Raw genomic sequence first — 56,165 nt, forward strand, 5'->3', positions numbered from 1 at the left:
CGGCGCCAGATCGGGCGCAGCCACATCCGTTCCAGACGGTATTGCAGCCGCGACGGCGCCGGGTCGCGCTTGACGCGGTCAGCCTGCAGCAAGGCCCGGTTCGGGCGGTGGTCGATCACTTCGGGCACAGCGCGTCCTCGACCATCCAATGCATCAGGTCTGGGAAGCCGATCCCGGCATGGGCTGCCTGTTCGGGCGCAAGCGAGGTCGGCGTCATGCCGGGCTGCGTGTTCACCTCGAGGATGATCAGCCCGTCCAGACCGCGCGCATCGTCCCAGCGGAAATCGGTGCGCGACAGCCCCCGGCAGCCAAGCGCCCGGTGCGCGCGGATCGCATAATCCCCGCAGGCCTGCGCGATGTCGGCAGGAATGTCGGCGGGGATCACATGGCGCGACCCGCCGACCGTGTATTTCGCGGCATAGTCATACCAGCCCTCGGTCACGATCTCGGTCACGCCAAGCGCCCGGTCGCCCATGACCGCCGTGGTCAGTTCCCGCCCGGGCGCATAGGTCTCGACCATCACATGGGCGGGCATCGTATCAGAAAGTTGCGGCGGCTGGTTGGCGCCGTCATGGACGATATAGACGCCGACCGACGATCCCTCGTCGTTGGGCTTGACCACATAGGGGGGCGGCAGGACGTGCCAGGCGCGCACCTCGTCAGCAGCGGCGATGACGCTGTCCACCACTGGCAGCCCGGCCACGCGCAGCGCGTCCTTGGCCCGCGTCTTGTCCATCGCCAGGGCGGATGCCAGCACGCCCGAATGGGTATAAGGCAGGCCAAGCCCTTCCAGAATCCCCTGGACGCAGCCATCTTCGCCAAACCGGCCATGCAGGGCGTTGAAGACGACATCGCAGCGCAGATCCGCCAGCCGCGCGACCAGGGCGCCGCCGCGGGCAGGCCCCAGTTCGACCTCGATCACGTCATAGCCCGCCACCCGCAGCGCATTCGCGCATTCGCGCCCCGATGACAACGACACCTCGCGTTCGGCCGAGGGTCCGCCCATCAGAACGGCTACGGTATGGGCTGTCCTGCTCGACCTGCCCGCCACGTCTTGCCTTTCGCCCCGGTTGGTCCCGGGATTTCCTGTCCCCGCGCGGCCGGGTTGACCCCGATCCTGCGCTTATCGGGCGAGGATAGCGGATGCGCGGAAATCGCAAAAGGACAATTTTTGCTATCCGCTAAAGATTGTTGGGAAATTCGTTAATCAATTCCCGGTTGATCCGGGCAGCGGGTCGCCGATGCGGATCACCTCCCATTGCAGGTCGTGGCCGCTGTCTTCCAGCACGCGGCGGCGGACCAGTTCGCCCAAGGCTTCCAGTTCGGCGGCAGTCGCGCCGCCGGTGTTCAGCAGGAAATTCGGATGCTTTTCCGACATCTGCGCCCCGCCCCAACTGTGGCCGCGCAACCCCGCCCGGTCGATCAGCGACCAGGCCTTGAGGTCGTGGACATCATCCGCCCGACCGGTGGAACTGAACCCCGCCGGGTTGCGAAAGGTCGAACCGGCGCTGCGGTCCCGGGTGGGCTGGGTTTCGTCGCGGCGGGCCAGTTGATCGGCCATCTTCGCGTGCAGCGCGTCGGGATCGCCGAGTGGCGCGTGAAACACCGCCTCGGTCACGACGCAGCCTTGCGGCAGGTCGGCATGGCGGTAAGAAAATCCAAGCTCGTCACGGTTCAGGACGATTCGCTCGCCGGTCCGCGTGACGGCCCGCACCGAAATCAGGTGATCGGCGACATAGCTGCCATAGCATCCCGCGTTCATGCACACGGCGCCGCCGATGCTGCCGGGGATCGTGCGCAGGAAAGTCAAATCCAGCCCCGAATCCGCCGCCCGCCGCGCCACATGGGCATCCAGTGCGGCCGCGCCCGCGATCACGCGGTCCCCTTCGACCGTGATGGCGTTGAAACCCCGGCCCAAGCGGATCACCACGCCCCGGATGCCGCCGTCGCGCACGATCAGGTTGCTGCCCACGCCCATGGGAAAGACCGGCACCGCAGGGTCAAGACCGCGCAGGAAATCCGCCAGGTCGTCCTCGTCGGCGGGTTGGAACAGCCAGTCGGCAGGGCCGCCAACGCGCAGCCAGGTCAGGGCGTCCAAGGGCCGGTCGGGGGTCAGGGTGCCGCGGGGGGTGGGAAGATCAAGGGTCATGGCACAGGGTCGTAGCCAGCGGTTCCCACCCCGTCAACGGGCGATGCCCGGGGCGGCGCGATCGGGGGCCGATCACTCAGCCGGCGGCACCATGCGCTTGGACACCCGGCGGCGCGGCGCGCGCAGCAGGACCACGATGCCCATGGCAAGCCCCGCCACGCCCACCATGGGACCGCCGTTCAGGGTCAGCCAGCCCAAGACAGGGATGCCGATCAGGATCAGCGCCCAGAAGGCGCGGTTGCGGTGGCGTGCCTGCAACCGCCGCTGGATTGCCGCCAGGACTATCCAGCCCAGCACCACCGCAATCGTGATCAGCACGCCTTGCGTCATGCGGCCCGTCCCTGCAAGCGTTCCGGCAGGCCGTTGGCCCAGGTCGAGATCGTGCCCGCCCCCAGGCAGACCACCATGTCGCCGGGCCGGGCCTGTTCGCGCACCAGCCGTTCCAGGTCGTTCTCGTCAAGGATGGCACGGGCATGGCGGTGGCCATGGGCGATCAGGCCCGCCACCAGGTCGTCGCGGTCGGCGCCGGGGATCGGATCCTCGCCCGCTGCATAGACCTCGGCAATGGCGACCACGTCGGCCTCGTTGAAGCAGGTGCAGAAATCGTCGAACAGGTTCGACAGGCGGGAATAGCGGTGCGGCTGGTGGACGGCGATCACGCGGCCCTTGGTGGCCTGGCGCGCGGCCTTGAGGACGGCGGCGATTTCTACCGGGTGGTGGCCGTAATCGTCGATGATGGTGACGCCGTTGATCTCGCCCACGCGGGTGAAGCGCCGCCCCACCCCGCCGAACTTGGCCAGCGCCTCGCGGATTTCCGCCTTCTTGATGCCCAGGTGACGGGCGACGGCCACGGCGGCAAGCGCGTTCGAGACGTTATGATCGCCAGGCATGGGCAGGCTGCATCCCTCGATCATCTCGATATCGCCTGTTTCCGTCGGCCCCTCGCCTTGCAGGGCGATGTCGAACAGCGCAATGCCGTTTTCATAGTGCAGGTTCATGGCGCGCACGTCGGCCTGGGCGTTGAAGCCGAAGGTCACGACGCGGCGGTCGGTCAGCTTGCCCACCAAGGCCTGAACCTCGGGGTGGTCGGTGCAGCAGACCGCAAGGCCGTAGAACGGAATCCCCGAGGCGAAGTTGTAAAATCCTTGGCGCAGGGCGTCGAAGCTGCCCCAATGTTCCATATGCTCGGGGTCGATATTGGTGACGATGGCGATGTCGGCGGGCAGGCGGTTGAAGCTGCCGTCGGATTCGTCGGCCTCGACCACCATCCACTCGCCTGCCCCGGCGCGCGCATTCGATCCATAGGCATGGATCACCCCGCCGTTGATCACGGTCGGATCCAGCCCGCCCGCGTCCAGCAGCGTCGCCACCATGGTCGTGGTGGTGGTCTTGCCATGCGTGCCCGCGATGGCGATGTTGGATTTCAGGCGCATCAGTTCGGCCAGCATCTCGGCCCGGCGGACGACCGGCAGGCCACGGCGGCGCGCTTCCTCAAGCTCGGGGTTGCCCTTCTTGATTGCGGTGGAAATCACCACGACGCCCGCCGCCCCGATATTCTCGGCCCGCTGGCCTTCGAAGACGCGTGCGCCCAGGGTTTCCAGCCGGTCGGTGATCTTGGATTTCTTCGCGTCGCTGCCCTGCACGTCGTAACCAAGGGTCAGCAGCACCTCGGCGATACCCGACATGCCGATGCCGCCGATGCCGATGAAGTGGATCGGCCCCAACTCGTGCGGCAGTTTGGTGGCGGCGTTCATCGGGCAATCTCCGTGACAAGGTCGTACAGGCGCCGCGCCGCATCGGGCCGGGCAAGAAACAGCGCGGCCGCAGCCATCTGGCTGGCGCGCGGGGGATCGTTCAAAATCGCGCGGATGTCGCGCGTCAGGCCCGGCGCGTCAAGCACCGATTCGGGATGGATCAGCGCCGCGCCCACTTCGGCCAGGGCCTGGGCATTGGCGGTCTGGTGATCGCCCGCGGCGGCCGCAAAGGGAATCAGGATCGCCGGGCGGCCGATCACGGTGATATCCGCCAGGGACGAGGCACCCGACCGGCTGATGACCAGATGGGCCGCGGCCAGTCGCTCTGGCACATCCGCAAAGAAGGGCTGAACCTCGGCGGCGATGCCGGCATCGGCATAGGCGGCAATGACGCGGGCCGCGTCCTCGGCCCGGGCCTGGTGGCTGACGCGCAGCCGGGCGCGCAGGTCATCCGGCAGGGCGGCAATGGCTGCGGGAACCACATCGGACAGGATCCGCGCGCCCTGGCTGCCGCCGATCACCAGCAGGCGCAGCACCCCGTCGCCCGGCGGGGCATAGGGGGCAGCGGCATGGTCCAGCACGGCCTGGCGGACGGGATTGCCGGTATGGACGCCCTCGACATTGGCAGGAAGGTCGGTGGGCCAGGTGCCGCAGGCGATGCGCTGCACGCGGCCTGCAAACATCCGGTTCACCCGCCCCATGACGCCGTTCTGTTCATGGATCATCCGAGGCAGGCCCATGGTCACGGCGGCGGACAGGGCCGGGATCGTGGGATAGCCGCCAAAGCCGATCACCACAGCGGGACGGTCGCGCCGCAGGCCCGTCCGCGCCGCCACGACACCGGCGGCGATCTTCAGGGGTGCGGTCAGCTTGCCTGCCAGCCCGCCGCGCGCGGTCGTGGCGGACCGCACGATGCTGCGTTCGACGCCATCGGGAAAGCCGCCCGCATAGCGCGCGCCCCGGTCGTCGGTGGACAGGCGGACGCGCCAGCCCTCGGCCAGCAGCAATTCGGCCAGGGCCTGGGCGGGAAACATATGGCCGCCCGTTCCCCCGGCAGCGATCAGGGCCAGCGGTGCGCTCATCCCCGGCCCCTTCGCAGGATTTCGGCCAGTTCGCCCTGGGGGCGGGTCCGGGTCAGGGCCAGCAGCATCCCGGCGGCAATGCCCGATGCGATGACGGATGATCCGCCATAGCTGACGAAGGGCAGCGTCATTCCCTTGGCAGGCAGCAGGCGCACGGCGACCCCCATGTTGATCAAGGCCTGGACGCCAAAGGCGCAGGCCAGGCCCGACCCGGCGATGCGCGCAAAGGCGTCGCGTTCGCGCAGCAACCGCAGCAAGGACCGCACGACGATGGTGCAATACAGCGCGATCACGGCCAGGACCAGGACGGTGCCGTATTCCTCGGCCGCCACCGCGATGATGAAGTCGGTATGCGCATCGGGCAGCGACCACTTCACGCTGCCCTCGCCCACGCCGACGCCAAAGAAGCCGCCGTCCTGGATGGCCTTGGTGGCATAGCCGATCTGGGTGCGGGGGTCGATCTCGGGGTTGAGGAAGCCATTGATGCGGCGGGCAAAGTGTTCGGACGCGCCATAGGCGAAAACGCCCCCGACTATTGCCAGCCCGGCCACGCACATCAGCAGCAGCATCGGCGCGCCTGCGATGAAATACATCACCAGCCAGGAAAACAGCACCAGCGATGCCTGGCCGAAATCAGGCTGCAAGGCCAGCAGGATCACCACCGCCATCGCCGTCAGAAAGGAATAAAGCCTGCCCGGCGGTCCGCCGATCGTTTGCGCGGCGGCCATGAACCAGGCGCAGATCGCCACGAAACCGGGTTTCAGGAACTCGGACGGCTGCATGGAAACGCCGGCAATGGACAGCCAGCGCGTGGCGCCCTTGCCGTGATCCTCGCCGATGAAGGGCAGCAGCATGATCAGCACGAAGGCCGCCGCAAAGCCCAACACCCCGATGCGCCGGATCTGGCGCGGCGACATCATCGAGATCACCAGCATCGTGACCAGAGCCATGGCCCCGAACACCCCCTGCCGCTGGACATAGTAAAAGCGCGGCAGATCGTTCTTTTCCGCCAGCGGGACAGAGGCCGCCAGCCCCAGAAGGATGCCGATGGCAAACAGCCCCAGCATGCAGGCCAGCGACCATTTGTCCAGCGTGCGCCACCAGCGTGGAAGAATCGGGTCGCCCGCCCGAACGGGCGTCGTGCCAAAGACCATCTCGGTCATGGGAATACCGCCGTCACTGCCTCAGAGAATCTGCCCGGTTTGTCCGGGTCTGCCGATCAGCATAGCGGGAAAATCGGGTCCGCGCTACTGGCGATTGGGGACAGGGTCACCCCAACATCGCCAGCCCCGGAAAGGTTTCCAGCAACCAATAGGAGAATGCCGAAAACGCCCCGGTCAGAAGCATCACGCCCACGACCAGCAACAGGGCGCCCATCACGCGTTCGATGACGCGCAGCCAGGGCTTGATGCGGTTCATCAGGCCGATGGCGCGGTTGATGAAGATCGCGGCCAGCAGGAACGGGATTCCCAGGCCCAGGGCATAGACCGCCAGCAGGGCGGTGCCCCGCGACAACTCTCCCCCGGTCGCGGCCAGCGACAGGATCATGCCCAGTTGCGGGCCGATGCAGGGCGTCCAGCCAAAGGCGAAGGCAAGCCCCAGCACATAGGCGCCAAAGGCCCCCCCGTCCTGCTTGCCCGCATTCACCCGCGCCTCGTGATCCAGGATCGGAATGCGGATCACGTGCAGGAAATGCAGGCCCATCACGATCACCATGACGCCCGCGGCCTTGGCCAGAAGATCCTGATATTGCAGAAAGGCCCGCCCAAAGGCCGATGCGGCAAAGCCCATGATCAGGAATACCGTGGACAGGCCCAGCACGAAGAACAGCGCGGGCAACACGGCGCTGCGTTCGTGCGTTTTCAACCCGTTCACACCGACCCCCGTCATATAGGCCAGATAGGGCGGCACGATGGGCAGCACGCAGGGCGACAGAAAGGACAGGATCCCCGCCAGCAACGCGACAAGGGCGGCGGGCAGGAAGGCGGCGGTGGCAAGTTCGATTCCCAGCATGGCGGGCACCTTACCCGTTCGGGCAGCGCAAGCCATGGGTCATTGCGTCACGTCTTTGCGAAAGGGGCGCGGTGTGACCCGCGCCCCTTGCACCATCAGCGGTTGCCCGACCACCAGCCCCGGCGCTTGGGGCGGTCAGGGTCGGCTTCGGCCATTTCCGGCTCGCGCTCGGCCGGGCGGTCGTCGAATGATTCCGCCGGTTCGGAGCCAGCGGTTTGGTCCCCGACCGGGATACCTTGCGGCGTTTCATCCTCGACCGTGCTGCCTTGCGGCGCTTCGTCCTCGGCCTCGCCCTGCGCCGCCTCAGACTGTGTCGATTCGACAAGGACCGCTTCGATCACGGTTTCCTCGATCCCTACGGCGACCACGCCGGCCGGCAGGAAATCCTCGGCCAAGGGTTCGGGTTGGGCCGCCTGGGGTTCGGTGGCGATTTCCGACAAGGGCACGATCTCGCCTTCATCGGAGGTTTCCGGGGGTTCGCGACGGGCGTTCAGGCCGGGCATCGCTTCGACCGGCTCGTCCGGCTGATCTTGCAGATCCACGACCTCGGGCAGACCCTCGGCCTGGGGCAGATCGCCGTTGCGGCGGCGGTTGCGCGACCGCGACCGGCGGCGGCGGCCGTTTTGCCTGGCGTCGCCGGAGTCCCCCTCGGCGGCGTCCGCGTCGCCGAACGCCTCGGCGGTTTCGCCAGCCTCGGCGTCGTCCCCGTCCGTTTCGCCCGCGTCGCCATCGCCCGCTTCGCTTTCGGCCCGTTCGCCCGGCTTGCGCCGACGGCGGCGGCGGCGGCGGCCCCTGCCCTCGCCCGTCTCATCCTCGGCCGACGCAGCTTCACCGGCGTGCGCGGCCGTCTCCTCGGCACGCTCCTCGGCCTCGGCCTCGGCTTCGATTTCCTCGGGCAGATCCTCGTCCTCGTCGTCGATCTGGGCCATCAGGTCGGCATCCACCGACAGGACGGGGGCCGTGACATCGGGGACGTTGCGGGTCGCCGTCTTGAACTTCTCGATGGCGAAATCGGGCGAGATCAGCGACGGATCGGCCTCCAGCCGGATCGACAGGCCATAGCGCGCCTCGATCCCGGCGATGTGTTCGCGCTTCTGGTTGATCAGGAAGTTGGCCACCGCGATCGGCGCCTTGACCAGCACCTCGCGCGAACGCTTGCGGGTGCCCTCGTCCTCGATGGCGCGCAGGATGGTCAGCGCCAGGCTGTCGTCGGACCGGATCAGCCCGGTGCCGTGGCAATGCGCGCAAGGCTGGGTCGTGGATTCCAGCATCCCCGGACGCAGCCGCTGGCGCGACATCTCCATCAGGCCAAAGCCCGAGATGCGGCCCATCTGGATTCGCGCGCGGTCGGATTTCAGCTTGTCCTTCATCCGCTTCTCGACTGCGGCGTTGTTGCGCCGTTCCTCCATGTCGATGAAGTCGATGACGATCAGCCCGGCCAGGTCGCGCAGGCGCAACTGGCGCGCCACCTCGTCGGCGGCCTCCAGGTTGGTCTTCAGCGCCGTTTCCTCGATCGAGCCTTCCTTGGTGGCCCGGCCCGAGTTCACGTCGATCGCCACAAGCGCCTCGGTCACGCCGATGACGATATAGCCGCCCGATTTCAGCTGCACGGTCGGGTTGAACATCCCCGACAGATAGCTTTCCACCTGATAGCGCGCGAACAACGGCATCTGGTCGGTATATTGCTGCACGGACCCGGCATGGGTCGGCATGATCATCTTCATAAAGTCCTTGGCGGTGCGATAGCCGCGTTCGCCCTCGACCAGCACCTCGTCGATTTCCGAATTGTATAGGTCGCGGATGGTCCGCTTGATCAGGTCGCCTTCTTCATAGATCGCAGCCGGGGCCACCGACTTGAAGGTCAGGTCGCGGATCTGTTCCCACAAGCGCAGCAGGTATTCGTAATCGCGCCGGATTTCCGTCCGGGTCCGCTGGCTGCCCGCCGTGCGGATAATCAGCCCCGCGCCTTTCGGCACGTCCAGTTCGGACGCGATGTCCTTGAGCTTCTTGCGGTCGGCGATGTTGGTGATCTTGCGACTGATGCCGCCGCCGCGCGCGGTGTTGGGCATCAGGACGCAATAGCGCCCCGGCAGCGACAGATAAGTGGTCAGCGCGGCGCCCTTGTTGCCGCGCTCCTCCTTGACGACCTGGACCAGCATGATCTGCCGGACCTTGATCACTTCCTGGATCTTGTAACGGCGCGGACGGGGCTTTTTCTGGACGCGGATTTCCTCGGCCACGTCCTCTTCGGCGACAGACTCGATTTCCTCGTCCTTGTCGGACGCGTCGGTCACGGCGGTTTCGCCGTCGTTGTCGTGATCGCCGGCGTCGGCCTCGTCAGGTCCGGTATCCTGGTCGTCCCGGGTGTCGTCTTCGGGCGCGGCATCGGCCGTGGCAACCTCGTCGCCCGTTTCGGCGCGTTCGGCCTGCGGCTTGCGGCGGCGATTGCCTCGCGTTGCCTCCTCGGCCTCCTGCGCCTCGGCATAGGCGCGTTCCTCGGCGATCAGGGCCGCGCGGTCGGCGGCGGGGATCTGGTAATAATCCGGGTGGATTTCCGCGAAGGCCAGAAAGCCGTGGCGGTTTCCGCCGTAATCCACAAAGGCCGCCTGCAACGAGGGTTCGACGCGGGTGATCTTGGCCAGGTAGATGTTGCCCGAAATCTGGCGCTTGTTTACGGTCTCGAAATCAAATTCTTCGACCTTGGTTCCGTCCACCACGACCACCCGAGTTTCCTCGGCATGGGTGGCGTCGATCAGCATTTTCTTTGCCATTGCTATGTCTTTCGCGCAGAAGCGCGCCCGGCGGCGCCAGCGGCACCCCCGAACGCAGACTGCGATATGATGATGGGGACACGGGCGCGGCAGGGGCTACGGCGATGCGGCGGGAAGGGCTGAATGCCCCCCCGTCCCGATCCTGTCCGTCCCGTGCGCGCGTCATCGCGTCTGTTCCTTACGGTTGACGCGAAGGCCAAAGCCCGTTGCGCCGCTGTCCGATATCGCCCGGCCGCATCGTGATGCGCCCCGGACGGGCTTTCCCGCATGACACATGCCGCCTTCCGAAACCCGGTGCGAAAAATGCCACGCTGCGAAACTGTGGGCGTCGCGCAACCCCCGATTGCGGGCAGCAGGACGCATAGCCGCAACATAGAGGGCTAAGGGTGGAAAATTCAATGCCGAAAACGGCATGGCGCGGAATACGCGGGTTCTGGCCTGCGTAAACGAACCGCGCGCACCGTGCTTCACGCAGGCTTAACGCTTCTTTCACGCCGGTGTTGCACCCTGTGCCTATGCCCCGTGACCAGAAGATCAGGAGAAAGCGTCATGCCGGTGGTCAAGGTCGATGCGGATCGCGCGCAGCCCGAAGGGCTGATCCCCGCCGCCCGCGCCCTGCCCGGCCATGCGCCCCTGATCGTGATGATCCACGGTTTCCGTTACTCTCCCGCCGCCGCTCATTGCGACCCGCACCGCCACATCCTGTCCCTGGACCCCGATCCTGCGGATCGCCGGGTGCTGTCCTGGCCCCGCGCCCTGGGATTTGGCGCAGGCGCACCGGACGAAGGCCTGGGCCTTGCCTTCGGGTGGGAAGCACGCGGGATGCTGGGCCAAGCCTATGCCCGTGCCGAGGATGCCGGGCGGGCGGTCGCGGTCCTGGTATCGGATCTGGCCCAGCAGGCGGGTCGGCCGGTGGCGCTGATCGGGCATTCGCTGGGCGCGCGGGTGGCCTTGCAGGCCTTGCACCATGCCGATGGGGGCAGCATCGGCCGGATCGTCCTGTTGACGGGGGCGGAGTTCCGCGACACCGCTGCCGCCGCCCTGGACAGCCCCGCGGGCCGCCGCGCCGAAGTGCTGAACATCACGTCCCGGGAAAACGACCTGTTCGATTTCGCGATGGAAATCTGGCTGGACCGGGGGCGCAGGCAGGCGCTTGGCTTTGGGCTGGACCGGCCCGCGGCGAACTGGGTGGACGTGCAGATCGACGACCCGGCGACGCTGGCGGCACTTGACCGGCTGGGCTTCGCGACCGAGCGTCCGTCGCTGCGCTTGTCGCATTGGTCGCCCTATCTTCGGCGCGGGCTGTTCGATTTCTATCGCACCGCCCTGGCGCAGCCCTGGGCCTTGCCCTTGTCGATGCTGCGCACCCGCCTGCCAGGACGGATACAGCCCCGCTGGTCACGTCTGCTGGCCGCGCCCGCGCAGATCGGCGGGGTGCGCGCCTGAGTCACTTCATGGCGTCGTCGGTCGGCACCTCGATGGCATGGGCGCGATACAGGCCCGCATTCGCCATCAGGAAGACAAAGATCACCAGCGGCATCCCGAAGGTCTTGAAGTAAACCCAGGTTGTCTCGGACATGGCGCGCCAGACCACCTCGTTGGCGATGGCCAGCCCCAGGAACAACAGCGCCATGCGCCCGGTCAGCTTGCGCCAGCCTTCGGCGTCCATGGGCAGGGCCTCGGACAGGATGGCTTGCAGCCAGTCGCGGCCCGCCACGAAGCTGAAGCCCAGAAGGCCCGCAAACAGCAGATAGATGATCGTGGGCTTGATCTTGAAGAAACGCGGATCGTTCAGCCAGACCGACAGCCCGCCAAACACCACCACCAGGACCAGGGTGGCGATCTGCATGGGCGACAGCTTGCCCGTCAGCCGCCAGCGGACCAGCGTGGCAAGCGCCAAGGCCGGGATGAAGACCAGCGTGGCAAAGACCAGCGGCGTATAGGACTGGCCCCACAGCGCGACCGGGGTTCCCCGGTTCAGCATGAAGACCGCAAAGAACAGCAGCAGCGGTCCCCATTCCAGCACTTGCAGCACCCAGGCTTTCGGTTCCTTCATGGCGTCCTGTTCCCTTGCCCGTCAGACAGCGTCTTGTCCCGCATTGCAGGCGGGCGGTCAATCCAGCCGGATCGCCGCCAGGATCGGACCGGGCATCCCGTCACCGCCCTGTTCCCGCTGGACCAGCAGGGCGTGGCGGGTATCGGCGGGGAAGCGGTCGTCCGCAGGCCCGTCGGGGCTGATGGTCACGCGCAGGGCGGCGATCCCGTCCCATTCCGCCAGCCGGTCCAGCGACAGGACGACATTGGTATAGGTGATGGCCTTGCCGCGATTTTCCCCCGCGGTCATGTGTACCTCGCGTTCGGGGGCATAGCGGACCAGCAGGATATCGACTCCTCCGCCCAGATCGGACAAGGGCATCAGTTCGATCACCTCGCCCCGGGGGGTGGTGTCGCGCTGAACGCTGATGGTGGCGGGGGATACGCGGCTGGCGTCGATCAGGCCCATCAGTTGCGCGGGCCCCAGCGCAACGGCGGTATCCTGGCCATCCACGATGACCTGCGGCGTATAAACCGACCGTTCCCCTGCAACCAGGGCATAGCGTTCCTGACGCAGGGTGAATTCGGGCCGCGCGAAACTGTCGGCCCAGCCCAGGTAATCCCAGTAATCGACGTGAAAGGACAAGGGCAGGATGTCGGGTTCGTCCGACAAGCCCGCCAGCATGGCGTCGGCAGGCGGACAGGACGAACACCCCTGCGAGGTGAAAAGCTCGACCACCACGGGAAGCGCATCGGGGTTCAGGCCAAAGGCCTCCATGGGCGGCACGCCGTCGCCTGCGGCAAAGCTGTTGAAGCCGCCCATGTCGGAGGGGACATGGGTGGACAGGGGCGACGGCTCGACCCGGCCCGCATCGTCGGGCGCGGCAATGACCGGCGCGTCGTCGCCATGGTCCCCACTACCCGTGCCGGGGCCGGAGGCGCTTGCCGCAATGCCGCCGCCCTCAAACGCGCCGGATGCGGGATCGCCCCCTTGCGCGCCCGCGGACCCGCCGCCAAGCGCGATGGCCAGGCTGCAAAGCGATGCGGCGACAAGGGTTCTGGTCTTTGTGGCTGCCGTTCCGGTCAGCATTCCGGGGTCCGATACGTGATTGATCTGTCCCCTGCATAGCCCCCGGCGCGCGCCGCGAACAAATCAACGCTTCGTTAAGCAGGATGTGACCGTCATTCCGTGCCCCTTGAGCAACAGCCCGGCTTATGGTATGCGATTGCATACAATTCGCCGCGTGACGCCCTTGCGCAGCCCCGCCGCATGGGGCAAAGCAGGGGCCATCCATGCCCGACCCATCCATTTCGCAGACAGGGAGGCCACCATGCCCATCCAGATCGGAACCGACACCGCCAAGACGCGCCGCAAGCTTTCGGCCGGCGGCAAGGATTACGCCTATTACTCCATCGCCGCCGCGACCGAGGCGGGGCTTGGCGACTTCTCGAAACTGCCCGCCGCGCTGAAGGTGGTGCTGGAAAACCTGCTGCGCTTCGAGGACGGCGGCTTTTCGGTGTCGGTCGACGACATCAAGGCCTTCGGCGAATGGGCCAGCCTTGGCGGCAAGAACCCGCGCGAGATCAACTATCGCCCGGCCCGCGTGCTGATGCAGGATTTCACCGGCGTTCCGGCGGTCGTCGACCTGGCCGCGATGCGCGACGGCATCCTGGGCCTGGGCGGTAATGCGCAAAAGATCAACCCGCTGAACCCGGTCGACCTGGTCATCGACCATTCGGTGATGATCGACGAATTCGGCAATCCGCGCGCCTTCCAGATGAACGTGGACCTGGAATACGAACGCAACATCGAACGCTACCAGTTCCTGAAATGGGGCCAAAAGGCGTTCCAGAACTTCCGCGTGGTCCCGCCCGGAACCGGCATCTGCCATCAGGTGAACCTGGAATACCTGGCCCAGACCGTCTGGGCCGACACCGACCAGAACGGCGACCTGGTCGCATACCCTGACACGCTGGTCGGCACCGACAGCCACACCACGATGGTCAACGGCCTCGCGGTCCTCGGCTGGGGCGTGGGCGGGATCGAGGCCGAGGCCGCGATGCTGGGCCAGCCCGTGTCCATGCTGATCCCGGAAGTCGTGGGCTTCAAGCTGACCGGCCGCATGGTCGAGGGCACGACCGCCACCGACCTGGTGCTCAAGGTCGTGCAGATGCTGCGCAAGCACGGCGTGGTGGGCAAGTTCGTCGAATTCTATGGCGAAGGCCTGGACAACCTGCCGCTGGCCGACCGCGCGACCATTGCCAACATGGCCCCCGAATACGGCGCCACCTGCGGCTTCTTCCCCATCGACGACGAAACCCTGCGCTATCTGCGCAACACCGGCCGCGACGAGGATCGGATCGCCCTGGTCGAAGCCTATGCCAAGGAAAACGGCTTCTGGCGCGGCGCGGATTATGCGCCGGTCTATTCCTCGACGCTGGAACTGGACATGGGCAGCATCGTGCCCGCGATTTCTGGTCCGAAACGCCCGCAGGATTACCTGCCGCTGACGGATTCCGCCCAGACCTTCCGCAAGGTGGTCGCGGATTATCGCAGCGGCGCGCAGGAGGACGGCGAGGTGATGGTCCGCGATGCCGTGCGCACCGTTCCGGTCGAAGGCACCGATTATAGCATCCGCGACGGATCCGTCGTGATCGCGGCGATCACAAGCTGCACCAACACCTCGAACCCTTATGTGATGATCGGGGCGGGCCTGGTCGCTCGCAAGGCGCGCGCGCTTGGCCTGAACCGCAAGCCTTGGGTCAAGACCTCTCTGGCCCCCGGTTCGCAGGTTGTGGGCCAGTATCTCGAGGCCGCTGGCCTGCAAGAAGATCTGGACGCCCTGGGCTTCAACCTGGTGGGCTATGGCTGCACCACCTGCATCGGCAACTCGGGTCCGCTCGGCGATCCGGCGATCACCAAGGCGATCCACGACCACGACCTGGTGGCGACCGCCGTGCTGTCGGGGAACCGCAACTTCGAAGGGCGCATCAGTCCCGACGTGCGCGCGAACTTCCTGGCCTCGCCCCCGTTGGTGGTGGCTTATGCCATCGCGGGCGACCTGAACATCGACCTGACCAAGGATCCGATCGGCCAGACGCCCGAGGGCCGCGACGTCTATCTGAAGGACATCTGGCCCACCAACCAGGAAATCGCCGATCTGGTCCATGCGACGGTGACGCGCGAGGCGTTCCAGTCGAAATATGCCGACGTCTTCAAGGGCGACGAACGCTGGCAGGCGGTCGATGTCACGGACAGTGAAACCTATGACTGGCCGCCGACCTCGACCTATATCCAGAACCCGCCCTATTTCCAGGGCATGGCCAAGGAAGCGGGCGTCATCAGCGACATCGACGGCGCGCGCGTGCTGGCGATCCTGGGCGACATGATCACCACCGACCACATCAGCCCGGCCGGGTCGTTCAAGCCCACCACGCCGGCTGGCCAGTACCTGATCGAACGGCAGGTCGCGCCGCGTGATTTCAACAGCTACGGATCGCGTCGCGGCAACCACGAGATCATGATGCGCGGCACCTTTGCCAACATCCGCATCAAGAACGAGATGCTGGACGGGGTCGAGGGCGGCTATACCAAAGGCCCAGACGGCCAGCAGACTTCGATCTTTGACGCCTCGATGGCCTATCAGGATGCGGGCGTGCCGCTGGTGATCTTTGGCGGCATCGAATACGGCGCAGGCTCCAGCCGTGACTGGGCGGCCAAGGGCACCAACCTGCTGGGCGTCAAGGCGGTCATCGCGGAAAGCTTCGAGCGTATCCACCGGTCCAACCTGGTCGGCATGGGCGTCGTCCCGTTCGAGTTCCTGCCGGGCGAGAACCGCAAGACGCTGGGCCTGAAGGGCGACGAGACCGTGTCGATCCACGGCCTTGCGGGCGATTTCAAGCCGCTGTCGCTGGTGCCCTGCACCATCACCTATGGCGACGGCACGGTGAAGGAAATCCAGCTGAAGGCCCGCGTCGATACCGAGGTCGAGATCGAATACCTCAAGAACGGCGGCGTGCTGCATTACGTTCTGCGCAACCTGGCGAAAAGCTGACCCGTAGGGTGCGTGCTTGCACGCACCTTCGCGGCAAGACCAACGCCCCCGCTGCCGGCCAGCGGGGGTTTTTCATTGACGCAGGGCCACATCGCGGCCATATCGCGCCTTGCGCGGAGGGCTGGATGACCGCGGCAGCAATGTCGAGGAAAGTCCGGACTCCATGAGGCAGTGGTGCCGGGTAACGCCCGGCGGGGGCAACCCCAGGGAAAGCGCCACAGAGAACAGACCGCCCATGTCCGCATGGGTAAGGGTGAAACGGTGGGGTAAAAGCCCACCGGGGGGCTGGCAACAGCGCCCGCATGGCAAGCCCCACCAGGAGCAATGCCGAATAGGGACCGCGCGCGGGGGCAACCCCGCAGGGCCGCCTTGCCCCAGCAGGTCCGGGTAGGCAGCTTGATCCGGCGGGCAACCGCCGGGCCAGAGGAATGGTCATCCAGCCGCGCAGGCGGTGGACAGAATCCGGCTTACAGGCCCTCCGCGCAAATCACGGCCTGGCTTGGGGCGATTCGGGTTGACTTCGGCCCGCCCATGGCTAAAAGGCGGGCTTCAAACGAATTCCACGGGGTCTGCGCCGCGCGATTGCCCCGAAGCAGGAGCAATGACATGGCGAAGCCGACCACCATCAAGATCCGGCTGAACTCGACCGCCGGCACCGGCCACTTTTACGTGACCAAGAAGAATGCCCGCACGATGACCGAAAAGATGACCGTGCGCAAATTCGACCCGGTCGTCCGTCAGCACGTCGAATACAAGGAAGGCAAGATCAAGTAAGGATCCTGCCCGACGGGCTGGCCCCTTTGGGGGTTTTGGCCTGAACTGAAAGGGTGCCCTCGGGTGCCCTTTTTTCGTTGTGCGGCAGACCCTGCCCGGCCCTCGGAACCCGAAGCCCTTCTTTGCGCTATAGCTTTGGCGCCCCGGCTTTGGGGCTTGAACGCGAAAGGGCCTTTCGATGGTCAGAACGATGCTTTCCGCGGCCTTTGCCGCCGCTGTCACCCTGACACCCGTCCATGCACAGGATCTGGGCGATATCGTGGGCGGGGTTGCCCGCCAGTATCTGGAACAGGAACAGGACCGCGCCGCATTCGCGCGGGCGCAAGGCACCGATACACGGGCAGCCTATCAATCCTATCTGCGGCAGTTCCCGAACGGGGCCTATGCCGCGCAGGCGCGCGACCGCGTCCAGCAGCTTGGCGGAACGACAACCGCGCCAGCCGTCCAGAGCCAGGGCGATACGGCAGGGCTGTCCCGCCAGCAGCGCGTGCAGGTCCAGCGGCAACTGAATGGGCTGGGCTATAGCACGAACGGCGCGGACGGCAATTTCGGTCCCGGAACGCGCCGGGCCATCGCCTTGTGGCAACGGGACCGCAATTACGCGCAGACCGGCACCCTGAACGCCGCCCAGGCGAACGAGATCCTGCAAGGAACGGCCACGGCCGCCACCCGGCCCGCCGCGACGACCACCCCGTCCGTCGGCCCTGCCGGAAACGAGGCCGACCTGGGCCTTAGCCTCCAGCAGCGCCGGGCGGTGCAGGCCGGGCTGACCCAGCGGGGTTTCGACACCCGTGGCGTGGACGGCGTATTTGGCCAGGGCACCCGCAATGCCATCGCCTCGTGGCAGCGGGCCAACGACCTGGAAGCAACAGGCTATCTGACCGCCGCGCAATACGACCGGCTGGTGGCGCGCTGACCGCCCTCAGGGCAGGATGAACTCGACCCCGGGAAGGACCGCGATTTCCGCCACGTCGGCGCGATACTGGTCGGTGACGCGGTCCACCAGATCCTGCGTCCATCCCGGCAGGTCGATCACCTGATCCAGCGCGGCGGGCAGGGCATGGGCCTCGATCATCTGCGCCGACAAGGCGCGGCGCCTGGCGATGGTCATCTGGTCCTGCGCGGCCAAGGCGTCCTTCAACTGCCCCAGGCCGGTCTGGTCCAGGATCTCCTCCAGATACATCATTCCGCCTTTCAGCGGCGCGTCCGGGGGGATGCTGCCCACAAGGCGCGCGATCTCGGGCCAGATCAGGGGCACGTCCTCGTGGCACCAGATCACCACGCGGCGACCGGGCACCGCGCGCAGCAGCGCCTGGATCGGATCGCGCCATCGCAGGTCCAAGGGACGGCGGCCCTGCATCAGGACGTGATAGCCGCCCCCGGTAAAGACCGGCAGCACCTCGGCGATCAGGGTGGCGGGGTTGCGGATGGCCAGAAAGAACTCGGCCTCGTGGTCGGGAAACAGGTTGGCAAGCGCCGCCGCCCTTGCGCCCATCTGCGGATACAGCCCCGTCTGCCCCACCACCCGGCCCGGCGCGCCCATGAAGGTCGGCGTGGAGAACACCGCGCGGTCGGGGAATTCGCTGTGCAACACCGCGTCCAGCATGATCTGCTGCATTTCGGCTGTGGCCCGTCCCCCCTTCAGGGACATCAGCGCCTCTTCGAACAGGCCGCGGTGGCGGTTGGGGGTGACGATGTCGGTTCCGTGCTGCATCAGCCAGTCGCGGTTGTTCAGAAGCGTCTTGAGCAGCCTGTCCCCATCCGTGCCATGCACCCCCAGGTGGAACACCATCTGCATATCGGCCCTGCCCCTTGTCTCACCTCAACCCTTGCGGGTGCCGTCGCACAGTAGCGAGGCGATCCGCACAGTCAAACCGCTTTCACCGCTTGCGGAAACCGCCCGCAAGGGCTAGGCAGAAGACGCCGCCCTTGCGCGTCACGCCGGTTTAGCTCAGCTGGTAGAGCAGCTGATTTGTAATCAGAAGGTCGCGGGTTCGATTCCTGCAACCGGCACCAATTCCAAAAGATCATCCCGAACGCACCCTCATGGGGCCTCACCGCATCATGCCCTGGTCAAGGATGCGGCGCGACGGTCTTGGCTGACCCGTCCCCCTTGGACATCGCCCCCCGCACCCCCTATAACGCGCGCGACATCCAGACGCTGCGAAGGTGCATCACATGATCAAGGTCTTCGGCCATACCGCCCCCGATACGGATTCGACCGGTTCCCCCATCATCTGGGCCTGGTATCTGAACGAGGTCCGCAAGACCCCCGCCCAGGCCGTCCTGCAAGGGGAACCCAACACCGAGGCCCTGTGGATGCTGAAGCGGTGGAACCTGGACAAGCCGCAGATCATCGCCGATGTCGCAGCCGGCGACCAATGCGTGATCGTGGACACCAACAACCCCGCCGAACTGCCCGCCAGCCTGGATCAGGCCGAGGTGATCGAGATCATCGACCATCACCTGCTGGCAGGCGGCATCAAGACCCGCACCCCGATCAACATCACCGTGCGCCCGCTGGCCTGCACCGCCACGATCATGTACGACCTGATGGAGGCGGACATGGCCCGCGCACCCGAAGCCATCAAGGGCGCGATGCTGACCTGCATCCTGTCCGACACGCTGGAATTCCGCAGCCCGACCACAACCGCCCATGACCGCGCCGTGGCCGAAAAGCTGGCCGCCGACCTGGGCATCAACATCACCGACTATGCGACAGAAATGTTCGCGGCCAAGTCCGACATCAGCGCCTTCAGCGATGAAACCCTGCTGCGCACCGACAGCAAGGAATACGAACTGGGCGGCAAGCAACTGCGGATCACTGTTCTGGAAACCACCGCGCCGCAGGTGCTGCTGGCACGCAAGGCCGCGCTGCTGGCCGCCATGCCCCGTGTCGCCGCCGAGGATGGCGCGGACGAAGTCCTGTGCTTTGTCGTCGATATCCTGCGCGAGGAAGCGACCCTGCTGATCCCCAACGACTTCGTCCGCCGGCTTGCCGAACGCAGCTTTGGCGTGGCTGTCACCGGCGACAGCGTGGTCCTGCCCGGCGTGATGAGCCGCAAGAAGCAGATCATTCCGGTCCTTGCCCTGTAATGAGCAAGATCATCCAGTCGCTGTCCCAGATCGGCGCCGATTACGACGTGCTGTTCTGCGACCTGTGGGGCTGCCTTCACAACGGCAAGCAGCCCTATCCCGCCGCCGTCGCCGCCCTGCAAGCCTTTCGCGCAGGCGGCGGCAAGGTCGTCCTGATGACCAATGCGCCGCGTCCCAACCAGTTCGTGATTGCGCAGCTTGACCGCATGGGCGTGCCCCGCGACGCGTGGGACATCGTCGTCAGTTCAGGCGATGCCGCGCAAGAGGCGATGTTCGCGGGCGCCGTCGGCCGGAAGGTCTGGCACATCGGCACGGAAAAGGACGACGGTTTCTTCGACGACATTCCCGGCGAATTTGCCGACGCCCCGCCGATCCACCGGGTATCGCTGGAGGAAGCGGAAGGCATCGTCGCCACCGGCCCGTTCGACGAACTGACGGAAACGCCGGGCGATTACCACGACCGGCTGATGGCCGCGCGCGACCGGGGGCTGCCGATGCTGTGCGCCAACCCGGACGTGATCGTGGACATGGGCGAGACGCGGATCTATTGCGCGGGCGCCCTGGCGGAGTATTACGAAGGCCTGGGCGGGCAGTCGCTTTACTTCGGCAAGCCGCATCCGCCGATCTATGACCGGGCGCGGCGGTTGCTGGACCTGGTGCCGGATGCGCGGATCCTGGCCATCGGCGACGGCGTCTTCACCGATGTGAAGGGCGCCCTGGATCAAGGGATCGACGCCTTGTTCGTGACGGGTGGCCTGGCGGCGGACGCGCTTGGGCCTGATGTCGAAAACCCCGATCTTGCCCTGCTGCTGGACTGGCTAGGCGGCCACGCCCTGGCCCCACAATACAGCATCGGCCGGTTGCGCTGACCGATCAGCCCTGCCGTCACGCGCGGCAGGAAAAGACGTGCACGGACGAGGGGATGCGAACCGCGTCCCCCTGTCCGAATGGGGCAAAGGCTGTTTCGATATCGGCGGCAATCGCCGCGCGATCCTCGGCGGTGGCGTTGCACAGCCTCAGCAGGCGCGCCGCAGGTCCGACATGGGTGGCCAGCCTTGCCGCGCCCGCAACCCCGCCGGGCGGGGTCAGGTCGATCTGCCGGGTCTCCCACCGGCCATCCGACAGTCCGGCCCGGTCCATCAGGTCCAGGACATGATCGGGATCGGCGAATGCCATCGGCCCTGGCGCAGTGGAGACCGGATCCGGCTCAACCGCCAGCCGCTGCCCCGCCACCTGTTGCGGAATGGAAAACCAGGGATTTCGCTCCAATCCGTCCCAGGACACAAAGACCATCCGCCCGCCATCCTGCAATGATGCCGCAAGATTGCGGAACGCGGCCACGCTGTCGGCGAAAAAGCTCATCCCGAAGCGGGATATCAGGACATCGTGGCGGTTGGGGGGAAGACGCTCAACCTGGGCATCGCCCAGGCGAAACGTCGCGTTCGCCACACCTTCCGCCTGGCCGCGCTGCCCTGCGCGCTCCAGCATGGGCGCGGCGATGTCCAGGCCCAGCACCCTGCCCGCCGGAACCCTTCGCGCCGCCGCGATCGTGCTTGCCCCGGTTCCGCAACCCACGTCCAGGATATCCTGCCCATCGGCGAAAACAGCCGCATCCAGAAGGACCGCCAGGATCCCCTCCATGGTGGCGTCCAGGCTTGCCTCATGATCGACCCAGGCCCGACCGGCGGGCGAGGTCCAGAATTCTGCCTGTGACTGGTTGCCGCTTTCCATCACTGCCGATCCCTTGCGAAAGGATATTATACTTTGGTGCTGTATATCAGAAATATTCTTGCGCGGTAGAAATTTCGCAGCTATGCAGCATCATTGCCCTGCTATCGGCCAAGCCCATGGAACGCACCATGTTCGACAACCTTCCCCGCGGCACCATCGTCATCGAGGATCTGGAGGTGGGCATGACCCGCTATCTGCAAAAGCAGGTGACGGATCGCGATATCGAATTGTTCGCCGAGGTGTCGACCGACCGCAATCCGGTGCATCTGGATGATGATTACGCCCGCGACACCATCTTCGAGGGGCGAATCGCGCATGGGATGCTGACGGCGGGCCTGATCTCGGCGGTGATCGGGGAACAACTGCCGGGGCATGGCACCGTTTATCTGGGTCAGACGCTGAAATTCATGGCCCCCGTCCGCCCCGGCGACACCGTCCGGGCCGAGGTGACGGTGGAAACCATCGATCATGCGAAACGGCGGGTCACGCTTGCAACCCGCTGCCTCGTGGGTGATACGGTCGTCCTGAAAGGCGAGGCGGTCGTTCTGGCGCCAAGCCGCAAGTTCGACTGACGGGGCTCCTGGCAGCCCCAGTGGGGGCACCCTTTGCAAATCCACCGCGACTGGACTGGACTTCCGGCAGGCGCCCGCGGCGCATCCGTCGCCATGGGCAATTTCGACGGTGTCCATCTGGGCCATCGCGCCGTGATCGAGGCCGCGCGGCAGGCGGCCGACGCCCCCCTGGGCATCGTCACCTTTGAACCCCATCCCCGCCAGTTCTTCGCGCCCGACGCCCCGCCCTTTCGGCTGATGAATTCGGAATCCCGCGCAAACCGCCTGGCCCGGCTGGGGGTGGAACAGCTTTACGAGCTGCCCTTTGGCGCGGTCCTGGCGGGCCTGTCGCCCGATGCCTTTGCGCGCGACGTGCTGGTGGGCGGCCTGGGTGTCGTTCATGTGACCGTGGGCGCGGATTTCGTCTTTGGCAAGGACCGGGCGGGCAATGTGGACACCCTCAAAGACCTGGGCCAACAGTTAGGCTTCGGCGTCACCGGCGTGCCGCTGGTTGGCACGGGCGGCCAGGATTACAGCTCCACCGCCATCCGGCAGGCCTTGGCGGATGGGCGCCCGCGCGACGCGGAACGGATGCTGGGCCACCTGCACCGGATCGAGGGTGAGGTGATCCACGGCAACAAGCGCGGCCGCCAGTTCGGCTGGCCCACCGCGAATATGCAGATGGACGACCTGCACCTGCCGCGCCTGGGCGTCTATGCGGTGGTCGTCGATGTCCTGACGGGGCCTGACAAGCTGTCCTGCCAGGGCGTTGCCAGCCTGGGCGTTCGTCCCATGTTCGGCCGCAACGCCCCGAACTTGGAGGTGCATCTGTTCGACTTCGACGGCGATCTTTATGGCCAGCACCTGTCCGTGGGCCTTGTCGAGTTCCTGCGCGACGAGGCGAAGTTCGACAGCGTGCAGGTTCTGATCGACCAGATCGCCACCGACGCGGACCAGGCCCGCGCGGTGCTGGCGGGCGCATGATGCGCGACAGGTTCTGGGAACTGCCCCTGCCCCAATTGCAGCCCGACGAATGGGAAGCCCTGTGCGACGGCTGCGGCAAATGCTGCCTGAACAAGATCGAATACGAGGATACGGGCGAACTGGCCTTCACCCGCGTGGCCTGCAAGCTGCTGGACGGCGACAAGTGCCAGTGCAGCAGCTATCCGAACCGCCACAACTTTGTCCCCGACTGCGTCGTCCTGACCCCCCGCAAGCTGGCCGAGATCGCCTGGTGGCTTCCCGCCACCTGCGCCTATCGCCTGCGCCACGAAGGACGGCCGCTCTACAAGTGGCACCACCTGGTCTCGGGCGACCGCGAAACCGTCCACAGCGCCGGCGCCAGCGTCCGCGGCTGGACCGTCAGCGAGGTCACCGTCAGCGAGGAAGACTGGGAAGATTACATCATCGAGGACTTGTCCTGACGCGGCAGCCGCAGCTTTTCGCATAACGGTCGACAAGGCGGCAGACGGCTAGCTTTCCTGCTGCCCCAGGCGTTCGAACCAGCCGGCATAGGGGGTATTCTTCACCATCCTGCGGTTCAAGTCCGGTGCGCCATCGTCCCACCAGACAGGCCCGCGCTCGCCCAGGGCGATCTTTGCTTCGTTCACGTCGCGATGCGCGCCGTCCTCGGCCGTCTTGTCGCCTGACATCCGCGCCGCCCCGACCGCCCGTCGCGCCGCCATCAGCGCCTTGACCAGCTGTTCACGTTCCGCATCGGGCAAATGGGGGTTTGCTGCCCGCCACAACCGACCGCGGACGACGATATAGCGATTGTCGGGCGTCAGGGGCGGCATTTAAAGCAGGCTTGGATGGATGTGCAATCTGCGCCAATGCCCAAGGCCGCGTCACGGTTCCACAAATGGATCGCAAGGCTTGGGGTAGCTGATCCTTTTAAGGATTTGGCTCCGGCGGTAGGGATCGAACCTACGACCAATTGATTAACAGTCAACTGCTCTACCGCTGAGCTACGCCGGAACACGGGGGCCGTATAGCAATGGCACGGGGGGGCGTCCAGAGGGGGAAGAACGATTTTTTCACAAAGACACGAATCGGGTCTTCGCACCCAGCACATCAAGCGGGACCACTGCGCCAAGGTCGCTCAGGGCCAGCAGATGCGCCAGGACGTTGCGGGCGGCGGCGGGCATCAGCGCCGGGGCCACCTCATAGATACGGGCCGCAAGCGAGGCGGCATCCGCTGGGCCGTCGCGCAGCGCGGTCAGGATCTGGGCGCTGCGTTGGCGGCGGTGGGCGGCTAGGTCGGACAGGCGGGCCTGCGGGTCCGTTATGGCCTCGCCATGGGCGGGCAGAAGGCGCCGGGGCTGGTGTTGCGCCAGCCGGTCGAGCGAACGCAGGTAATCCGCCAGATCGCCGTCGGGCGGCGAGATGATGGTCGAGGACCAGCCCATCACCACGTCGCCGCAAAAAATCTGGTCGTCCCACAGCAGGCTGACATGGCCGCCGGAATGTCCGGGCGTGTGCAGGGCTGTCAGGTGCCAGCCGTCCCCCTCGATCACCTGCCCGTCGCGCAGGACGATGTCGGGCGCGAACGACAGGTCCAGCCCCTCGCCTCCGCCCACGCCTTCATCCGCCAGCCGCCGCATCATCGGGGATCGCCCCGACAGCGCGCCGCCAAAGGCCAGGACCGGCGCCCCCGTCATCTGCGACAGGCGTGGCGCGCCCGCGCTGTGGTCCAGATGGGCGTGGGTGACGATGATGTGGCTGATCCGGCCCTGCCCCGCTTCCGCGATCGCCGCCAGGTGGCCGGGATGGTCGGGGCCGGGGTCGATCACCGCGACATCCCTGCCGCCCAGCAGAAAGGTCGTCGTCCCCGGCCCGGTCAGCGGCGAGGGGTTCGGGGCCAGGATGCGCAGGGGGTCTTTCGTCCGTTCGTCCATGTCATTAGCCTTAGCACGACAGGCAGGGGTTTCCATGGCAAACCAGGCAGAGGGCGGCTGGCTCAAGGGGTTTCTGCCGCGCGGGCTTTACGGGCGCGCGGCCCTGATCCTGTTCCTGCCGGTCGTGGTCGTCATGCTGGTGGTCAGCGTCATGTTCCTGCAACGCCATTTCGAAGGCGTGACCCGGCAGATGACCACCAGCATGGCGCGCGAACTGGCCTTTGTCGCGGCGCGAATCGACCGCGCCGGCGGCCAGCGGGATGCGGGCCGCGAAATCGCCGTGCCTCTGGAAGTGACCATCGGTATGCCCACCGGCAGCCAAGAAGGCGACAGCCGCCTTTTCTATGACTTCTCGGGGCGCGTGGTGATCGAGGTCTTGCGCGAAACGCTGGGCAATATCCGCGCCATCGATCTGGCAAGCGACGACAAGCGGGTGATCGTCACGGTGGACGGCGCGGCCGGTCCCTATACGCTGGCCTTCGACCGGCGCAGGGTCAGCGCGTCCAACCCGCATCAACTGCTGGTGCTGATGGTCTTCACCTCGCTGCTGATGACCGGGATCGCCACGGTGTTCCTGCGCAACCAGTTGCGCCCGATCCGCCGCTTGGCCGAGGCGGCCGAGGAATACGGCAAGGGCCGGATGGCGCCCTATCGCCCGTCCGGCGCGTCCGAGGTGCGCAGCGCCGGCACGGCATTTCTGGATATGCGCAACCGGCTGGAACGCCAGAACGAGCAGCGCAAGCTGATGCTGTCGGGGATCAGCCACGACCTGCGCACGCCCCTGACCCGGCTGCGGCTTGGCCTGTCGATGATGTCCTCTGACCAGCCGGTGGATGACGAGGAAATCGAGGCGATGGAGGCCGACATCGCGGAAATGAACCGCATGGTCGATGCCTTTCTGGATTATGCCCGCAACGACGCGCAGGACAGCCCGCCCGAGCCGACCCCGGTTGCCGAGTTCATGGACGCCATCGTGGCCGATGCGCAGCGGGCGGGCCAGCGGGTGACGCTGCGCAGCCTGGACGGCGACCGGGCGGGGCGCGCGACGTTCCGCCCCGACACGCTGCGCCGCGCCCTGGAAAACCTGCTGGGCAACGCCGCGCGATACGGCACCCGCGCCGAACTGGATGCGACCCTTGGTCCGCGCAGCCTGCGCATCGGGGTCGAGGATGACGGCCCCGGCATCCCTGACGACAGCGTGGATGCGGCGATGCGGCCCTTTACCCGCCTGGATCCGGCACGCGGGCAAGGCGGGGGCGCGGGTCTTGGCTTGGCGATTGCTGCGGATGTCGCACGCGCCCATGGCGGGCAGTTGCGGCTGGGCCGAGGGCAGCGGCTGGGCGGGCTGCGGGCCGAAATCGTCATCCCGCGATAGGCCGGGCGGAAATAGCTGGCATTTTGCGCGTCATATTGAATGCGGGGGGCCACAGCCCTAGATTGACGAAACGCAGGGGCCGTGTGCCGCCATGACGGGGCCACGGCTTCGGGCAGAAAGGAACGCCTAATGAACGAATTTGCATCTTCGACCTATCCGGTGCTGCCGCTGCGCGACATCGTGGTCTTTCCGCACATGATCGTTCCGCTGTTCGTGGGCCGCGAAAAATCGGTCCGCGCCTTGGAAGCCGTGATGGAATCGGACAGCCCGATCCTGCTTGCCGCGCAAAAGGACGCTTCGGTCGATGAACCCGCGGAAGACGGCATCTTTCGCGCCGGTGTGCTGGCCAATGTGCTGCAACTGCTGAAGCTGCCCGACGGCACCGTCAAGGTGCTGGTGGAAGGGCGCGAACGCGTCCAGATCACCGAATTTGTCCCCAACGACGATCACTTCGAAGCGACCGCCATCATCCTGGACGAAACGCCCGGCGATTCCGCCACCGTGACCGCCCTTGTCCGCACCGTGGCCGAGGAGTTCGAGCGTTACGTCAAGGTCCGCAAGAACATCCCCGAGGAGGTCGTCTCCGCCGTGGCCGAGGCGAAGGAACCCGGCAAGCTGGCCGACCTGGTCGCGGGCCACATGGGCATCGCATTGGACCGCAAGCAGGATTTGCTCGACACGCTGGACGTGGCCGAACGTCTGGAAAAGGTCTATGCCGCGATGCAGGGCGAGATGTCCGTCCTGCAGGTGGAAAAGAAGATCAAGTCCCGCGTCAAGACCCAGATGGAGAAGACGCAGCGCGAGTATTACCTGAATGAGCAGATGAAGGCCATTCAGAAGGAACTGGGCGACGGCGAGGACGGCCAGAACGAGATTGCCGAGCTTGAGGAAAAGATCGCCAAGACCAAGTTCAGCAAGGAAGCCCGCGACAAGGCGGAAGCCGAGCTGAAGAAGCTCAAGTCGATGTCACCGATGTCGGCCGAGGCTACGGTCAGCCGCAACTACCTCGACTGGCTGCTGGCCCTTCCCTGGGGCGTGAAGTCGCGCACCCGCAAGGATCTGGTCGCCGCCGAAAAGGTGCTGGACGCCGATCACTATGGCCTGGAAAAGGTCAAGGAACGGATCGTCGAATACCTGGCCGTCCAGACCCGCAGCCAGAAGCTGAAAGGCCCGATCCTGTGCCTCGTCGGCCCTCCGGGCGTCGGCAAGACCTCGCTCGGCCGTTCGGTCGCCAAGGCGACGGGACGCGAGTTCATCCGCATTTCGCTGGGCGGCGTGCGTGACGAATCGGAAATCCGCGGCCACCGCCGGACCTATATCGGCTCGATGCCGGGCAAGATCATCCAGGCCCTGAAAAAGGCCAAGACGACCAACCCCCTCATCCTGCTGGATGAGATCGACAAGATGGGCCAGGATTTCCGCGGCGATCCTGCAAGCGCGATGCTCGAGGTGCTGGATCCCGAACAGAACGCGACCTTCGTGGACCACTATCTGGAAGTGGAATACGACCTGTCGAACGTGATGTTCGTGACCACGGCCAACAGCTATAATATGCCGGGGCCGCTGCTGGACCGGATGGAGATCATCAGCCTGTCCGGCTATACCGAGGACGAAAAGCGCGAGATCGCGCGCCAGCACCTGCTGCCCAAGCAGATCGCGGCGAATGGGTTGCGCAAGGGCGAATTCGAGGTGACGGACGACGCGCTGACCCACATGGTCCGCTATTACACGCGGGAAGCCGGGGTGCGTTCGCTGGAACGCGAGATCGCCAAGCTGGCCCGCAAGGCCGTGACCGAGATCCTGAAGGGTCAGGTCGAGTCCGTGACGGTCGATGCCGCCAAGGCCGAGGAATACCTGGGCGTGCGCCGCCATCGTTACGGCCTGGCCGAGAAAGAGGACCAGATCGGCGTGGTAACGGGCCTGGCCTGGACCTCGGTCGGGGGTGACCTTCTGCAGATCGAGGCGCTGCGCCTGCCGGGCAAGGGCCGGATGAAGACGACCGGGAAGCTGGGCGACGTGATGAAGGAATCGATCGACGCGGCATCCAGCTTCGTTCGTTCGATCTCGCCGGAAATCGGGGTGAAGCCCCCGGAATTCGACAAGCGCGACATCCACGTCCACGTGCCGGAAGGGGCGACGCCCAAGGACGGACCGTCGGCAGGCATCGCCATGGTGACCAGCGTCGTGTCGGTGATGACCGGCATCCCGGTCCGCAAGGACGTGGCCATGACGGGCGAGGTGACGCTGCGCGGCAACGTGCTGGCCATCGGCGGCTTGAAGGAAAAGCTGCTGGCGGCATTGCGTGGGGGCATCAAGACGGTGATGATCCCAGCCGACAACGAAAAGGATCTGGCCGAGATCCCGGACAATGTCAAAACCGGCCTGACCATCATCCCGGTCAGCAATGTCCGCGAGGTGCTGAAGCATGCCCTGGTGCGGATGCCCGAACCCGTTGAATGGGACGAGGCCGCCGAGGAAGCCGCCGAGGCCGCAAGGACTGCCGCCATGCGGGACGATCGATCCGCCGGTGGGGCCGTCGCACATTAAACAATCAAGCAGGGCCGGGTAACACCGGCCCTGTTTTCATTGGATGTGCCGATCCATGAATCGCGCCCTAAGTCCTAGCCGTTACACCATGGTCATCCGATGAAACCTGCTGTCGTCCTTGCCCTTGCCACACTGGCCTTGTCCGCCGCCCCGGCCTGGGCTGCCGATCCCCTGGCGGGCACCTGGCGCACCCAGCCCGGCAAGGATGGCGGCTTCGGCCATGTCGAAATCCTCCCCTGCGGCGAGGGCCTGTGCGGCACCGTGGTTCGCACATTCGACGCTGCGGGCCACGCGGTCGCGGCTAGCGACCTGGGCGCGTCAGTCCTGGCCGATGTCCTGCCCACAGGCGGCGGCACCTATGGCAAGGGACGCATCACCAACCCGGAAACCGGACGCGGCTATACGGCGCGCTTGACGCTGCGCGGGGATCTTCTGGATGTCGGGGGATGCGTGATGATGATCTGCCGCAATGCCGGGACGTGGCGGCGGGTGAGGTAAACACCATCGCCGCGGCGCAGGCCGAACGCTTGAAAATGCGGGAGGATTTTGGTGGAGCCAAGGTCCACCTAAGTCTAGTCCAGTAGCGTCCGAAGCGATCTAATATCCCCATGTTTCTGCTGGTTTCGCTTGCGAGCCTCGTCCAGTAGCGTCTATTGTTACCCCAAGAAATCCCGTGCGATGCGTGGGGTAATGCGTGGGGGTAGCGGTGGCGAAGCCGAAGAACGGACTGACAGCGCTGTTCGTGAAGAACGTGGCGGAGCCCGGCAAATACGGCGACGGCCACGGGCTCTACCTAATCGTCGGTCCCAATGGTTCGAAGAGGTGGGAGCAACGCCTGACCATCCAGGGCAAGCGGTGCGACTGCGGCCATGGTTCGGTATCCCTGGTCAGCTTGGCCACGGCCCGAGAGAAGGCCATCGACTTTCGGCGCATTGCCCGCGCCGGCGGCGACCCCAGAAGAGGCGATGACCGCGCCGCCATTCCGACATTCGAAGTTGCTGCCCGCGTGGTCCATGGTGAGTTGCTCAGCACTTGGAGCAACGAGAAGCACCGGCAGGATTTCATCAACTCTCTCGAGATGTATGCCTTCCCGAAAATCGGCACAGTCCCGGTGTCCGAGGTCGGCTCCTCCGAGATGCTGAAAGTGCTGTCGCCGATCTGGACGATCAAGCACGAGACTGCCCGGCGCGTCTTCCAGAGAATGGAGACAGTCTTGAAATGGGCGGCGGCAAAAGAATGGCGTGACGGGACACCCGGTGATGTCACCCTCAAGGGGTTGCCGAAGGTTCGAAGGGTCAAGGCTAACAGGAAGGCCCTGCCCTATTCCCAGGTGCCGGAAATGGTGAAGGAGCTGCGTGCCTCAAGTGCAATGCTGCAAACCAAGCTGTGCCTCGAATTCATCATCCTGACCGCCACCAGATCGGCCGAGACAAGGTATGCCCGCTGGCCGGAATTCAACCTGGGCGAGGCGACGTGGACCATCCCTAAAGAGAGGACCAAGATGCGCCGTGACCATACGGTGCCCCTGCCCCCTCGGGCAGTTCAGATCCTCAAGGAAGCACAAAGCCTCTTCGGCACGAGCGCGTTTGTATTCCCCGGCGGCCGCAAGGACCGGCCATTGTCTGACGTGGTCCTCTCAGGTCGCGTGAAAGACATGGGCTATGACGTGACCGTTCATGGCTTCCGCACGTCATTTCGGACTTGGACTCAAGAGCGGACGAACTTCCCCCGAGAAATCTGCGAGGCCGCGTTGGCTCACCTTGTCGGCGATGAAGTCGAGCGGGCATATGCTCGTTCGGACCTGCTGGAGAAGCGCCGCGAGCTGATGGAGGCTTGGGCCGATTACCTGGCAGCGGATCGCAGGAAGGTGGTGCGCATTGGCTGATGAAGTGAGCAAGCGCAGTTCTGCCCTAGATGGTGCGCTGGGCAGAGTAACCCGCAGGCAGGACTTTATTCCTCCACCGGCTTACCCTGCCGACGATGCTCGAACCTTTGCAGCACGGATTGAGGCGCAAGCCAACGCAGAAATGAAGGCTCGATCGGTCATTTATGCGGCGGTATCGAAGTGGGCTGGTGTGCCCGTTGAGCCCGGTGGAAAAATACCAGTTGTCCGCAATGGCCAGATTGTTGAGTGGCGAGGGGCGCTTCTTTCAGATCCAATCGAGCCTATCCTGAGGGCTGCTAGGTTGGCGCCAGTGTCGAGCTTGAAGACCGAGAAAGGGCAACTGGAGAGGCTTCTCGATGCCATGGAGAGCGTTCGTCGAGGAATGGAGGAACTAGATCGGGAATTCGGCCTGACGCTCCGCCGGTCATGGGATTCATGGGAGCGCGGCGCAGGTGAGCCTGTCGACATTGTCCACGCTCTCGGTATCCGGGAGGCACTGAACGTGTCGCTTCATGGCATGATGCTAAATATCCGTCAGCGGCTGAGTGACATTGACGAAGAACTGAGGCTGCAGTCATCCAGAAAAGGAAGACCCCCGCTTCGCCCAGCGTATGAGGCGGCAAGGGAGTTTGCACTTCTTTATACCATGGTCACCGGCAAGCGGCCGACGTGCAGTGTGAGCGACAGCATGGTGTCTGGCGAGTTTGCACCTGCGCTTCGTGACTTGTTCGACGTTTTCGGATGGACTGACATTCGCGGCCCTGGCAACGCGGCCGTTGAAGCCATCACGGACGAGCATCTCCTCACCTACGAAACCCCACAAAAGGGAATTTTTGGCGGACTTTTGGGGTTGGGGCAATAATTGCAACATCCAACAGCGTCCGCCAAGTTCGCTACAGGTCCATGATCGACCATCTACCAGAGCGGGGAGGTTATCCACATAAACCCGACCGCAGTGCAGCTAAAGCAATTGAAACTGCTATGGGAGATGGAGAATCATAGACGTGTAAGGACGGCACATCGTCTTGTGGGGTCCGCAACCCCTGACTACCACGAAAGGGACTGCGGACCAGGTTGGAAGAAGTTTAGCTGCTCGCTTCCAATCCCTTCCTAACACCGCCGTGGCTCTTGCGTCCACGGAAAAGCGAAGTCCTGCACAGCCGTCGGCTGTGCAGTCTCTCAACTTGCCCGGCTTCTGCCGGGTGGAATGGAAGGACTCCTGGTGTGACGAAATTGCTCCGCCTCCCCGCCGTTATCGAGGTAACCGGCCTCGGCCGCTCGACCATCTATGCCCAGATCGCTGATGGAAAATTTCCCGCCCCCGTAAAGCTCGGGGTTCGCGCCGTCGGCTGGCCTGAAACTGCCATCATCGACTGGCTGAACACCCGCCCCAGCGCGGCAGCCGCGTAACGAAACCGCCACCCCTCGGCAAGGGTGACGGTGCATTCGTTAGGCGGTATTGGGGTACCGAAAACATAGCGCACAGCGCCCTTGCCTGCAATAGCAGAGGCAAGGATATGTCGTTCGACAAGCAATGGCCTGCACAGGCATTCACGGTCCAGAACGGACCGGACCATCCTACTGTTGTCATCGTTAAAGGTCGTGACCGGTGGGCACTTGAGGCGCTCATTCGCGCCGGGGCGAAGGGCTGCACGCCCATTGACCACCCCGGCCCGCGCTGGTCGGCCTATGTGTTCAAGCTCCGCAAACAGGGCGTCTGCATCGAGACGCTTCATGAAAGCCATGAAGGCCCGTTCCCCGGCCATCACGCCCGCTACATCCTCCGGTCCAGCGTGACCTTTGGGCGGAGGGCTGCGTGATGGATCTTGGGACCATTCAGAAGAATGCCCGCGAAGAAATCCGGCTTACGGCTGAAACCTTCAAGGGCCATGTCATCATCAACATCCGCGTCTGGTATCAAGATGACGCAGGAGAGATGCGCCCCGGAAAGCAGGGGCTGGCCTTTCGGGTCGACCTGCTACCCACCGTTCTGGAGACCTTGAGTAGGGCCAGGAAAGGGGGCGCCGCATGATGGCGCTCCAGATTTCGCTGCTCTGCCGACGCTACGGGCTTCCCCAGGAGCGTGCTGCCATGCTGGCCAGATTGATCTGGGGGTATGGCGATGAGTAAGGCGCAGACGCTGACCCTTGCCCTTCGCGGCACATGGCGCCGAAGCTACGGCTTGGCCTGCTGCCCGGCACACGGCGACAAGCACCCATCCCTGACCATTGCAGGTGCCCTCTCGGGGCGCCTGCTTCTCTCCTGCAAAGCGGGTTGCAGTTTCATGGACGTTCTTGCAGCTCTGCGTTTGCTGGGTCTCGTAGAAGGTTCGGGCAGCTTCACGCCTCCCAGCCCGGCAGAGATTGCCAAACGCGAGGCCGAAGAACGTGCTGAGGCGGACAGGGCCGAACGCAGGGCGCTGGCAACCTGGCGTGAAGCCCGGCCTATCACAGGCACCGTGGCTGAAACGTATCTACGCGGTCGCGGGATTACCTGTGATTTGCCCCATACGCTGCGGTTTCATCCTGACTGCTGGCACCCGACTGCAAAGCGCTATCCTGCCGTGGTCGCGCTGATCGAAGGCCTACCACGCGCTGCCATTCATCGCACCTATCTGCGGCCGGATGGTAGCGGCAAGGCCGGGGTAGAACCGGCCAAGGCCATGCAGGGCGCAGCCGCAGGTGGCGCTGTGCGCCTTACCGAAGCCGAGGGGCCACTTGTCGTAGCGGAGGGGATAGAAACCGCTCTGAGCCTCGCCAGCGGCCTGCTTTCGCGGCCTGCCACGATCTGGGCTGCTCTGTCAGCACCAAGCATCGCGTCGCTACGCCTGCCCAACATCGCACCCCACCGGCTCACGATTGCCAGCGATGGCGACAAGGCTGGCCAAGAGGCTGCCCATAAGCTGGCTGAACGCGCCGATGCGCTGGGCTGGACTGTCAGCCTGCTTCCCGCGCCGCAGGGGCGCGACTGGAACGATATTTTGCAGATGAAAGGGGCCAGCGCATGAACGCGATGCCCGAACCGATCCCCTTCAAGGCCGAGGGGCCGCAGCCGCTACTTCGGGAAATCCCTCCCGGGGCAGCATATCCTGTTCATGCTCTCGGGCCGCTGCGGCAGGCTGTAGAGGCGGTGCAGGACATCACCCAGGCTCCGCTCGGCATTGCCGCGCAATCGGCGCTGTCTGTGGCATCACTGGCCGTTCAGGGCTTCGCTGATGTGGAAACGCTAGGCGGTGATGCGCCCTGTTCCCTGTTCTGTCTGACCATCGCAGAAAGCGGCGAACGGAAATCGTCCTGCGACCGGCTGCTGATGCGGGGCGTTCGCGACCATGAGAAAGCGCAGGCCGAGATATACCGCGAAGCGGCTGCCGAATTCGAGGTGGCTCGCGAAATCTGGACCGGCAAACGCAAGCGGATGCTGTCCGAAGCCGTTGGGGCTGACAAGGCAAAGGCTACTGGTGCCGAAGCCGATCTGCGCGCCTTGGGGGCGGAGCCGCGCGCGCCTTTACTCCCCAGCGTGACGGCGCAGGAACCCACCTTTGAGGGGCTGCTGAAACTGTTTCAGGCAGGGCGCCCGGCGCTAGGCCTCTTCTCGGACGAAGCCGGTGGTTTCATCGGCGGCCACGCCATGAACAGCGACAACAAGCTGAAAACCATTGCGGGGCTCTCGCAGCTTTGGAATGGCGACACGGTGAACCGCATACGCTCAGGTGATGGCGCCACCTCCTATCCTGGTCGTCGGCTTGCCATGCACCTGATGGCGCAGCCTGTAGCTGCCCGCCCGCTCATGGCTGATCCGCAGGCATCGGGACAAGGCTTCCTGGCGCGTTTCCTGATCACCGAACCTCCCACTGCCATTGGCACCCGTCTGCGCCGGGGACATGACGTGGCAAGCGAGGTAGCCGTTTCTGCCTTCACGGCGCGGCTCAGTGAATTGCTGGCAGCCCCCATGCCTACGGGTGACAGCCCGCAGGAATTGACGCCTGAGCGCCTTCCCTTGTCAGGCGGGGCAAAGGAACTGCTGTGGCGCTTCTATGACGCGGTGGAACGAGCCCAGGGGCAAGGGCAACAGATGGAGCATGTTCGCGCTTATGCCAGCAAGGCGGCGGAGCAGGCGGCGCGCATTGCCGGGGTGCTGACCCTCTGGGCAGACCTGAATGCTTCCGAGGTATCCCCGCAAGCAATGGGTTGGGGTATCGAGCTGGCGCAATTCTATCTGGGCGAGGCCCAGCGCCTGGCTGAGGCAGGGCTTGTATCGGAGGACACTGCGAAGGCCGAGCGGCTGCGTGTCTGGCTGCTGGATAGCTGGCCGCATGATGTGGTGATGCCGAGCGAGATTTTGAACAAAGGCCCGAACGCACTCCGCGAACGTGCAAAGTTGGCTGGACCGCTGGGCGTGCTGGTCAAGACCGGCTGGCTCGCTCCGCTTCCGGAGGGCGAGTTCATCCGAGGCGCTGCTCGCAAGGAAGCCTATCGGATTGTGAGGATTGGCCATGCTCTTTGATGTCAAGGCGGCACTGGCCGAAATCTTGGACGTCGGCGTTGCGATACCCGCGATTTTCGCGATTTCTCAAGAGGAGCCACCGGCCAAATCGCAAGAATCGCGACAATTGCAACCCTCCCGCGTCGATCTGCCCGCACAGGCGGACGACAATGCCTCCGATCCGCCAGCGCTAGTAAGCGCTGACGGCTACTGCCGGACCTGGTCCGGTCGCATCGTTCGGTTGGATGAATGGCGCCGCTTATCCGAATGGGACCGACATGGGCCGGATGGGCGGATGTTCTGCGGCATCTGCAATGAATGGGCCGAGCCGAAGGGGACATGCTCGCAAGCCTCCTGCTGGCGCAGAACTTCATCTCACCGTTCAGGGAGCCAACAATGACGAATAGCAATCGCTCATGGTTGAAGAAAAACGCGGCGGCAATCAGCGCGCGGGTTGCGAGACGAGCATTGGCCTATCGGGAGGATGGCTCATACCAACGGCCTTAACCATTGACTGCTTTAGCGTATTCGCGCGTAGCGATTGATCGGACGCGCTCGGGTCGTTTGCGAAAGCGTTCCATGCGGCGCAGCATCGGTCGACGATGTCGTCGTAGGTGTCGAAGACGGAGATGGCGAGGCAGTTCGCCCGCAGATAGGCCCAGATGTTCTCGACCGGGTTCAGTTCTGGCGCATAGGGCGGGAGCGTCACGATGGTGATGTTGTCGGGGATGCGCAGGGCGCTGGAGCCATGCCAGCCGGCGCCGTCCATCACGAGCACGGCGTGTGCGCCTCAGGCGAAACGAGCCAGATAGGCAAGTAGCCCCGAAGAGAGGTGTCTCGCCGAAGGTTCAGAGGCTGATCTTTGTTACTTTCAGTGGCCCTACTTCTTGCCGTTTTGCTGCTGTGGTTCACTGAAGAACGCCTGAATTTGTCTATGAAATTAGATATAAGCACGGTTGAAGGTCGCCGTCCGACGTCTCTCGGCGTCGGTTCTGGACCCGGCAATGTACTGTTTTTTTGGATAACTCATTAAAAGTAAGCTGGAAACTTCACCAGTAACTGAGTATTGGTGATCTGGGCATTGTAGGTGGCCCAAGTTTATTAAGGGGTACTCAAGATGAGAAAGTTTCTTGGCGCTGCGGCTTCCGTTGCGGTTCTTGTGACTGGGGCACAAGCCTTCGCGGCAACCTTGGTCATTGACAGCTTCGGCGACCAACAGCGCGTTCAGGACACGCCGACGAACAACCCCAACAATTCGCAGGTTGCGGCCGATGTTCTTGGTGGGTTTCGGGATTTGCAAGTCCTTAACACCGATGCGGATGGCAACAATCAAGGGGCTACGGAACTTCACGTTACCGGTGGCAACCTGAAGTTCTCCAACGTGGCGGGTGCACAGGGTGAGGGCTACCTCACCTATGACGGGGATGATGATGCTACTTCCGTCAATACCACTGGATTGGGTGGCGTTAACCTGCTGATCGGTGCCAATCCTTACCTCTTCTTCGCCGAACCGGCAGACGTAAAGTTCGACAACACTGCCTTTTTCCGGGTTGAAGCCTGGGATATGAACGGTGGAACGGCGGTCTACGAAGAAACACTGACGGCATCCTATGATCCGCGGCTGTTCTTCAGCGACTTCACGACCACTGCCGGCTTTGACTTTGGCAACCTTGGCGCGCTGCAGTTCTTCATCAGCTCGACTGGTTTGGCCGACTCGGTAGATGGTGCAATCACTCAGATCGAGGTTCGGGCAGACGATGTTGCCCCGATCCCGCTCCCCGCGTCCGGCCTGTTGCTGCTGGGTGGCATGGGCGGTCTGACCTTCCTGCGCCGGCGCCAGAAGGCCTGATCTTGAAGGCATCTAAGTGGCTGTAGAAAGGGCGCCGCTCCGCTTCCGGATCGGCGCTTTTTGACTGCGGCTGACGTGCTCATCAGAAGAAGTCCCATGCCGATACCCTTGTGTAACATCCTGTGAGCGAGGCTCGGGCAGCAAGGCAAGGGCGACAAATCAACTTTGCCAGTTCGCGACAATTCTACTTGGCGCTTACGACCCTATCCGTGGCTATCGGGTGCTATGGAATAGCCGGAGTAAGAACTGCGGGACACCCTTCTGCCCTCGACCATTTGCAGCGCGGCAGGCTGCGATAGACCTCGAGCTGCAGGTCGCGGAAGATTTCGTCCACCACGACGCTCTCCGGACGGCAGCAATCGATATCCGCGAACGGGGGGCGGCAGGACCGGCGGCGAACTGCTGCGCCCTCAAAAGACCGTGGAAGCGGCGGCAGAGGCCATTACAGACGCGACCCCGGCAGAACTGCGCGCTATGCGGTCCGGTGTCGTCGGACAGATTGAGCATATTCTGGGCAACGTCCGCACTGTGGCTTCTGACCCGAATGTTGACGCGCGGCAGGCAATGGCGGCCTACAAGGAACTGTCCAGCCCGAACGCCCAGCGCAAGATGGAGGCGCTGTTCGGCGATGACTGGCCCAACATCCAGAAGACACTGGACCAAGCCGGTTCTGCCTCGGGTCTACGTGCGTCAACCGCCGCCAACAGCCGGACAGCAGGGCGTGAGGCGTTCCGTGCCCTTCCGGACGATGCCACTGCCCCCAGCGCCTTGGCGCGCGGTGAGCCCATTGGGACGGCACGCAGCATGTGGCAACGTATGACCGGGGCATCACCTGAAAACATACATCGCGTTCAAGCTGGCGTTCGGGACCAGCTTGCTGACGTTTTGACAAAGGGACAGGCCAGCGACCTCATGGAGATGATCGAGAAAGCACGCCGCGCGGCGAAGTCCAACCCGGCTCTACCGGGCCGCGCCAATAGGGCTGCAATTACTGCACTCCTTGCGGCAGCGCCCTAGGTCAGTTCTGGGCTAGCAGGGCCGTTGCGGCAGTGAGAAACAAGCAGACCAGCCACATGACTACGTATCGAACGGAAGCCTGGCCGGTCTCCCCTTCGGATCGGTTCATCTTCGCGATAGAATAGCAGCCCAATAGCGTGATGGCGTTCGCACACAGCACCGCCCACATTGTCTGAAAGAAATCCTAATCCATCACGCTAATATGTAGCCCCAGCAACCCTTCCGGCAAGTGTGGTGGTTCATGGTGTTCGGCAGCAGTTCTATCGAAAGGCGAGTTAAACAAACCTGCGGAAAACCTGCCTGACGAAAACGCGAACCACGCATTTGCCGCTTTTTTCAGGCACCCTAGGCCGTCTAAATGGCCGTCAGATGCAGCAAAGCGGTTCAAGGTGGCTGGTTAAGGAGGCTACTTCATATTTACAAGGAGGTGAACGGTTCCAACGCGTTGACCCCTTTATAACCCACGAAATGGAGTTCCGATGCCCGCTCCCGATCCGTCCGGTGTATCCATTACCGAGCTTCCCAACGGCGGCTGGTCGCTGCTGATCGAAACCTTCATGCTGTCGGGCCGAACCCAGCGCAAGCACCGGGCCAAGCGGATCCTGATCAACTTGAGGCGGGATGGCTGGTCGTGCCAATGGTGCCGTGAGCCGGTTCCGGAATGGCGCCGGGCGGATGCTGCCTATTGTTGCGCGGGGTGCAGACGCCGGGCAGCCAGGGCTCGTCGAACCGACGCGCAGGATGGTATATGGCGCTAGATGTCACATGGGCTGGCCGTTTCTCGATGGGTATAGGGGCGGCGGCAGGCTGAGAAGGCATAGTGCTTTTTTCAGGCGGTCTACTCCAGCAATTCCCTGGCCGCTAAGGGCCAGCCGTTTTAGACTTTTGGCGGTAAGCGGCACAGCATCAGGTCCATGCTGTATCTCCCATCCCGCGACGTTTCACTGCTCTCCAGCGATACCCGTTCGATCAAGCCGCCAATATCGATTACCCCTTCGTGAAACTCCGCGAACTCCGCCTTGGTCATGTCCGTTCTTGTTCGGAACAGGATAGAGCCATCTGCGTCTTGGACCGGACCGGCTAACGGCGCGCTGCCATCAAGCCTCAAGAAACCGTCACTCATGCTCTGGCTTCCGGCTTAAACCTGCGAAGGGTAATCTCGCAGCCGCCATCATCAGTCGCCCTGTAGCTCTCAACTACAACCCGCTCTGTTTGCCCGTTGATCGCGAGTTGCCCTTCGTGCGGCCCATTGATTTGGCTCTCGTCCAGCGCATCCGATGCCTGAAACCGGGCATAATCACCGCCGGTTTCTACCTCGCCGCTGATTTGATTGATGCCCTCAAGGGTCAGGGTGGCCTTTGTCATGCTTGGTCCTCCATCGGATCATCCGGGGCATAACGGCCGGGTGGCGAAAAAGGGGCCAAGGTTCGTCGGGATGACGCTCACATTACGGAGGCGGGTTTCCACTAAGGCACCCACGAAAGGGCGCCCATGGGACGCTGGAAACGCGCCGACGCCGGGTGTTGAAAAACAATCGAGAAAATCAAGAACAAGGTCGCCAGTATACCCTACGCCCCCGGCAGGGCCTTCGGAGAACGAGCGTCTTTTGGGGTGGCACGGAGTGACGCGGCCCTAAAAGGCAAAGCGAGTTTTGCCATTTTGAGTTTTCACGAGAATGGCGAAAATGGGGTGGGACATCTCAATAGCTGGAGTCCCTTATGAAAGCAGCCGTCCGTTGCAACAGCCTGACCCTCGGCGGCGCAGGTGCGAATACCCTTGAACGGCAAGAGAAGCATGGCAAGCGACTGGACGGGACCAGCAAGCAGCGCCGTGTCCGGAATGCTGCACCCATCGTCTACCGGTCCCTCGATCTGCGCGCCGAATATGATCAGCACATGGAAGGCGTGAAGCAGAACGCGGGATGCAAGCGGCCCGTCCTGCACTTCATCATCAAGTTCCCCGCCGAACTGCTGGAAGATGGAGCGCCCGGACCCTATGGCATCCAGCCCGACCGGGACGCCCGCAAGAAGCTGATGGGCAGGCAGGCAGTCGACTTCGTGAACCGGACACATGGTGGGTCAGCCGTCTTCGCAGCGCGGGTCGACCGGGACGAGGCGGGGGAGGCTATCGTGGATGTCTTCGCCGCCCCTCGATACACCAAGGCAACGAAGCGCAAGGAGGCCGTCTGGGCCAGCCCCACGAAGTTCGGGAAAGAACTGGCGCTCAAGCATCAGGAGGAAATATGGCGTCGGCATCCGAAAGCGACGGGGCACCTCACCGGGCCGCGCCATGTCGGCATCGCGCTACAGGCCGAGTTCGCCGCCTACTTCGAGGAGGTGAACGGCATCGCCCTGACGCCGCGCACCCTGAAAAACAGCCCTCGCCCGGACCGGCTGGAGACCGAGGCGTTCAAGGCCGTCGCCAACGCACGTGATGCTGTCGCGCAGGACCGGCACGGCTTCCAGGAGCAGAAGCAGGCTCTGGAGGTTCGACTAGCGCGGCAGGTCGACAGGGTGGGCGCGATGACTGCTGCGGCCATTCAGGACCGCCAGGCAGCCGCTGTGCTGAGGCAAGAGGCCGACAAGGAGCATAGCACAGCAAAGGCGCTCAGAGAGCGGTTGGCGGCTCTTACAGGCCTTCTGGTGCGCTGGCTGCGGCGTGATAATCTGACAGCTGATGCACGACAGTCCGGCGTCCAGATTGGCGCTCAGGTTGTCGATGAACTTAGGGTTTCTGGGGAAGTAGAAACCGGTCCCAGAATGTGAAGCACGGCAACCGTCGAGGCTTTGCCATACCTTTCGCTCGCTTTTCGGGGTCCTCACGTCACTGAAATAGCGTGGCAGAAGTCCAAGCTCTAAATGTCGCAATGGTTCGCGGCAAAAATAAGGTTCTTCCGGCTCCCCGCCAGGCTCCCTGTGGCCCATATTGGGTCGTAGGGAGGGACGACCGCGAATGAGAGCTCGAAGTTCTGCACGTTGGTCAGCCAAGGTATTACATGGGCCTTCGGAATTTCTATCGTAAGTCCCGTCACGAGGGGGTCTATCTGACTTACATTAGGCTTTACCTGCTCTATCGTGAACGTGTCGGTTTTAAGGGACGCAGACGCTATGGCGCTGCTGATAACCTCCTCTGGACCGGTAAGTTCGGCCAAGAGAAACAGGCGCCCCGGCATTTTCTCGCGACAATACATGCTGATCTGAAGTTCCCGCTCGTCATCCCTGGCGGGACGCACGAATGCTCGCCAGCCATTTCCCCAAAAGTCTAGGCGCCAGGAGCTTTGTCCTTCCGGGATGTTCCCGGTAATCATGCCGATAGCGCGTGGTTCACTCTTTTCGAACCCTGAGTCCTCGCTGCCAGGGTAATGGGAAATGCCCCAACCATCGATATCCTCACGCGAGAACCAGAGAATATCAGCGGCAGGAACATACGTCAGGAAGGCCGCCACTGATCCGTGAGATACGCCATGCCGGAATGCGTGCTGGCTGATGATTTCATTGCAGTCAGCATCCTCCACACCGCCATAGGAGCACGAGTGCTGCCCGAACCGCCCGAAGGCTTCCATTGTTCGATACCGGCCCGCAATGAAGACGATTGACGCACAGGCTGAGGCGCATGCTGCCCCATCAGGTATGACTGTGTGAAAGGGCCTGTCGTCTAAAGCCGTGGACAACTTCAACGCTTCTAAAACCGAACCGCCAGGACTGTCCAAGAGCAAAATAGGCAAGCCGTGCGCTGCGGGTTCAGTCTTGTCCGCGACAGCTACAAACTTGTCGGTGGTCCCAGTGTCTATCTGCCCCGTCATCTGCAGGACCGTTTTCCCGCGCCACTCGATTAGTTCGAAATCGGCCGCCCTCGCTGCCATTGGGAGAGAGGCAGCAAGCGTTGCACATAGGATGAATTTTAGCATTTACAATGCCCTCGATGCTGCACCCGGCTCTGTATCGACCTGCCCATCATCCGGCATCCACTCCGGCGCCAGCCATGCGGCTTGCGAAATTGGCTTCCCAAAACATGCATTCGCTCCTAATCAGGTGGGTCTATTAGAGCTTATGAAGTTCTCTAGGGCATTATGCAGGATGCAGAGCAAGCATGGCGCCTACTTTGGCGTTGCGTAACATTCCACCAGTCGCGTCACCTGCTCCAGTTGCCGGGCGGTCTCTAGAGGATCCAGCGGCTCAGCCGTATCTTCTGCAACTGTGGGCTCGACACCGTTCTGGAACAGAAACAGCTTCGCAATCTCCCCTCGGATCGCAAAATTCACGTTCTGAGGGATGTCGCCAGTCGCCTCCGCCACCAACTTCGCATCCAGCTTCGATACGACCACGCCGACGACGCGCCCGGATGAGTCCACAGCAGGACCACCCGAATTGCCCGGCTGAACCGGCGCAGAAATCTGCATCGTCGTGGCATCACCTGCCAGCCCCTTGAGTCCGGTCACGCTGCCACGCGTCACGTTCAGGCCGGACAAGAGGCCGCTGAGGGGATAACCGGCGATGGTAATGTCTGCGTTCAGGGACGCCGGGCGGGGCGAGAACGCTGCGACTTCAGATGTCGAAGGTTCACCTTTTAGCAGCGCTAGGTCGAAGCTGTCATCGACTGAGAGAACCCCGACCACCTGGCCTGCAATCTGCAGGCTCTCGCAACCCTCCACGACATGGGCATTGGTCAGCAGATGACCTTCCTTTGAAACAACGAAGCCCGTGCCATTGCCGGTCCTAGCTGGCTGGACGGGAGCAGTGATTGCCGGCGGCTGAGGTGCTGCGGCTGGCTGTTGTAGGACCGGTAGAGCCGGGGGAGGCGCGAGCGGTGTGGTCATGCCCTCTTCCATGGCTAAAGCATCGCCCTGGGCGCCTAACTTGTCATTCTCGATCTCTTTCAGGATGGTCGCCATTGATCCAATCCCGGCGACAATTTTCCCATTCGGGGGCAGTTGGAAAGGCGCAGAGGAGCCCTTGGCTATGCTGCCAGAAACTGCATTCAGGAGGTGGCGGTCCCCGGCTAGGGCTGAAAGAACGATAGTAGACCAGCCGTTGCGGCGTAAATCAGATCGCACATACAGCAGGGTTCCTTCGGGCTGTTCAACCGATGTGATCTGCACGGCGTCACGGCGAAGCGTATATGGCGTCGAGATGGCCAAAGCGGACCCTAGTGCATAGTTATGAACCTGGGTGACTTGGGGGTGAGCCCCGATGGTTAGGGAGTAGCGCAGAGAGCTGGCTGCGTGGGCGTAGTTCAGGAACGTGTCACTGTTTGGCTGGGCCTGCATCTGGGCTGCAGGAACAGCGAAGGACATGTCCATGGGTGCGAAATAGCGCTGCTCCCAGCCTTGGGCCTCGAAACGCTCAAGGCCGCCGGTCGCCAGCAGGACAACCTCCCAGTTCTCAATGGGTAGGTCAAGGTCGTTCCGGACCGCCCACTCTTCCAGGCTGCGCTGGCTCCCCTTCCCCCAGGCGCCATCCATTAGAGCGGTGTAGGCCCCTTCGAAGGCCAGACTTAGCTGGAGAAATCGCTTTTCATCATAGCTAAGGTCGCTGGCGTCGAACTCAGCCCACATCTCCTCAACCGTGAACGATTGAACCGGCGACGCAGCAATGCCGATTGCGAAGCTAATGGTGGCTATCTTGCGCATGCAAACCCGGCGGATGGCTTTTCCTATACTGCATTCTCGATCAGGTCGTGCTGGCCTGTCAAAGATATGCGGAAGTGAAGTGAAGAGAATTTTTCCGATCTGCTGATGCTGGATGCACGGGACGTTCGGATTGCCGCCCGCGTTCGGCGCCATGGCTACGCTGGGCGATATCCTTACGACTTCACCATCCGGTCACGCCTGCCTTCGGGCAATCAAACCGAACTGGCCAAGATTGTGGACGGCGAAGGGGACTGGATGTTCTACGGGCACGCGAACCAGGCGGAAACAGGGTCGACCTGTGGTGGCTGCTCGACCTACGAGCCTTCCGCGCCGGGTTGATCCGCCAAGCGTCGAACGGCTTCCCCATATCGTCAGGCGACCGCCGCAACCAGGACGGCACCTGCTTCAAGTGGTTCGACATCAGATCCTTCCCGGACGACCCACCGCTGGTGCTGGCGACATCCGGACTGCGCCCGGTGCTCATGTCAGCTCGAGCCTGCTGATTTCCTTCCTCGGCCCAACCCTGAAAGGGGGTGATACCAACGGCCTTAATCATTGACCGCCTTTGGGTGCTATTGAGTAAGCAATTGTTCGGACGCGTTTGGGATCGTCTGCGAAGGCGCTCTATGCGTCGCTGCATCGCTCGACGATGTATTCAGAGGCACTGAAAACCGAAATGGCGAGGCGGTCAATGGTTAAGGCCGCTGGTATGAGACAGCATCAATCCGGCCGACCGAAGCCCTCGCGAAAGCGAGGGCTTTTGCGTTCAGTTAGCTTGCCATTGCTGACGAGCCCTCCCCGGAACCGAACATCAGCTGCGAGATTTATCTCAATGATCCGGCATTTGGCCTTACGGTGCCTCTGCCATGCTTCAGTAGGAGGGCACGATGGTGCGAAGCTTTTGTTTCTCTGCCGTTATAGCAAGTGTATTTTCTATATCAGGCCCTTCGGCTTACGCTGACGAGAAGCTAGGGGACATAATTGGCACCATTGCAAGAACCGTCCTGGAACAACAGCAAGCCGCGCAGGAGCAGGCACTCTGGGCGGGGGTGGTTGAGAACGGATCGGCCGCTGCCTATCGGCAATACCTGGACGCCTATCCGCAAGGTCCAAATGCACGAAATGCCCGAGACCATTTAACCAAACTGGGTGCAGCCACCACGGCGACGAACGGTGCCGCTCAGGCTGAGGCCGCGCTTGGTCTGAGACAGTCCGACCGTGTGGCCATCCAGCGGCGGCTTGCTGCGCTTGGTTTCTACAAGTCCGGCATCGACGGTGCTTTCGGCGCGGGAACACGGCGCGCAGTTGCGGCGTGGCAGGAGTCCAGAACGCTCCCACGCACCGGATACCTGAACGCCGAACAGCTGCGATTGCTGCTTGGCCGTGCTGCGACAGCACCGGCTTCCACACCACCTTTGGCGGACAATCCTGTCACTTCGGCCGCACAAACAGAACTCAACCTGGGCCTGACCCGACCTCAGCGGGTGCAGATACAACGCGACCTTATTGCCTTGGGGTATGATAGCAAGGGGGCAGACGGCTTGTTTGGCGCTGGCACCCGTGAGGCAATCAGAGCCTGGCAACGCAATACGGGTCAGCGCGCAACAGGATACATGTCGGCGGCGCAGGTAGGCGCGCTGCACTCTGACGCCGAAGTTCGCGGTTCAGAGGCGACAGGAGGCCGAGCGGCAGCCATTGATGAGGATTTGCTAGGGCTGACCCGGAGCGAACGTGCCGAAATCCAGCAGCGTCTTATCGGTCTGGGCTACCTGAAAGGGCGAGCTGATGGTGTTTTCGGGGCATCGACGCGAAATGCCCTCATCCGCTGGCAGGGTGACAATGGCTTGAAAGAGAGCGGATATCTCACGGCAGAACAGGTAAGAACACTTCGGGCGCAGGCCCGCCGCTAGCAGAGGTTGGCATGCGGCGCAGTCACAGTTGCGCCGCGAGATGCCAGAATGCAGAGCCGAGCGGGCGGTTGGGCTAGGATTAACGCCGAAAAGGAGACCATAATGAAACACGCGCTAATCGGACTACTCATCCTCGGTGGTTGCGGAACTCCTCCAGTATCCGACTTCGGCACCGCAGACGAACACATCTACAACGGGAGTAACTGGTATATTGCAGACAGAAAGGGCCAATTGGAGGTCGCATTGATGTCTGACGGAGATGTGGATCTTGTCAGTGAGTATAGGGATGCTGCACGAGACTACCTGCGCCCGCGTCAGCAAAGCTGTTCGGTTGGGACCGGAAGGCCAGGCGGGGAAAAGCGGTATGTTTTCGATTACTCCTGCCGCTGAGGTGCTGCTGGAAGCGGCAGGCAGGATGCGGCAGGCATGAACTACCCGGATCAGGACGAATGGGAAATTGCGACCAAAGTTATTCTAGACCTCCTGCGGCTCCAAGCCGCGCATACGGGTGCAATTGCCTTCCCCCCATCGCCTGAGGGCTGGGAGGCACGAACGGGACCGGCAAGGCTACTTCCCTAACCGGAACGATGCGCCCTCTCGCCCGTTCGCCTACGTGAGGGCCAAACGCACATCCTTCATGGGAGGCCCTTGCCCTCGGCACGGTCGTAAGGGCCTTTCCATTCCCGCCCGCGAGTTCCGCGACCAGGCGGGCTTTTTGCTGCATGCCTGGAACATTGCCCATAATCGCGTGTTGACCCGCACTCCCTGTTGGACTCATGCCCCGCCCCAAACGGCGGGGCCTTTTCATCCGCTAGACAGACTCACCGGCGACGTGCCATCGTTGACGGGTCGGCCCATTCCGACAGGCCCCGCGTGTCCCGCATTCCATATGGCGGGGCCGCCTTCACAACCATCAGCTAATCCCGCCCGCCAGTCCCACGACTTGACAGACGCTTTGCTGTGCTCGACCATTCGCCCTATCCGCATCTCGCGCGAATGGGCTTACTCCAAGCTATAACCCGCTCACGGATACAGCCCCAATGAGGGCCTTGGCGCCGTCACACGCCTAGGCTCCTCTTTGGAACTGTCTTTGCGCGCCTAATGGTTTTAACGCTACCGCTTGCCCCACTCCTCGACGATGGGGCTGTGGCATTGAGTATTGCCCCGCCCAAACCAGGCGGGGCTTTTGCATATCTATCGGAGCCGCACTTCACCTTTTCTTAGTCCGATCAAGGTAAACCGATGGAAGGCAAGGGAGGCCCTGATGAGCTATCGTGTAACTTCGTATGAAGCCCTGCAAACCAACCTGTCGGCAGCCGGAACCACGCTGATGCTCTGCCGCGCGAACATCGGCCGCATTGGTTTGTCGGAGGAGCAGAAGGCAGACACGTTGTGGCGGATCGAACGTCAAATGGCCGAGTTGGAAGGCATGCGCCTTGAGATGACCCGCCCGGCAACCCACAAGCGGTCCGCTCCGACAACGAGGAAGCCCCACCTCCGCTCTATGGACTGATCCTGTCTGACGTTCTGCCTGCTTCTCTCGTCCTTTCAGCGCCTGCCCATCGACAATCGCGGAAATCGCGGAAATCGCAACGCCTCGGGGTGCGCTTGCGATGATCTGGTGGCAAAGAGGGAGCAGTTCGGACAGAGGTCACGTCAACTGCAATGTGGTACAAGGCAATCAAGATAGCAAAACTTCTGGCCTGCCTGACGCTGGGCCTGTCCACTGTCGCCGCTGTTGCCTCCACCCAGGCTAGCGCCAGCACTTTGGTATCTGGGTCCGCGACTGTCGTGGATGGCGACACAATCAAGCTGGGCCCTCTCTCCATCCGCATTCACGGCATCGACGCCCCGGAGCAGGGCCAGACCTGTCAGCAGCGCAATGGGCGCGTGTGGGACTGTGGAAGCGCGGCAACAGCAGCCATGGCTGATATTGTCAAAGGGCAGGCGCTGGAGTGCGAGCCTTTCGATACTGATGCCTACGGGCGGATCATCGCGCGCTGCCTTGCGGGCGACCGCGACCTTGGCGGCGAGATGGTTGCGCTGGGCTTGGCCTGGGCCTACCGCGAATATTCGGAGGACTATGCCGGGGTCGAAGCCGCCGCCCGCAGACAAGGTATCGGTATCTGGCAGGGCGCGGCACAAGCTCCTTGGGAATACCGCGCAAACCGCTGGGAGCGTGCTGTAGCCGCTGCGCCGGACGGATGTCCCATAAAGGGCAACATCACGGCCAAAGGTGAGCGCATCTATCACACGCCATGGTCATCGGCTTACGCCAGGACCCAAATTGATGAGGCCGAGGGGGAGCGGTGGTTCTGTAATGAAGCCGAGGCTGTAGCAGCCGGTTGGAGGGCAGCGCGGTCACGATAGTAGATAGGCAGCTAGGCCAGGCGACGTCGGCGGCGCCCACGGCGCACAGGAGCCGCACCAGTTTCTCGGATCGCTCATGCCCCTGCGTTCGGGATAGTGGATCACGATCTGCACCTGAGCCAGTGCGCGAAACGGTCTTGCCACGGTGAATGCTAGCTGCAAACTCAAATGCGGATCGGTTCACCAGCAAACACTTGATGCTAAGGCGACGACCTCACTAAACTTAAAGTTGCAGGGCCGTATTCATCATGCACAGGAGAAAACATGCCAACTGAGGTTGCGAGCGCGCTTGAGCTTTACTCGGTCGACTTGATCAATGCGGCACGTGCTCATGCCGGCCTGCAGCCAGTCCATGTCGAGGTTCACCTCAACAGTGCTGCTCAATCTCACTCCAACTGGATGGCAGAGAAGAGGGCCTTTTCGCATGCTGGTGAAAACGGCAGCACTTCTAGCGACCGGGCTGAAGACGCTGGTTATCCGATGCAGGGCGGATCGTGGAAGGTAACAGAAAACGTTTCCTACACGAGCACCAGAGGCGCCATCAATAATGACGAAATTGCCGGCATGCACAGTGCATTGATGGACAGTCCCACCCACAAGGCCAACATTCTGGACCCTGACGTCAATTATATCGGAGTGGGGCTTTCTCAAGGCCAGATCGAAGCGCAGGGAGAGCTACACGATGCGGTCTTCATGACCCAGAACTTTGGCAAGAGTTCTCAATCGGTGCGGGTTCAGGAAGAAGTCGACGGAGAAACGGTCCTGACGACTTACGTCGGTGGCAAGGCGGTGCCCGGGTCATCACAGCCTGCTCCAGAAGAGGGTGCTGATAATGATGTTGAGCCGGACGCTGATGATGAGGTCCCGGAAGACGACGACCCGCGAGATGTGAATGACGCCTCTGGCGGCTCATGCTTCGTTGCAACGGCAGCCTATGGCAACAGGCTTCATCCCGATGTGGTGACACTTCGCCAATTTCGAGATGGTGTGCTTGTCCGTTACCAGGCTGGGCGTGCCTTCATTCGCTTCTACTGGGTCATCGGACCCAAGCTGGCAAAAGTGGTGCGTCCCAATCATTTCACAGGCCGCTTAGTTCGCTTGGCCCTGCATCCTTGGGTGCGTGCCGCCCGCAGGCACCTGTGCCGTCGCGGCCGTTGAGGACAGAGGCGAGGCTTTGAGCTTTCAGAACTAGGGAATCACTGTGCAAGGCCACGGGGCTATACAGCCGCTGTTTCAATCCGGCGGCCTTCTGTCCCCTTTTATCAGGGTGTCGGGTAGAGAGATAAGAAACGGTGGCATCCTGAAATGGGTCACCCTGGCAGGTCTCCGGAGCGCGCCTCCCCGTTCCCCGGCATCACCTTACTCACGCCTCAAGGTCCATCGACGTCCGAAGCAATCCAGCACAATATTTCTCAGGCCGTGGGGTGCAGCGTGGGGTCAATAGAAGTCATTGGCCGTTAACCAACTGTATTTCATAGGAAAATTGAGATATCTTTGGTGGAGCCAAGGGGAGTCGAACCCCTGACCTCTTGAATGCCATTCAAGCGCTCTACCAACTGAGCTATGGCCCCACCGGAGGTCTGCCGCGTCTTTCGATGTGGCGTGCGGGGTCTATAGGGGTGCCTGCGACGGGGCGCAAGCGGAAAATATGCGCGTCGGGCCAAGTTTCTGGGCGTTGCTGCATAAGGCCTGAAAACCACGGCAAAGCCCGCCCAAGATGGAAACAGGACCACGGGACATGGCTTCAGGTGAGGGATGAATGGTGGGCGGTGAGGGACTCGAACCCCCGACATCCTCGGTGTAAACGAGGCGCTCTACCAACTGAGCTAACCGCCCGCCGGGCCGGGTTCTAGCGCCTGACGCGAGCCTTGGCCAGTGGTAACTGCACAGGTCTTATCCGATGATCCCCGAACCCGCGAACAGCGTGGACAGATCCACCGTGTCGTGGCGGTTCAGCGCATCGGCATGGTCGTTCAGGAACGTATCGGCCGCCGCCTGCCCCGCCGCCTTCATTCGGGCCAGCAGGCCAGGCGCGGGCATGAGCTTGGACCGGGCGGTCAGGTCGTTCATCAGCACTTCGTCCCGGATCATGTGGATCAGGGGGTTCTTCATCGTGCGGTTCTGCAACCGGCCTTCCGCAAACAGGCGCTTGACGAAGTTGATGGCCCGCAGGTCGGCCATCAGGGATGCGTTGAAGCTGACCTCGTTCACGCGGTCGGCGATCTGGGCGGGGCTGCGGGGAATGGCGTCGCGCAGCAGCGGGTTGATGTTCACGATCACGATATCGCGGGGCAGGTGCTGGCCATACAGCGGGAACATCGCCGGATTGCCGGTAAAGCCGCCATCCCAGAAGGCCTCCAACTGTCCGGTTTCGGGGTCGCGGATCTCGACCGCGCGAAACAGGGTGGGCAGGCAGGCCGAGGCCATGACGGCGTCCGGCGTGGCGGCCGCATGGGTAAAGACCCGGATCCGGCCAGTGCGCACATTGGTGGCCGCGACGAACAGTTGCGGACCCCGGTCGTTGCTGAAATCGGCAAAGGGCAGTTCGCGCAACACCGCGCCCAGGGGATTCACGTAAAAGGGACCATAGTCGTAAGGGCTGAAAATGCGCGTAAGGTTGTCCACCCAGGCCAGGGGGGAAAACAGTTCGGTCAGGCGGTCCATGCCCTGCAGGACCGGAAAGACCGAATGCAGCCACCGGACCATCCGGTTGTCGCTGCGCTGCCCGACCTGCGCCCAAAGGTGGTCCAGGTTGTCCCGCGCTGCCCGGCGTCCCGCCTTGCCGTTGTTCCGCGCCAGTCCGCCCTTCAGCGCGGCCCCGTTCAAGGCCCCTGCGGACGTGCCGCTGATGGCCGAAATGGTCAGCCAGTCCTCGTCCAGCAACCGGTCCAGGACGCCCCAGGAAAAGGCGCCATGCGCGCCGCCGCCCTGCAAGGCCAGGTTGATCCGCCGTTCATCCATCGCCGCCCCCGCTATTGCGGTGCAGCATAACGGGAAAGCCCGGGCGGTCCAGATGGGGGATCAGTCGGCGGCGTTCGCCTCGGCCCGGCTTTTTCCGGCCACGTCCAGGGCCAGGGTCGCGGCCATGAAGGCATCCAGGTCGCCATCCAGCACGCCTTGGGTGTCGCTGGTTTCCTCGGAGGTGCGCAGATCCTTGACCATCTGGTAAGGGTGCAGGACATAAGACCGGATCTGGTTGCCCCAGCCCGCATCGCCCTTGGCGGCGTGCTGGGCGTTCACCTCGGCGTTGCGGCGGTCCAGTTCCATCTGGTACAGGCGCGACTTCAGGGCGGCCATGGCGTTGGCGCGGTTCTGGTGCTGCGATTTCTCGGAACTGGTCACGACGATGTTCGTGGGCAGGTGCGTGATGCGCACGGCCGAATCGGTGGTGTTGACGTGCTGCCCGCCCGCGCCGGACGACCGATAGGTGTCGATGCGGATGTCACGGTCGGGAATGTCGATCTCGATGTTGTCGTCCACGACCGGATAAACCCAGACGCTGCAGAAACTGGTGTGCCGCCGTGCCGCGCTGTCATAGGGGCTGATGCGGACCAGCCGATGCACGCCCGATTCCGATTTCAGCCAGCCATAGGCATTGTGCCCGCTGACCTTATAGGCGGCGCTGCGGATGCCTGCCTCGTCGCCCGCGGTCTCGGACAGCAACTCGACCTCGTAGCCCTTCTTTTCCGCCCAACGGACATACATCCGCGCCAGCATCGACGCCCAGTCGCAGCTTTCGGTGCCGCCCGCGCCCGCGTTGATTTCCAGGAATGTGTCGTTGGCGTCCGCCTCGCCGTTCAGCAGGGCTTCCAGTTCCTTTTGCGCAGCCAGTTCAGCCAGCGTTTTCAGGTTTGCCTCGGCCTCGGCCACCAGGTCGGCATCGCCTTCCTCCTCGGCCAGCTCGATCATCTCGGCATTGGCGGAAAGATCCCCGTCGATGCGGCGATAGGTTTCGATGGCGTCCATCAGAGCCTGGCGTTCGCGCATCAGCTTCTGCGCGCGGGCCGGGTCGGACCACAAATCGCCCGCCTCGATCATGGCATTCATTTCCTCAAGGCGGTGCGGCGCGGTCTGCCAATCCATCCGCTGTCCCAGCAGGGTCAGCGACTTGCGGATGGCTTCGATGGTGGACTGCGTCTCGGCGCGCATGGGCGGATCCTCAGGGCTGGCGTCAGGTCAGGGGTGATACCGTGCGCAGGGCCGTGGGGCAAGGGTGGCGCAACCAAGGCGCATGAAAGGCGTTTGGCGTGAAGGTTTCGAAAGCGACATCCATGTCAACCTTTGCCGCCACTTTCGCCGATCTGTTTGCACCCTTGCAGACGATCACCTATCCCGCTGCATTCGCGCGGCTGGTGCTGGCCTTGCTGCTGGCCGGCGCCATCGGCTGGGAACGAGAGATCACCGCGCGGTCCGCCGGGTTGCGCACGCATATGCTGATCGCGGTCGCCGCCTGCATGTTCACCCTGGTGGCAATGGAGTTGGCGCATTTCCCCACCCAGGATCCTGAGACATTGCGCGTCGACCCCCTGCGCCTGATCGAGGCCGTGACGGCCGGTGTGGCCTTTCTGGCGGCCGGGTCGATCATTACCAGCGGCCGCACCGTGCGGGGCATAACTACGGGTGCCTCGATGTGGCTTGCCGGGGCCGTTGGCCTGGCCTGCGGGACGGGCGACGGATCGCTGGCCGTGATGGGGACGGGGCTTGCGCTTGTGGTGCTGTGGCTTGTGCGGCTGATGGCCGAGCCGCTGAAGGAGAAGATAACGAGCACTGGCCAGGGACCGCGTGGGTCGCGGACAGGCGACCTGGATCAGTAAAGCCCGCCCGACGACATGGTGCCGAAATCCGTCTGCCGCGGAATGACCTTGCGTTCCCCGGTGGATGTCGTGATGGCCGTCCCGGAACCCGATCCGGCACCCGCTTCCCAAGGCAGAGCCACGGGTCCATCGCCAAAGCCCGACACGACCAGCGGCGATCCCCAATCGGGATCGGTGCCGTCGCGGAAATATTCGGCCACCACATTCGGGCCTGACGCGTCGTCCGACAGCCGCTGCCCCGTGCTGCGGTCGATCTTGACCCAGTAGCCGCCCGGCGGAACGGTGAATTCGGTGCCGCCGAATTCCGCCACGGCCTTGCGCATGAAGGCGTTGAAGACCGGCACGCACAGCGTCCCGCCATAGGCGTTCCTGCCCAGCGTGCGCGGCTGGTCGTAACCCAGGTAACAGCCTGCGACGATGTTGCTGGAATAACCGATGAACCACACGTCCTTGGCGTCGTTGGTGGTTCCCGTCTTGCCCGCGATGGGCACCGGCAGGTCCACCCCGCTGCCCGACCCGCGCGTGACCGCCCCTTCCAGCATCGAGGTCAGCTGATAGGCCGTCACGGCGTCCATGACCCGTTCGCGGTTGGAACTGTCGATCACCGGCCCCTGCCCCGCCGGCAGCGCCTGCTGACCGCAGGTTTCGCAGACCCGCTGGTCATGGCGATAAACGGTGCGCCCGCGCCGGTCCTGCACGCGGTCCACAAGCGTGGGTTCGACCCGTTCGCCGCCGTTGGCGAACATCGCATAGGCCGCGACCATCTTGAAAAGCGTGGTTTCCTGCGCGCCAAGGGCATTGGCCAGGAACGGCTTCAGGTCGTCATAAACGCCGAAGCGTTCGGCATATTCGGCCACGCGTTCCATTCCGATGTCTTGCGCGATGCGGATCGTCATCAGGTTGCGCGACATCTCGATGCCGGTGCGCAGGGGCGTCGGGCCATAGGTCTTGCCGCTGGAATTCTTGGGTTCCCACAAACCGAAGGGCGTGTTCAGCGTGATCGGCTCGTCCACGACGATGGTGGCGGGGGTATAGTTGTTATCAAGTGCTGCAGCATAGACGAAGGGCTTGAAGCTTGACCCCGGCTGGCGCTGCGCCTGCGTCGCCCGGTTGAAGACCGACGACTGATAGCTGAACCCGCCCTGCATCGCCATCACGCGCCCGGTGTTCACGTCCATGGCCATGAAGCCGCCCTGGACCTCGGGAACCTGGCGCAGGGTCCAGCGGATGAAGCTGCCGTCGCTGTCCTGCGTCATGGCCCGGACCAGGACCACATCGCCCACGGCAAGCAGATCGCCCGCCACCTGGGCACGCGGGCCAAGCCTGCCATTAGGCCCGCGCTTGCGCGCCCATTGCACGTCTGCGGCCGTGATCCAGTGGCCGTCGGGGTCTTCCTCGATTCCCTCGATGCCGATGCGGGCGTCGCTGTCGCCCACCTCCAGCACAACGGCGGGGTGCCAGCCGGGAATGTCGCGCGGAACCTGGGCCTGCCACAAGGCGCCGCGCCAGACGGCCTCATCGTTCAGTTGCTCGGCGTGGATGGTTTCGGGGGTGCCGCGCCAGACGCCTGTGCCGCGGTCGTAATCCTCCAATGCCTCGCGCAGGGCGACCGCCGCCGCCGATTGCAGGTCGGGATCCACCGTGGCGCGGATGGTCAGCCCGCCGCCGAAGAATTCCTCGTTTCCGAACTGCGCCGACAACTGTCGGCGGATTTCGTCGGTGAAGTAGTCGCGCGGCGGCAATTGCTGGCGAAAGGCGGGGTAATCGCCGTTCTGGACCGATTTCAGCGGCAGCTTGGCCTCGGACTGATAGGTCGCCTCGTCGATATAGCCGTTCTGCCACATTTCCCGCAGGACATAGTTGCGCCGTTCCGTCACGCGGTCCTTGGCGGACACGGGGTGATACCGGCCCGGCGCCTGCGGCATCGCGGCCAGCATCGCAGCTTCGTGGGGGGCCAGTTCGGTCAGCGACTTGTTGAAATAGGTTTGCGATGCGGCGGCCACGCCAAAGCTGTTCTGACCCAGGAAAATCTCGTTCAGATACAGTTCCAGGATCTGTTCCTTGGACAGGGTGCGTTCCAGCCGGGATGCCAGGATCAGTTCCTTGACCTTGCGTTCCACGCTGCGGTCCGACGACAGCAGGAAATTCTTCATCACCTGCTGGGTGATGGTCGATGCCCCGCGCACGGACGATCCCCGGGACGCCACCGCCTGCCAGGCCGCGCCCACGATGCCACGCACGTCATAGCCGGGATGGCTGTAGAAGTTCTTGTCCTCGGCGCTGATGAATGCGTGCTTGACCAGGTCGGGAATTTCCTCGACCGGGACGAACAGGCGGCGTTCCTCGGCGAATTCGTCGATCAGGCGGCCCTCGCCCGAATAAACCCGGCTGATGGTCTTGGGCGTGTATTGCGCCAGCGTTTCATGGCTGGGCAGGTCGCGCGAATAGATCCAGAAGATCGCGCCCAGGGTCAGCGCAATGAAAAAGCTTGCGGTGACGAACCACGAGAAGATGGCACCGAAAAAGGACAGGACGCTGCGCAGCAAGGGGGAGCCTTTCGTGGACTTGGCCCCGTCTATAACGGCGGAGCCCGTTCCGGTCAAAACAACACTGGGCGATCCCGAAGCTATTGCCGCAGCATCGCGGCCCGCGCGGCCTCGTCGCGCGCCCAGCCGACGATGGCGTCCGACACGACCCGGACCATGCGTTCGCGCCACAGCGGATTGAGCAGGTTCGCCCGGTCGTTGTGATCCGAGATGAAACCGAGTTCCAGCAGGACCGATGGAATGTCTGGCGATTTCAGAACCGAATAGGTGGCCCGCTGCACCGGCCGGTCGTGCATCCCGATCCCCATCAGCGCCATGCGCGATGTCAGCCAGCGGGCGAAGCTTTCCGACCGGGGCTGCGTGTCGGTGCGCACGAAATCCATCAGAACCCCGGTCAGCGCGTCGTCCTGCCCGCTCAGGTCCGTTCCGGTCAAAAGGTCGCCACGGTCGTGACGCAGCACGAGCTGTTCCGCCGCACGGGCATCGGCTGCGGGATTCCAGACATAGATCGTGGCCCCCGCCGCCTGTCCATCCGGCAGCGCGTCCGCGTGAAGCGAGATGAACAGATCCCCCCGCGCAGCCCTTGCCGTGGTCATGCGCCGTTCGAGGGCCACGAAGCTGTCATCCGTCCGCGTCATTTCCACGGTGATGCCACGCGCCTGCAAGGCCGCGCGCAGTTCCAGCGAAAAGACCAGGACCAGGTTGGCCTCGGTTTCGCCCTCGGCCAGGGCGCCGGGGTCGAAACCGCCATGGCCCGGATCCAGCACGACGGTAAAGGCCTCGTCCGCCGGAAGCGCGGGCAGGTCGGCGGGTTCCGGCAGGTCGCGCAAGGCA

General features: G+C 63.7%; 51 protein-coding genes, 4 tRNA genes, 1 other RNA gene and 1 pseudogene (2 of these 57 only partly in view). 30 read left to right on the forward strand and 27 right to left on the reverse strand.

What is annotated here, in order from left to right; all coding sequences use genetic code 11:
* The 9 genes from LZ585_RS10895 to LZ585_RS10935 form a co-directional block, all read right to left on the reverse strand.
* Positions 1-128, reverse strand: partial view of a cell division protein FtsQ/DivIB gene (locus tag LZ585_RS10895; protein WP_234853594.1) — the start only. 820 nt of this gene lie to the left of the window's left edge; only the first 128 of its 948 coding nucleotides appear in the window; the start codon lies at positions 126-128; the stop codon falls past the left edge of the window.
* Positions 116-1,006 (reverse strand): D-alanine--D-alanine ligase, encoded by an 891-nt coding sequence (locus LZ585_RS10900; protein ID WP_234855814.1) that lies wholly within the window; start codon positions 1,004-1,006, stop codon positions 116-118. The genes LZ585_RS10895 and LZ585_RS10900 overlap by 13 nt, the downstream gene beginning before the upstream one ends.
* A gap of 201 nt (positions 1,007-1,207) precedes the next feature.
* Complete coding sequence (gene murB, locus LZ585_RS10905) at positions 1,208-2,149, reverse strand: UDP-N-acetylmuramate dehydrogenase (protein ID WP_234853595.1); 942 nt, start codon at positions 2,147-2,149, stop codon at positions 1,208-1,210.
* 72 nt (positions 2,150-2,221) lie between these two features.
* On the reverse strand, positions 2,222-2,479 hold the full coding sequence (locus tag LZ585_RS10910) for a DUF2484 family protein (protein ID WP_234853596.1): 258 nt from the start codon (positions 2,477-2,479) through the stop codon (positions 2,222-2,224).
* Positions 2,476-3,903 (reverse strand): UDP-N-acetylmuramate--L-alanine ligase, encoded by a 1,428-nt coding sequence (gene murC / locus LZ585_RS10915; RefSeq protein WP_234853597.1) that lies wholly within the window; start codon positions 3,901-3,903, stop codon positions 2,476-2,478. The genes LZ585_RS10910 and murC overlap by 4 nt, the downstream gene beginning before the upstream one ends.
* A complete protein-coding gene (locus tag LZ585_RS10920) occupies positions 3,900-4,985 on the reverse strand; it encodes a UDP-N-acetylglucosamine--N-acetylmuramyl-(pentapeptide) pyrophosphoryl-undecaprenol N-acetylglucosamine transferase (RefSeq protein ID WP_234853598.1) in 1,086 nt (361 codons plus the stop codon). The genes murC and LZ585_RS10920 overlap by 4 nt, the downstream gene beginning before the upstream one ends.
* Complete coding sequence (gene ftsW, locus LZ585_RS10925; RefSeq protein WP_234853599.1) at positions 4,982-6,148, reverse strand: putative lipid II flippase FtsW; 1,167 nt, start codon at positions 6,146-6,148, stop codon at positions 4,982-4,984. Before ftsW ends, LZ585_RS10920 begins: the two co-directional genes overlap by 4 nt.
* Positions 6,149-6,254: 106 nt before the next feature.
* Positions 6,255-6,998: a cytochrome c biogenesis CcdA family protein gene (locus tag LZ585_RS10930; RefSeq protein WP_234853600.1), complete on the reverse strand. Its 744-nt coding sequence runs from the start codon at positions 6,996-6,998 to the stop codon at positions 6,255-6,257.
* Between the two features lie 95 nt (positions 6,999-7,093).
* On the reverse strand, positions 7,094-9,769 hold the full coding sequence (locus tag LZ585_RS10935) for a ribonuclease E/G (RefSeq protein WP_234853601.1): 2,676 nt from the start codon (positions 9,767-9,769) through the stop codon (positions 7,094-7,096).
* A gap of 522 nt (positions 9,770-10,291) precedes the next feature.
* Between LZ585_RS10935 and LZ585_RS10940 the strand changes: the two genes are divergently transcribed.
* Positions 10,292-11,215 carry a DUF726 domain-containing protein gene (locus tag LZ585_RS10940; RefSeq protein WP_234853602.1) on the forward strand — a complete coding sequence of 308 codons (924 nt, stop codon included), beginning with the start codon at positions 10,292-10,294 and terminating at the stop codon, positions 11,213-11,215.
* A gap of 1 nt (position 11,216) precedes the next feature.
* Here LZ585_RS10940 and LZ585_RS10945 read toward each other — a convergent pair whose 3' ends face one another.
* Both LZ585_RS10945 and LZ585_RS10950 read right to left on the reverse strand, forming a co-directional pair.
* Positions 11,217-11,825 carry an inner membrane-spanning protein YciB gene (locus LZ585_RS10945; protein ID WP_234853603.1) on the reverse strand — a complete coding sequence of 203 codons (609 nt, stop codon included), beginning with the start codon at positions 11,823-11,825 and terminating at the stop codon, positions 11,217-11,219.
* Between the two features lie 57 nt (positions 11,826-11,882).
* Positions 11,883-12,893 carry a DUF1223 domain-containing protein gene (locus tag LZ585_RS10950; RefSeq protein ID WP_234853604.1) on the reverse strand — a complete coding sequence of 337 codons (1,011 nt, stop codon included), beginning with the start codon at positions 12,891-12,893 and terminating at the stop codon, positions 11,883-11,885.
* 241 nt (positions 12,894-13,134) lie between these two features.
* Here LZ585_RS10950 and acnA point away from each other — a divergent pair, with 241 nt between their 5' ends.
* The 4 genes from acnA to LZ585_RS10970 all read left to right on the forward strand — a co-directional run bounded on the left by acnA (position 13,135) and on the right by LZ585_RS10970 (position 17,548).
* Positions 13,135-15,858, forward strand: coding sequence for an aconitate hydratase AcnA (acnA, locus tag LZ585_RS10955; RefSeq protein WP_234853605.1), 2,724 nt, complete (start codon positions 13,135-13,137; stop codon positions 15,856-15,858).
* A 113-nt stretch (positions 15,859-15,971) separates the two neighbouring features.
* Positions 15,972-16,344, forward strand: an RNA gene (gene rnpB, locus LZ585_RS10960) — RNase P RNA component class A.
* A 120-nt stretch (positions 16,345-16,464) separates the two neighbouring features.
* Entirely contained in the window at positions 16,465-16,632 is a 168-nt protein-coding gene (gene rpmG, locus LZ585_RS10965) for a 50S ribosomal protein L33 (RefSeq protein WP_089389030.1), read from the forward strand.
* A 178-nt stretch (positions 16,633-16,810) separates the two neighbouring features.
* Positions 16,811-17,548 (forward strand): peptidoglycan-binding domain-containing protein, encoded by a 738-nt coding sequence (locus LZ585_RS10970; protein ID WP_234853606.1) that lies wholly within the window; start codon positions 16,811-16,813, stop codon positions 17,546-17,548.
* Positions 17,549-17,554: 6 nt separating this feature from the next.
* Here the strand turns inward: LZ585_RS10970 and LZ585_RS10975 are convergent, their stop codons facing one another.
* The gene (locus tag LZ585_RS10975; RefSeq protein WP_234853607.1) at positions 17,555-18,430 is read right to left on the reverse strand and encodes a hypothetical protein; all 876 of its coding nucleotides are present in this window, start codon (positions 18,428-18,430) and stop codon (positions 17,555-17,557) included.
* 142 nt (positions 18,431-18,572) lie between these two features.
* Here LZ585_RS10975 and LZ585_RS10980 point away from each other — a divergent pair.
* The 3 genes from LZ585_RS10980 (at position 18,573) to LZ585_RS10990 (ending at position 20,597) form a co-directional block, all read left to right on the forward strand.
* Positions 18,573-18,648: transfer RNA gene (locus LZ585_RS10980), tRNA-Thr, on the forward strand.
* 162 nt (positions 18,649-18,810) lie between these two features.
* Complete coding sequence (locus LZ585_RS10985) at positions 18,811-19,728, forward strand: manganese-dependent inorganic pyrophosphatase (RefSeq protein WP_234853608.1); 918 nt, start codon at positions 18,811-18,813, stop codon at positions 19,726-19,728.
* Positions 19,728-20,597, forward strand: coding sequence for a TIGR01459 family HAD-type hydrolase (locus LZ585_RS10990; RefSeq protein ID WP_234853609.1), 870 nt, complete (start codon positions 19,728-19,730; stop codon positions 20,595-20,597). Before LZ585_RS10985 ends, LZ585_RS10990 begins: the two co-directional genes overlap by 1 nt.
* A gap of 16 nt (positions 20,598-20,613) precedes the next feature.
* Here the strand turns inward: LZ585_RS10990 and LZ585_RS10995 are convergent, their stop codons facing one another.
* A complete protein-coding gene (locus LZ585_RS10995) occupies positions 20,614-21,459 on the reverse strand; it encodes a class I SAM-dependent methyltransferase (RefSeq protein WP_234853610.1) in 846 nt (281 codons plus the stop codon).
* 128 nt (positions 21,460-21,587) lie between these two features.
* Here LZ585_RS10995 and LZ585_RS11000 point away from each other — a divergent pair, with 128 nt between their 5' ends.
* From LZ585_RS11000 to LZ585_RS11010, 3 genes are read left to right on the forward strand one after another with little or no spacing between them, the layout of a single operon-like run.
* Entirely contained in the window at positions 21,588-22,031 is a 444-nt protein-coding gene (locus LZ585_RS11000; protein ID WP_234853611.1) for a MaoC family dehydratase, read from the forward strand.
* A gap of 33 nt (positions 22,032-22,064) precedes the next feature.
* Positions 22,065-22,994: a bifunctional riboflavin kinase/FAD synthetase gene (locus LZ585_RS11005; protein ID WP_234853612.1), complete on the forward strand. Its 930-nt coding sequence runs from the start codon at positions 22,065-22,067 to the stop codon at positions 22,992-22,994.
* On the forward strand, positions 22,994-23,434 hold the full coding sequence (locus tag LZ585_RS11010) for a YcgN family cysteine cluster protein (RefSeq protein ID WP_234855815.1): 441 nt from the start codon (positions 22,994-22,996) through the stop codon (positions 23,432-23,434). The genes LZ585_RS11005 and LZ585_RS11010 overlap by 1 nt, the downstream gene beginning before the upstream one ends.
* A 48-nt stretch (positions 23,435-23,482) precedes the next feature.
* Here LZ585_RS11010 and LZ585_RS11015 read toward each other — a convergent pair whose 3' ends face one another.
* The 3 genes from LZ585_RS11015 to LZ585_RS11025 form a co-directional block, all read right to left on the reverse strand.
* On the reverse strand, positions 23,483-23,806 hold the full coding sequence (locus tag LZ585_RS11015) for a hypothetical protein (protein WP_234853613.1): 324 nt from the start codon (positions 23,804-23,806) through the stop codon (positions 23,483-23,485).
* A gap of 106 nt (positions 23,807-23,912) precedes the next feature.
* Positions 23,913-23,987, reverse strand: a tRNA-Asn gene (locus LZ585_RS11020).
* 59 nt (positions 23,988-24,046) lie between these two features.
* Entirely contained in the window at positions 24,047-24,907 is an 861-nt protein-coding gene (locus tag LZ585_RS11025) for an MBL fold metallo-hydrolase (RefSeq protein ID WP_234853614.1), read from the reverse strand.
* A 34-nt stretch (positions 24,908-24,941) separates the two neighbouring features.
* Between LZ585_RS11025 and LZ585_RS11030 the strand changes: the two genes are divergently transcribed.
* The 11 genes from LZ585_RS11030 to LZ585_RS11080 all read left to right on the forward strand — a co-directional run bounded on the left by LZ585_RS11030 (position 24,942) and on the right by LZ585_RS11080 (position 35,596).
* On the forward strand, positions 24,942-26,282 hold the full coding sequence (locus LZ585_RS11030) for an ATP-binding protein (RefSeq protein WP_234853615.1): 1,341 nt from the start codon (positions 24,942-24,944) through the stop codon (positions 26,280-26,282).
* 129 nt (positions 26,283-26,411) lie between these two features.
* Positions 26,412-28,829 (forward strand): endopeptidase La, encoded by a 2,418-nt coding sequence (gene lon / locus LZ585_RS11035; RefSeq protein WP_234853616.1) that lies wholly within the window; start codon positions 26,412-26,414, stop codon positions 28,827-28,829.
* Positions 28,830-28,928: 99 nt separating this feature from the next.
* A complete protein-coding gene (locus tag LZ585_RS11040) occupies positions 28,929-29,327 on the forward strand; it encodes a DUF2147 domain-containing protein (RefSeq protein WP_234853617.1) in 399 nt (132 codons plus the stop codon).
* Positions 29,328-29,535: 208 nt separating this feature from the next.
* Positions 29,536-30,714, forward strand: a complete 1,179-nt coding sequence (locus tag LZ585_RS11045) for a tyrosine-type recombinase/integrase (RefSeq protein WP_234853618.1) — start codon at positions 29,536-29,538, stop codon at positions 30,712-30,714.
* On the forward strand, positions 30,707-31,576 hold the full coding sequence (locus LZ585_RS11050; RefSeq protein ID WP_234853619.1) for a hypothetical protein: 870 nt from the start codon (positions 30,707-30,709) through the stop codon (positions 31,574-31,576). The genes LZ585_RS11045 and LZ585_RS11050 overlap by 8 nt, the downstream gene beginning before the upstream one ends.
* Before the next feature lie 362 nt (positions 31,577-31,938).
* Positions 31,939-32,124, forward strand: a complete 186-nt coding sequence (locus LZ585_RS11055) for a helix-turn-helix transcriptional regulator (protein WP_234853620.1) — start codon at positions 31,939-31,941, stop codon at positions 32,122-32,124.
* A 107-nt stretch (positions 32,125-32,231) separates the two neighbouring features.
* Positions 32,232-32,534, forward strand: coding sequence for a winged helix domain-containing protein (locus LZ585_RS11060; protein ID WP_234853621.1), 303 nt, complete (start codon positions 32,232-32,234; stop codon positions 32,532-32,534).
* Positions 32,534-32,746, forward strand: a complete 213-nt coding sequence (locus LZ585_RS11065) for a transcriptional coactivator p15/PC4 family protein (RefSeq protein WP_234853622.1) — start codon at positions 32,534-32,536, stop codon at positions 32,744-32,746. Before LZ585_RS11060 ends, LZ585_RS11065 begins: the two co-directional genes overlap by 1 nt.
* A gap of 252 nt (positions 32,747-32,998) precedes the next feature.
* Positions 32,999-33,721: a DUF7146 domain-containing protein gene (locus tag LZ585_RS11070; protein ID WP_234853623.1), complete on the forward strand. Its 723-nt coding sequence runs from the start codon at positions 32,999-33,001 to the stop codon at positions 33,719-33,721.
* A complete protein-coding gene (locus LZ585_RS11075; protein ID WP_234853624.1) occupies positions 33,718-35,217 on the forward strand; it encodes a YfjI family protein in 1,500 nt (499 codons plus the stop codon). The genes LZ585_RS11070 and LZ585_RS11075 overlap by 4 nt, the downstream gene beginning before the upstream one ends.
* The gene (locus LZ585_RS11080; RefSeq protein WP_234853625.1) at positions 35,207-35,596 is read left to right on the forward strand and encodes a hypothetical protein; all 390 of its coding nucleotides are present in this window, start codon (positions 35,207-35,209) and stop codon (positions 35,594-35,596) included. The genes LZ585_RS11075 and LZ585_RS11080 overlap by 11 nt, the downstream gene beginning before the upstream one ends.
* A 103-nt stretch (positions 35,597-35,699) precedes the next feature.
* On the opposite strand, the pseudogene LZ585_RS14965 reads toward LZ585_RS11080, so the two are convergent.
* Positions 35,700-35,986, reverse strand: a pseudogene (locus LZ585_RS14965) (transposase); the annotation flags it as partial.
* A gap of 327 nt (positions 35,987-36,313) precedes the next feature.
* Here LZ585_RS14965 and LZ585_RS11090 point away from each other — a divergent pair.
* Positions 36,314-37,045 (forward strand): VPLPA-CTERM sorting domain-containing protein, encoded by a 732-nt coding sequence (locus LZ585_RS11090; RefSeq protein WP_234853626.1) that lies wholly within the window; start codon positions 36,314-36,316, stop codon positions 37,043-37,045.
* A 420-nt stretch (positions 37,046-37,465) separates the two neighbouring features.
* Positions 37,466-38,062 (forward strand): hypothetical protein, encoded by a 597-nt coding sequence (locus LZ585_RS11095; protein WP_234853627.1) that lies wholly within the window; start codon positions 37,466-37,468, stop codon positions 38,060-38,062.
* 877 nt (positions 38,063-38,939) lie between these two features.
* Here the strand turns inward: LZ585_RS11095 and LZ585_RS11100 are convergent.
* Positions 38,940-39,185, reverse strand: coding sequence for a hypothetical protein (locus tag LZ585_RS11100; RefSeq protein WP_234853628.1), 246 nt, complete (start codon positions 39,183-39,185; stop codon positions 38,940-38,942).
* Positions 39,182-39,427 (reverse strand): hypothetical protein, encoded by a 246-nt coding sequence (locus LZ585_RS11105; protein ID WP_234853629.1) that lies wholly within the window; start codon positions 39,425-39,427, stop codon positions 39,182-39,184. The genes LZ585_RS11100 and LZ585_RS11105 overlap by 4 nt, the downstream gene beginning before the upstream one ends.
* Before the next feature lie 353 nt (positions 39,428-39,780).
* Between LZ585_RS11105 and LZ585_RS11110 the strand changes: the two genes are divergently transcribed.
* Positions 39,781-40,827, forward strand: a complete 1,047-nt coding sequence (locus tag LZ585_RS11110) for a hypothetical protein (RefSeq protein ID WP_234853630.1) — start codon at positions 39,781-39,783, stop codon at positions 40,825-40,827.
* A gap of 89 nt (positions 40,828-40,916) precedes the next feature.
* Here the strand turns inward: LZ585_RS11110 and LZ585_RS11115 are convergent, their stop codons facing one another.
* Positions 40,917-41,969 (reverse strand): hypothetical protein, encoded by a 1,053-nt coding sequence (locus LZ585_RS11115; RefSeq protein ID WP_234853631.1) that lies wholly within the window; start codon positions 41,967-41,969, stop codon positions 40,917-40,919.
* Positions 41,970-42,158: 189 nt separating this feature from the next.
* Entirely contained in the window at positions 42,159-43,844 is a 1,686-nt protein-coding gene (locus tag LZ585_RS11120; RefSeq protein WP_234853632.1) for a S1 family peptidase, read from the reverse strand.
* 734 nt (positions 43,845-44,578) lie between these two features.
* Here LZ585_RS11120 and LZ585_RS11125 point away from each other — a divergent pair.
* The 4 genes from LZ585_RS11125 to LZ585_RS11140 all read left to right on the forward strand — a co-directional run bounded on the left by LZ585_RS11125 (position 44,579) and on the right by LZ585_RS11140 (position 49,129).
* Positions 44,579-45,601, forward strand: a complete 1,023-nt coding sequence (locus tag LZ585_RS11125; protein WP_234853633.1) for a peptidoglycan-binding domain-containing protein — start codon at positions 44,579-44,581, stop codon at positions 45,599-45,601.
* Between the two features lie 1,264 nt (positions 45,602-46,865).
* Positions 46,866-47,114, forward strand: a complete 249-nt coding sequence (locus LZ585_RS11130; protein WP_234853634.1) for a hypothetical protein — start codon at positions 46,866-46,868, stop codon at positions 47,112-47,114.
* Positions 47,115-47,266: 152 nt separating this feature from the next.
* Entirely contained in the window at positions 47,267-47,971 is a 705-nt protein-coding gene (locus LZ585_RS11135; protein ID WP_234853635.1) for a thermonuclease family protein, read from the forward strand.
* Positions 47,972-48,235: 264 nt separating this feature from the next.
* Entirely contained in the window at positions 48,236-49,129 is an 894-nt protein-coding gene (locus LZ585_RS11140; protein WP_234853636.1) for a CAP domain-containing protein, read from the forward strand.
* Between the two features lie 337 nt (positions 49,130-49,466).
* Here LZ585_RS11140 and LZ585_RS11145 read toward each other — a convergent pair.
* From LZ585_RS11145 to prfB, 4 genes are all read right to left on the reverse strand, one after another.
* Positions 49,467-49,542 (reverse strand) — tRNA-Ala (locus LZ585_RS11145).
* Between the two features lie 189 nt (positions 49,543-49,731).
* A tRNA-Val gene (locus tag LZ585_RS11150) sits at positions 49,732-49,807 on the reverse strand.
* A gap of 57 nt (positions 49,808-49,864) precedes the next feature.
* The gene (locus LZ585_RS11155) at positions 49,865-50,932 is read right to left on the reverse strand and encodes a patatin-like phospholipase family protein (protein WP_234853637.1); all 1,068 of its coding nucleotides are present in this window, start codon (positions 50,930-50,932) and stop codon (positions 49,865-49,867) included.
* Between the two features lie 60 nt (positions 50,933-50,992).
* On the reverse strand, positions 50,993-52,120 hold the full coding sequence (prfB, locus tag LZ585_RS11160; protein ID WP_234853638.1) for a peptide chain release factor 2: 1,128 nt from the start codon (positions 52,118-52,120) through the stop codon (positions 50,993-50,995).
* Positions 52,121-52,218: 98 nt separating this feature from the next.
* Between prfB and LZ585_RS11165 the strand changes: the two genes are divergently transcribed.
* Complete coding sequence (locus LZ585_RS11165) at positions 52,219-52,785, forward strand: MgtC/SapB family protein (protein ID WP_234853639.1); 567 nt, start codon at positions 52,219-52,221, stop codon at positions 52,783-52,785.
* On the opposite strand, the gene LZ585_RS11170 is transcribed toward LZ585_RS11165, so the two are convergent.
* Both LZ585_RS11170 and LZ585_RS11175 read right to left on the reverse strand, forming a co-directional pair.
* A complete protein-coding gene (locus tag LZ585_RS11170) occupies positions 52,779-55,331 on the reverse strand; it encodes a penicillin-binding protein 1A (protein ID WP_234853640.1) in 2,553 nt (850 codons plus the stop codon). The genes LZ585_RS11165 and LZ585_RS11170 overlap by 7 nt on opposite strands.
* Before the next feature lie 80 nt (positions 55,332-55,411).
* On the reverse strand, positions 55,412-56,165 hold the 3' portion of the coding sequence (locus LZ585_RS11175; RefSeq protein ID WP_234853641.1) for an N-acetylmuramoyl-L-alanine amidase. Its footprint extends 446 nt past the window's final position; the window shows 754 of its 1,200 coding nt (coding positions 447-1,200); its start codon lies off the right edge, out of view; the stop codon is at positions 55,412-55,414.

Origin of the sequence: Paracoccus everestensis (assembly GCF_021491915.1) — a bacterium.
GTDB lineage: Bacteria > Pseudomonadota > Alphaproteobacteria > Rhodobacterales > Rhodobacteraceae > Paracoccus > Paracoccus everestensis.

What these genes read in the sequence shown, in the direction of transcription:
- LZ585_RS10990 (WP_234853609.1), top strand. Translation starts at nt 19,728, where the DNA reads ATGAGCAAGATCATCCAGTCGCTGTCCCAGATCGGCGCCGATTACGAC.
- lon (WP_234853616.1), top strand. Translation starts at nt 26,412, where the DNA reads ATGAACGAATTTGCATCTTCGACCTATCCGGTGCTGCCGCTGCGCGAC.
- LZ585_RS11015 (WP_234853613.1), bottom strand. Translation starts at nt 23,806, where the DNA reads ATGCCGCCCCTGACGCCCGACAATCGCTATATCGTCGTCCGCGGTCGG.
- LZ585_RS11000 (WP_234853611.1), top strand. Translation starts at nt 21,588, where the DNA reads ATGTTCGACAACCTTCCCCGCGGCACCATCGTCATCGAGGATCTGGAG.
- LZ585_RS10975 (WP_234853607.1), bottom strand. Translation starts at nt 18,430, where the DNA reads ATGCAGATGGTGTTCCACCTGGGGGTGCATGGCACGGATGGGGACAGG.
- LZ585_RS11090 (WP_234853626.1), top strand. Translation starts at nt 36,314, where the DNA reads ATGAGAAAGTTTCTTGGCGCTGCGGCTTCCGTTGCGGTTCTTGTGACT.
- LZ585_RS11155 (WP_234853637.1), bottom strand. Translation starts at nt 50,932, where the DNA reads ATGGATGAACGGCGGATCAACCTGGCCTTGCAGGGCGGCGGCGCGCAT.
- LZ585_RS11075 (WP_234853624.1), top strand. Translation starts at nt 33,718, where the DNA reads ATGAACGCGATGCCCGAACCGATCCCCTTCAAGGCCGAGGGGCCGCAG.
- LZ585_RS11115 (WP_234853631.1), bottom strand. Translation starts at nt 41,969, where the DNA reads ATGCTAAAATTCATCCTATGTGCAACGCTTGCTGCCTCTCTCCCAATG.
- rpmG (WP_089389030.1), top strand. Translation starts at nt 16,465, where the DNA reads ATGGCGAAGCCGACCACCATCAAGATCCGGCTGAACTCGACCGCCGGC.
- LZ585_RS11135 (WP_234853635.1), top strand. Translation starts at nt 47,267, where the DNA reads ATGTGGTACAAGGCAATCAAGATAGCAAAACTTCTGGCCTGCCTGACG.
- LZ585_RS11060 (WP_234853621.1), top strand. Translation starts at nt 32,232, where the DNA reads ATGTCGTTCGACAAGCAATGGCCTGCACAGGCATTCACGGTCCAGAAC.
- LZ585_RS11140 (WP_234853636.1), top strand. Translation starts at nt 48,236, where the DNA reads ATGCCAACTGAGGTTGCGAGCGCGCTTGAGCTTTACTCGGTCGACTTG.
- LZ585_RS11130 (WP_234853634.1), top strand. Translation starts at nt 46,866, where the DNA reads ATGAGCTATCGTGTAACTTCGTATGAAGCCCTGCAAACCAACCTGTCG.
- murC (WP_234853597.1), bottom strand. Translation starts at nt 3,903, where the DNA reads ATGAACGCCGCCACCAAACTGCCGCACGAGTTGGGGCCGATCCACTTC.
- LZ585_RS10920 (WP_234853598.1), bottom strand. Translation starts at nt 4,985, where the DNA reads ATGAGCGCACCGCTGGCCCTGATCGCTGCCGGGGGAACGGGCGGCCAT.
- LZ585_RS10970 (WP_234853606.1), top strand. Translation starts at nt 16,811, where the DNA reads ATGGTCAGAACGATGCTTTCCGCGGCCTTTGCCGCCGCTGTCACCCTG.
- LZ585_RS11040 (WP_234853617.1), top strand. Translation starts at nt 28,929, where the DNA reads ATGAAACCTGCTGTCGTCCTTGCCCTTGCCACACTGGCCTTGTCCGCC.
- LZ585_RS10995 (WP_234853610.1), bottom strand. Translation starts at nt 21,459, where the DNA reads ATGGAAAGCGGCAACCAGTCACAGGCAGAATTCTGGACCTCGCCCGCC.
- LZ585_RS11030 (WP_234853615.1), top strand. Translation starts at nt 24,942, where the DNA reads ATGGCAAACCAGGCAGAGGGCGGCTGGCTCAAGGGGTTTCTGCCGCGC.
- LZ585_RS10935 (WP_234853601.1), bottom strand. Translation starts at nt 9,769, where the DNA reads ATGGCAAAGAAAATGCTGATCGACGCCACCCATGCCGAGGAAACTCGG.
- LZ585_RS11010 (WP_234855815.1), top strand. Translation starts at nt 22,994, where the DNA reads ATGCGCGACAGGTTCTGGGAACTGCCCCTGCCCCAATTGCAGCCCGAC.
- LZ585_RS11025 (WP_234853614.1), bottom strand. Translation starts at nt 24,907, where the DNA reads ATGGACGAACGGACGAAAGACCCCCTGCGCATCCTGGCCCCGAACCCC.
- LZ585_RS10910 (WP_234853596.1), bottom strand. Translation starts at nt 2,479, where the DNA reads ATGACGCAAGGCGTGCTGATCACGATTGCGGTGGTGCTGGGCTGGATA.
- LZ585_RS11125 (WP_234853633.1), top strand. Translation starts at nt 44,579, where the DNA reads ATGGTGCGAAGCTTTTGTTTCTCTGCCGTTATAGCAAGTGTATTTTCT.
- LZ585_RS10950 (WP_234853604.1), bottom strand. Translation starts at nt 12,893, where the DNA reads ATGCTGACCGGAACGGCAGCCACAAAGACCAGAACCCTTGTCGCCGCA.
- LZ585_RS10930 (WP_234853600.1), bottom strand. Translation starts at nt 6,998, where the DNA reads ATGCTGGGAATCGAACTTGCCACCGCCGCCTTCCTGCCCGCCGCCCTT.
- LZ585_RS10900 (WP_234855814.1), bottom strand. Translation starts at nt 1,006, where the DNA reads ATGGGCGGACCCTCGGCCGAACGCGAGGTGTCGTTGTCATCGGGGCGC.
- LZ585_RS11070 (WP_234853623.1), top strand. Translation starts at nt 32,999, where the DNA reads ATGGACGTTCTTGCAGCTCTGCGTTTGCTGGGTCTCGTAGAAGGTTCG.
- LZ585_RS11100 (WP_234853628.1), bottom strand. Translation starts at nt 39,185, where the DNA reads ATGAGTGACGGTTTCTTGAGGCTTGATGGCAGCGCGCCGTTAGCCGGT.
- LZ585_RS11120 (WP_234853632.1), bottom strand. Translation starts at nt 43,844, where the DNA reads ATGGCGCCGAACGCGGGCGGCAATCCGAACGTCCCGTGCATCCAGCAT.
- acnA (WP_234853605.1), top strand. Translation starts at nt 13,135, where the DNA reads ATGCCCATCCAGATCGGAACCGACACCGCCAAGACGCGCCGCAAGCTT.
- LZ585_RS10945 (WP_234853603.1), bottom strand. Translation starts at nt 11,825, where the DNA reads ATGAAGGAACCGAAAGCCTGGGTGCTGCAAGTGCTGGAATGGGGACCG.
- murB (WP_234853595.1), bottom strand. Translation starts at nt 2,149, where the DNA reads ATGACCCTTGATCTTCCCACCCCCCGCGGCACCCTGACCCCCGACCGG.
- ftsW (WP_234853599.1), bottom strand. Translation starts at nt 6,148, where the DNA reads ATGACCGAGATGGTCTTTGGCACGACGCCCGTTCGGGCGGGCGACCCG.
- prfB (WP_234853638.1), bottom strand. Translation starts at nt 52,120, where the DNA reads ATGCGCGCCGAGACGCAGTCCACCATCGAAGCCATCCGCAAGTCGCTG.
- LZ585_RS11110 (WP_234853630.1), top strand. Translation starts at nt 39,781, where the DNA reads ATGAAAGCAGCCGTCCGTTGCAACAGCCTGACCCTCGGCGGCGCAGGT.
- LZ585_RS11080 (WP_234853625.1), top strand. Translation starts at nt 35,207, where the DNA reads ATGCTCTTTGATGTCAAGGCGGCACTGGCCGAAATCTTGGACGTCGGC.
- LZ585_RS10985 (WP_234853608.1), top strand. Translation starts at nt 18,811, where the DNA reads ATGATCAAGGTCTTCGGCCATACCGCCCCCGATACGGATTCGACCGGT.
- LZ585_RS11105 (WP_234853629.1), bottom strand. Translation starts at nt 39,427, where the DNA reads ATGACAAAGGCCACCCTGACCCTTGAGGGCATCAATCAAATCAGCGGC.
- LZ585_RS11065 (WP_234853622.1), top strand. Translation starts at nt 32,534, where the DNA reads ATGGATCTTGGGACCATTCAGAAGAATGCCCGCGAAGAAATCCGGCTT.